Here is a 57,671-nt window from a genome sequence, read left to right as displayed (position 1 = left end):
ACACCTATTTTTCCAGCTTTAAAATGCCCCTAGATAATTATGAGGTCAAGGAACTTTATGCTACCTGCGATCAAGACTATACAGCTGTGGACGGCAGCATGTATTTTCTTCCAAGAGAGAGGGCGGATGTGGTTCTTAACCAGGGGATCGTATCTGAGCAGTTATTGGGACCGATAGAGATCCGTTTTCCGGTTCAGTACGATATAAAGGGGCTTACCATAGAGTTTGGAAAGGCTTATCCGGTGGATTTTGTCATAGAATCTGATAACAATACCATGGAGATCACTGGAAATGCTGGCGGACATTTTGTCACGGAGGAGATCTTTAACGGCGCCACTTTCTTGCGCTTTACTCCATCAGCCATGGTAAACGGTCAGAGCCGGTTCCGAATCCACATGATAACTATGGGGATCGGTATTTACTTTGATAGCCGAAAGATACTATCTGCACTAAAAGGGAGCACATTAGCCCGATTATGGAGGAGCTGCCCGCCATTGATTTTAGTCTGACTGTTAATAATAAGAACCGGGCCTTTGATATTGAGAACGCGGAAAGTTCCGTGAACTTCCTGGAGATTGGTCAGGACATAACCGTCTTGTATGGTCAGGAGCTTGATGACGGATCCGTGGAGTGGCTTCCTGGTGCAACGGTGCAATTAAAGGAATGGTCAGCTGATGATGAACAAATGGAATTTTCAGCAACAGACCGGTTTGACGGTATGGACGGAACCTATTATAAGGGGCTGTACCGGCCCGAGGGGATAAGTCTGTACGATCTGACGGTTGATGTGTTTTCTGATGCCGGAGTGGACTTCCGGACTTACTGGATTGATCCTTATTTAAAATCTGTTAAGGTTGTAAATCCGATGCCGGTTGTCTCACACAAGGAAGCCCTGCAGCTGATTGCCAATGCTGGCCGGTGCATACTTTACCAGGACCGGGAAGGAACATCTTTTTAAAATCCAGCTTTATTCCGGATATGGAAGCCGGATCCAGCAATGAGACTTATTTTAGCAACGTTGGAGCTGTCCTGGATAAGACGGTTAAAAAGGCTTATGCTTTGACCACACAAAGCTATACAGATGTGGAGCCTACACGGTATTTTCTTCCCCGGAAGTCAGAGGGAGCAGCATATTTGAATACCGGGTACATATCGGAGGCGGTGGCAGGAAATGATGGGGCCTTTGCTATAAATCCATCGGTTGAAGTTACCCTGGAAGCCTCTTTCAAATGTTTTGGCCTAACGTTAGAGTTCGGGGAAAATAACCCTGCTGAGATGGTTTTCCATGCTTACCGGGACGACTCGCTGGTGGAGGACTACATAGTAACCGGCCTAACCGCAACAACAGTTATCAGCCATGAATTTGAAGAGTTTGACAGGCTGGTTCTGGAGTTCATCAAGGGCCGTCCCAATAACCGGGTAGTACTTAACAATATAACCTTTGGAGATAGCACGGATTATATCTTTGAGTATGGCCATGAACTGACCAGAACGCCCAAGGGGACGCAGCTTACAAAGGTAAGAGAGCTGCAGGTGATCCGGACGCTTTACAATCAAACAGACGAGGTGAAGGAACTGGCAAAAGAAACAATTGCCGTTACAGCCTCGGATAGCCGATATACCTTTTATTTTAGCAACCCTGTATATAACTTGTCCTGCACTTTGACAGAGCACAGGAAGGGCAAGAGGTGGCTATAGTGGAAAGCAGTAACTACTTTGCTATAGTGGAGATTGTAGGGGCTACCGGGGCTGTTGAAGTTTCTATATCCGGCCGGGAATACATCACAAGCCAAACCAGAGTAAGCCGGCAGTTAAATTCAACGGGGAGCCTGGAGACATGGGAGAATCCCCTGGTATCCGATATGGTCCACGCCGTAGATCTGGCCGACTGGATCGGTGATTATATGAAATCGGATAGGGAGTATGATCTGCAGTACCGTGGGGAGCCCAGGATCGATGCAAATGATATTGCATTCCTGGAAAATAAGTATGTCCCGGATCTGCTCCTCCGGGTGTACGAACATACTTTGAAATTCAATGGCGCCCTGTCAGGGACAATCAAGGCAAGGAGGGACATGAGCAATGTGGCAACAACCAAAAACTAATTGGAAAGAAACTGATTTCTTTAATATAGAAGACTACAACCGCATAAAGGGAAACTTAAATGAAATCCGGTCGCAGGCGCTGCTCCTCTGGCCGGATTTTGTATATGAAGAAATGGGGGCGGATAAGACCTATCAGGATTACGGTTTCTATGCAGATGAGATCAACCGGTTTGAGTCTAACGTGGAAAATATCCGCTCGGGGACCCACCCCTTTAAAACAGGATCCTGTCAGACTTTTTATGATAATCAGCCATTTATTGACTGGCGGGAGTTGAATCGAATTGAGGAGGCCTGCAGGCTGATCTACAGTAATATCCAAAGCCGGTACAATAGTAGAAAAACATTATCTTTTACATTGAATGGAGGTGCTTTTTAGATGGGGTTAAAGACAGATTATAAAGATGCCATGTATGATGGCCAGCGCCGGTACCGCTTAATCCCGAATGAAGACGGGACGTACAGTCTGCCGGATGAGACGACCTACACCCAAAAAGGAGATCGGTTTGGGGCTAATGATATAAATGCAACCAACAAAGCAATCAATCAGATCAACCATGTGACAGAGGTAACCTTGACCGTCACAGGCTGGGCCGGTAGCACTACCCCCTACACGCAAACGGTAGCTGTTCCTGGAGCTACAGAAGACTCAGAAGCAATAGTAGTAAGCGTCTTGGCAGATGGAGCCACAGAAGCCGCTCAAAAGGCGTATATCAAAGCCTATAGTATTGTGACAAGTGGTACGGCCTCATTGGGGGATGGGGCAGCTACATTTAAAGTCTACAAAAAGCCGGCTACAGATATTAAAATCGGCTTGAAAGGAGTGTAAGGCATGGGCAAGATATGGATGCCAGGAGGCGGTGGCGGTGCTGATCTGGATGTCGTAACAGCCAGGGCTTCCGATGTACTGGCCGACAAGGTGATTGTGGATAAAGAGGGTGAGCCTTTAACGGGAACTATGCCGAATAGAGGTACTGGATATCATGGTATGGGTTCGGGATTAAACACACAAGGACTATATTATTATATTGGGCCTGGATACTACTATGAAAGTCCTACAAATAATCCATGGGTATATATGACCCGCTCAGAGGTTGCGGCAACTCTTGGCATCGAGCCTTGGAAAATGCGAGGTGATGTAAATGTATGTGGAGTTCAAGGTAGCATACCCATGCAAGGAGCGGACGTTTCTGGCACTGATCGGGCATGGGCAACTAGCATGAGTAATTGGGCAGGAACTGTTAATTTAGGGGTCAGGAATGGGCATTACTTAAATGGTGTCAACTGGATTCAGGCGAATATTCCAGAATATCAGCATGGAATATTAAAAAAGGTGTGAATATCGGAGGCGTTGTTGGCACATTTGATGGGTATGTACCGACTGCAACTGACCTCTACCTAAGAGGTAATAATATTGCGGGATGGGATAATGATAATACACTTGGATTAACTTTTGATGCAGGGCAAATAACTTTAAAAACTGTTTCTAGTGGTAATAGGCATATAGCAGCTACAGTTAATGCGGTTGGTTTTAATTATATAAATTTTGAAATCTATGTAAGCGGTAACATTACGTCAAATTCAAATATTAATATTTATTCATTTGCTGGTAGTTACCCAGGAGGAAGAGTTGGTATATCTTCAACAGGAACTTATACGGTATCTATTCCGGTTGCAGGGGCTCAGATGTATGGTCGATTAGTTCTGTTGATAAAGGACTTCCTTGGAGCAATTTATCGTATTTGGTTTAGTTAACATGAAAAATCATGTTGAAAGGAGATTACATGAAAATTTATGTAAATGAAAATTATGAAATTATTGCGTTGGATAATGAACCGATAAATTTTGCTAAGGTTTTTGATGTTAATCAAACAAAGGCTGAAATGTTTGGAAGTCTTTGTAACGCTGCTATAAGTGGTTATAAATATGAACCGCAATTCGAATTTCTGTTTAACGAAGATGGTAGCAATGCAAGAGATGAGAAAACCGGAGAACTGCTATATAAACTTGATGATGATGGGAATAAAATCTTTATTGGATATGCTTTATATCCTTTTATAGATAACAATACCCTTACGATGATCCAAAAGCAATATGAAGAATCCCAGAAGCAGGTGCAGGAACTAAACGCTAAGGTAGCATATTTGTCTATGATGTCCGGCATTGAAATGGAGGTAGGCCATGAGTAAGTTTGAATTGGTAAAAGGATTTTACGAAGCAAGTCTATGGTCCGTTGGGATGGTATGGAATGCCGTAGGCCGTTGGATCACAGGGGACGAGTTCCGGGATATCACCGGGAAAGAATATGAGAAAGAGTGAGGAAAATGAGAGTGAAAAATATATTATGCACAGTGGCAGGAGTTGTAGGCAGCTTTATAGCATCATTATTTGGGGGCTGGGATACTGGGATCGGTACCCTGGTCCTTTTTATGGTCATTGATTTCTTTTCCGGACTGGCAGTGGCCGGAATCTTCAAGAGGAGCACCAAAACTGAAACCGGAGCCTTGGAATCAAAAGCCGGCTTTAAGGGGTTGTGCCGCAAGTGCATGACTCTCTTATTTGTTTTGATCGCCTACCGCCTGGATCTGGCTATCGGGACCAATTACATACGGGACATGGTGATTATCGGCTTCATGGCAAACGAGCTGATTTCCATTGTGGAGAATGCCGGGCTTATGGGTCTGCCGCTTCCTGCAGTTCTGATTAAAGCTATTGATGTACTAAAAAAGAAAGCGGAAGTAACTGAATAATTGTTGCGACAGTCGCACTTTTAGGCCCGGGAGATCCTGGGCCTTTTCTTATGGATTGGAGGATCAATATGCAGATCAAGAAATTACTTACACCTTATAATTATAATACTGGTACTGCAGACCGTATCAAGTACATCGTGATCCATTATGTTGGAGCTTTGGGAGGAGCAGAGGCAAACTGTAAATACTACGCTTCCCGGTATATTGGTGCCAGCGCCCATTATTACGTTGGATTCAGCGGAGAAGTCTGGCAGTCAGTAGAGGATCGAAATATAGCCTGGCATTGTGGAGCAAAAGCATACATTCACCCAGAATGCAGGAATCAGAACAGTATTGGTATTGAAATGTGTGTAAGAAATAGCAGCGGAAATCTGGCAGACACAAACCGGGACTGGTACTTTGAGGAGGCTACGGTTCAGGCGGCTATTGAGCTTACCAAGGAATTGATGGAGAAATATAACATACCTGCGGACCGGGTGATCCGCCATCATGATGTAACGGGGAAAATTTGCCCAAATCCTTATGTATGGAACCATACCCAGCATACCTGGGACGGCTTCAAGGCAGCCCTTGCAGCACAAGAGAAGAAATCAGGGTGGAAACAGGAAGATGGCGGCTGGAGGTTCTATAATGGAGATACCGGCCTGCCGATCCGAAATGACTGGCATCATGATAAAGAGAAGAACTTGTGGTATTGGTTTGATGGCGCCGGAATCATGATCACAAATAAATGGTACAAGTACAAGGGCGAATGGTATTATCTTAATGCAGATGGCGTCATGCTCAAAGGTACTCTGATTGCTGAATCCGGAAAGGTTTACTGCCTGGACAGCGAGGGTAAAATGATTGTGGAACCAGTGACGCTCACACCGAATCAAGATGGGGCGCTGGAGTATCCAAGACTTGCGGGGTAAAATTCGTGTTGCATTTTCGTGTTGCATAGTTTCGAAAAGATGCAACATGAGCCGAAAAATGACCATGCTATGAGAAAATCAAAAACACCGGGAAACCTCGTATCTATAAGGAATCCTGGTGTTTATTGATGTTCTCGTTATCTTATTATTACGGGTTCAACTCCCGTCTGCTCCACTCAATGTAAAAAGCCGTTAAAAGCCTTAAAATAAAGGTTTTAACGGCTTTTTATTTACGTAAAGTAAAATGTACCTTATAGCCGATCTTGCAGGGCAGGGCACAGAAAAATTTGCTGAGGGTGGAAATTTTATAGTTGAACTTTAAACCGATGAAGCAGATGAGATTGGCAAAGTAATAATTCTATTTCTTTTTACGGAAATTTTTTATAATACAGAGATCAAGAAAAAGATCAATCAAATCTACAATTAAATCAATAAAACCATACACTTTTATCCCTCCTTAGCATCTTATGCGTTTTAGTTACTCTTTAAATATTTGAGGCAGCATAAGAAAACCATAACATAGACAACATTTTTAAAAATTCAAATATTTGAAAAAACAATGCGATAAAAGTAAACATATAGCACCCCCCTGATTATTTGTTTGATTCAATTATATTATAAAAAATTGATATTGAAAGCAGGCTAATCATTAAGATTATTTACAAAACCTTAGTATTTAATGAATTTACCGTACATTGGAAACATAATATTGATAGTTGGCAAATTTGATGGTACTCTATTGATGAAGATTATTTATGTAACAGGGGGGTAAATTTATGCCAATAATCAAAGGGTTGGAATGGACCTTTAACACGGAAGCTGAAAAGTATGAAAAAATGCGTCCTGAGTATGTTCCAGAGTTATACGAAGATATTTTTAAATTTATTACAATTGATAAAACAAGTAATGTTGTGGAGGTTGGAATTGGGGGAGGACAAGCGTCGTTACCGATTCTAAAAACAGGCTGTAAGCTAACCGCCGTGGAATATGGTGAAAATTTAGCAAAATTATGTCGTCAAAAATTCAAGGAATTTCCTTCTTTTTCAACCGTAACAGCAAAATTTGAAGACTTTGAGTATGATGAAGATGCTTGCGATTTAATCTATTCTGCATCTGCATTTCACTGGATACCGGAAGAAGTTGGATACACAAAGGTTTTTGAACTCCTAAAAAGCGGTGGTGTCTTTGCTTGCTTTGCTAATCATCCATACAAAGATAAAGGTAGAGAAGACATTCATGAGGCACTTCAGAAGATATATTCTGTATATATGCCTGGCGCTGGAAGTGCTGATGAATACAGTGAAGATGAAGCGAAAAAGCGTGCATATACAGCTCGGAAATATGGTTTTACTGATATAAGTTATAAATTATATCATAGGACAAGATCCTTTACGGCAAAAGAATATACATCGCTTCTCGCTACCTATTCTGACCATATTGCTATTGAAGAGCATACGAGAAAAAGGTTCTTTTCAGAAATTGAAATAGCTATTGATAATTTAGGTGGTCACATCACCATATATGATACTATAGATTTACAGCTTGCCAGGAAACCATAACTTTCTTTTATTATCATAAGGCGAAGCTATTAAATAAATGAGGAAGAAATGTTTAATTATTATTTTCCAAAGCAGAAGAAAGAGGTAAGAACGTGAGAAAATAATAAAAATGAAATGCTAACATGGAAAATACCGGTGAAAACTAGACCCTCCAGAAATATTTTACACTCCCGTATATTTGAAATAACCGTCAGATTATTGGATGCAGTATAGATGCTCAGTGCCTAAAGATAACTGAGCTCTATAAAAAAACAAGGGTGAAAATGCAGCTAAATTATAAAAATGTTACCTTTGGGCATAATATGAATAATATATAATAGGGGCAAAACAGGGAGGGGAATTTATGAGGGGTTATTTGTCCATTGCAATATTTTTCACCGGAATAATTTTAGCAGTATACATTGGATATTGGACTCTGTTGATTAAACCAATTATGGTATGTGTTTCGGCATCAGACGCAGGAGTGCTGACCTCCGCAATGACGACGATGACAATCATTAAGTGTGCCATATCATGGCTGGTTGCTGGAGTGATTTTCGGATTGGGGTATATTGCTGCAATGATTGTGAGTCACAGATAATCTAGGACGTTTTATTGGAGGAAGAAACGATGTTGAATGAAGAAGTGCAGGCATGGGTAGATTTGGGTTTTTCTGAGGAAGAAGCAATAACTATGGCAAATGCAACGAAGGGCAGAAATGATGGTGCTGAAATAACAGATGATGACTCTGTTACTTCTTTTACCGATTCAATTAAAAGGAATATGAAGTAGGTATATATAGCTGATACAACGAGCATCATAATGTAAACGAATTCCTGGATTTCATAATTGAAACAGATAAAGTGTGCTATATACAAGCTGTGCGAGACAGGAAAAGGCTATTATGTATATGAAAAGCATTCTGTGAAGCAGATACATACCTCATTAAATGAAATTGAAAAGAAATTATCCGCTTCTTTTTTTTAGTGAAATCTGGCGTGTATTATAAATTTGAATTATGTTGTTAGTATAGATAAGAGATCGCGAATTGCAGTAATGGAAAACAGCGTAGACATCTCAAATTCATTAAAAGTGTCTAAGAGATGATGAGAAGAATAAATAATAGAGAATATAAATAAAACTAGAAATATTTATTAGAGCCATCAGAATATGAAAATCTGATGGCTTTTGTATTAGGAAAATAGTATAATGGGGGAAAACATAATGGGTAAAAGAGATGAATAAATAGTGATCGGTAAGCTTGAGTGCTGTGGAAGAAATTATTGGCAGACTGAAAAGGGGTATAACTATGCCATTAGATATTAAAGCATATTGGGGTATTAAAGGAGAGCCAGCCGCCACTACACCAACAACCTGGGATGTGGCGGGAAAATATATATTAAAGCTGGTGAAAGCAGATAGTTATGCACAGAGTAATGTAAGGACTTCCACTCATGATGCAGTGTATTGAACTTTTGTTTGTGGTTTTTTTGGCAGGGGCAGGCGAATCAGGAAGCGACAGAGAAAACGATTGAAATTTTCAAATTTATAAAACAGGTGCTATAAGCGGATTGATGGAAAGAGATAGCCGTGGCAAGCATATGTTAGTAGTTGAAAAAGCGCCTGACACCGTATATGGCAGGGCTTACTGTCGATGTGGACAGTTGACCGGAATAGAAATAAGGCCGCATATTATTTTATAGGAGAGATTATGGAAAAATATATGAATAAACCGGTGAATTGGATATTTACTGATGAGGATATTAGAAAGGAATACCAACGATTTAATGACATTAAGAGAGTAGCAGCGGCGTTTTGTCTGGATAATAAAACAGTGAGACAGATATTAAAGAAAGGAGGGGAAATGTAAATAGGATGAGAGAATCAATTAAATAAATGTTATGAAAAAGGAGAATGAAATGGAACAACAAAAAAATTATGAGAAAACTCAGATGCTTATTTTTCTGGGTGTGGTCTTTGCATTACCTTATATACTAGGGATTTTAATGGGGATTAGCTATACTAAGGGGCTTGATGTATCGGTTTTCCCCTCAGCTCAAATGTTCTACCCTGCTTCGGGAGCAATACTGGCCGCTTTAATTACGCACAAAGAAGATCAGCTGATTCCTAAGAGATTTTTTTATTGGTTTTTTTTAATTCTTACTTTACTGTTATTGGTTTGTACAGTGGCAAGCATTATTGTGCCTGGAATGAGTTGGAATGTCATTTCTCAATTTATAATGGTACTTGGTTCTGTTATAGCATGGATTTTACTGCTTACTGAGAAAAAAGATAAGCGTATTGCCTATGGATTGAGAGGAGGGCGTTGGAAAATAGCTGCTCTCATTATTCTGCTGTATTTAATTCTTTACTTTAGCAGAACCGTTATCATGTATATCTTAAGTGGTCAAATGCAAACCATGACAGAAATTATGCAAAAGCCTGTTACTTGGCTGATGTTATTGACATTGCCCATAAACTATTTTTTTTAATATTTATTGCATTTTTTGGAGAGGAGTACGGTTGGAGGTACTTTTTTTCAGCCTATACTGCAAAAAAAGGTTTGGAATGGTTCGCGGTGTTTTTGTTCTTGGAATTGCTTGGGGAGTGTGGCATTTACCCATTAATTTCTTTTATTATTCCTCTCCTTCCGTAGGGATTATAAGCTTGGCAGGACAATTAATTACATGTGTTACATTGGGAATATTTTATGGTTGGGCCTATTTAAAAACCGATAACATATGGACGGTTGTTATTTTGCATTTTATCAATAATAATTTGATTCCGATTATTACCGGAAATTATACGGAGGATGTTCTTCAAAATCAAGACGTAACATGGAATGGTGTAATTTTATTACTTGTTGTCAATACGCTGTTGTTTGCAAGTGTTATTTTTACAAGCTATTATAGAAACGATAGTCGGAGACTTCCAACAATGGATGAACGGGTTGATCAGCATAGGAAAAATTTGGAAGAGCCGGAACAATGATAAGATATGAAAGAATGAGAGGTACTAAGAACAAACAAGTTCTTAAGTTGCTGTAAATAAGTGAAGGGTACTTTCGTGGATAAAGGTGAAAAACTGTCTATTAAATCCTAAGTAATAAACACAAATGATATTATTGGGTTGGCAAGACCTGCATTTGGTGATATTTCTTGGTTAGATATTTTAGGATCTGAGTACTGCCATAAAAATAGAAAAGTAGTGGGGGTGCGTTAAATATGAAAACACATAAAAAACATTGGTTGGACTTCTTGTTTTTATTTATATGTATAGTTGGCATTTTTTTTGCTGGATGAAATCCATGTATTCAGTGAAGGAATCCCCAACTTTACAAGGCACCTTCATATGTGATAAGCTTCCTTTTGCGTCTATGGCGTTTGATTTAAATGATAACTATACATTTTATTACTATAATTATGATGAAAAGGATAAAGGAACCTATTCAAAAGGACCAGATAATGAACATTATATCAATGGCTCCAAATTTCATAATACCAAAATACTGTATGATGGGAAAAAGCAGACGTTTACAATTATGATAGATGGAGAAACCTACTTGTTTAAACAGTTGGACCGAGTACCAATTATTGAAGTTGAACCAGAAAAGAAAGAAGAATAAAAAAAGAGAAAAATATTGTAATCAGTTAAATGGCATTGGAGAATAATCCAGTGCCTTTTATTATTCAATTGTAACCAGAGAAATAATATCTGGACACTTTTATATCAAGGTTAGGTGGAGGGAAATATTATGTCAGCATCAATATTACCAGTAGTCCAGAAATGGGAGACGTGTTATGCTTAAGTGATTAAATGTATAAATAGATTGTTGAGCAAGGATTGCCGGGCGATGTTATTGCATAAGATTATTGAGATACATATAATTATTTGCATTATAATGTTATGAACAAGCAAGAGTGGCATATAATAGAATTAATAAGATCATTTGAGGAAAGCCATGATCATACACGTTGTTCAGCCAGGGGAAACCATCTATTCCATATCAGAGTATTACAAAATCCCTGTTGCCAGATTAATATTGGAAAACGGAATCACAAACCCCGACAATCTGGCAATAGGCCAAACCATTGTGATTGTTCAACCGGAAACAGTCTATATCGTCCAGCCTGGCGATACTTTGGAGAGTATTGCGGAGCAGCATGGTACTACGCAATTGGATTTACTAAGAAATAATCCCTATCTTTCCGATAGAGAATTTTTGTATGCCGGTGAAACCATAGTTATAAGCTATCAAACAAATAAAATAAGAACAATTACCACTATTGGTTATGCCTTTTCTTATATAGATAAATCTGTATTAATAAAAACACTTCCTTTTTTAACTTATCTGACTATATTCAATTATAGGGCTACAAGTGAAGGAGAAATTATCTTCAGATACGACGACACTGAAATTGTCAATCTGGCTAAAGTTTATGGTGCTGCACCCATGATGTTCGTCTCTACTATGACAGAAGAGGGAACAGTCAGCCGTGAAGTGTCCTATAATATTTTAAATAATCCTTCTGTACAGGATCGCCTTATTGATAATGCTCTTCGCATAATGAAAGAGAAAGGCTTTTATGGTATTAACATATATGCCGAAAACATCACCTATGACACCATAAACAGCATTGCAGAATATTTGCAAAGAGCCTCTGCGATATTCCGCTCAGAAGGTTACAAGATACTGATTACCATAACGCCGTCTACGGATATTGAAACCTCTAACATTAGTTTTGAAAAAATAGACTATTCAATATTATCTGAATTTGTTGATGGAATCATATTTTCTTCATATGACTGGGCAAGGTCTTACAGCTATCCAAATGCAATTTTTCCCGTTAATATCTTAAGAGATATGTTAGATTACTGGGTTAGTATTATTCCCCCTGAAAAAATCTTTCTGGGAGTTACTGCTCTGGGTTATGATTGGACACTTCCCTATGTTCCCGGCGCGTCGGACGCTACTGTAATAACTTATAACAGTGCGGTACAAATTGCAGCGGATAACGGTATACCAATACAATTTAGTGAAGTGGCACAGTCACCCTACTTCTATTATATGGATAGTGATGGGAATCTCCATGTAGTATGGACTAAAGATGCAAGAAGCTTTGATGCACGAGCCAGACTGGTAGTAGAATATAATCTCCAGGGCTTATCTCTTTGGACCATTATGAGGTTCGATGCCCAAATGTGGTTTGTTATTAATACTCAATACTACATAGAAAAGCTGATTGGTAATGGCTAAGCAATTTTATATTTTTATATTCGATGCGATGCGCTTGAAGATTTATTTGATCTTAAATTGCCGCCAATTATGGAGTGATACTCTGGTCGATACGATTGAGATAAAAGAACTGTTTCAAATTAAAAAGCCGTTAAAGGCCTTAAAATAAAGGGCTTTACGGCTTTTTTATTTATGTAAAATTGTACGATAATATTATCAATGCATTTGAAGACAATACGGCAATTATTTTTACGAATACGTATAATATGCTAAATATGGCATTTATGCTGCATTTCAAGCTGCATAGATTTTAAGTGATGATTTATTTTGTGGTAATAATGACAGTTTGAGGCATAGTGACACCAGCAGTCCCAATGCATCAATATTAATAGCACATCAAAAAAATTATTTGCCGGCATCTTTGGAATTTGCAGTTAAAATCTCTTCTCCGCTGTCAGCATTGACGAACTTTACTGAAATGTTGTCAGCGGCTGTACCGTTAAATATATTATACATGCCTCCGTACATGTAAAAGCCTAATATAGAAAACCGGTCCGCCATGTTTAATTCAGTAGATTTCGTGGATATCTCAAATTCAGTAAAATTCTCATTATAAGTTATATCTGTAAAATTTGGAAAATCTTCAGAACCGATCATTTCAGATATTGATGAGTTAATGTTATCTTTCAGTTCATTCATCATCTTTTTATGTTGTTTCTTAGTTAAGATATATGTAACACTTCCATCGTCATTTAAAGTAATAGATTTATAACCTTTTTTCTTTGCACAATTCATTAAGATCATCCTGTGTCTGTTCTCCAATAAATTTAGCAGGAATATTTAATTCAACATCAGCATTTCCAATAGCGTCCAAGTCGTTTTTTTGTTTCAGCGTTTGTATTAGATTCTTTTATTGAAGTCTCAGTGCTGATGGTTTCAGATATAGCAGAAGGAGAATCTGTATTTTTGCCGCAGCTGGTTAATAAAATTAATGTGGAGAAAATAATAGATGCTGTTAATAAGTTTAATTTTTTTCATATCTACTGATTCCTTTTCTTTTTATAATTTTTATTATAATGCCATCGTCTATTTTAATTTCAGATCAATCGGCGTTGGTCGTACTGTATTTTTTTGCTTAGGGAGATTACTGCTTATGTGGACCTGGCAATACCGCATATACACGTTTCCATAGAGCCGTCATTTATCCTTTTGCAATTGGGACACTTCCATGCATCATATACGTTCCAATTCTCATCGTTGACCTTGGCCTTCTCCGATTCTTGCTTGAGAATCTGAGGCTGTACCTGCGGCCGAGTCGGCAAGGTTTTTGGAGGCTCGGAAAGAGGCTTGCAAATGGGTGTAATAATCGTTGGTTCTGCTTTCCCGGGGTGTTCCAATAATTTAAATATTTTATCCTGGTTTTCCAATATTTCGGAAAAGGCATATAATATCGCCCAAAGAGTTATAACACTAAGCAGTGTTGAGAAAAGGATGGCAAAGGTTGCAGTTCCGTCCCGTTCCAATTTTAAAGTGTGGAAATTTAGTCTCATACCAAGTGTGTCCGATAGAAAAATGCTTCCAATGATTCCTAATACTAATTCCACATACGCCAGAGTTTTACATATGATTTTCATACTTCTTTCCCTCCCAAGTGCATTATTTTATTAAAAAGCCAAAGGCTATTTTAATCCAATATAAAGTTCCTACATTCCTGTACTTTTTGTCATCTATAAATACTGAATGGTTTGAATAGTAACAATCTGTTCCATTAAGGAGTCTCTAATGATTATACAGCAATTCTGAGATTTTGAAAGTCAGAAAGTACAAAGTTATTGAATTTGGCTGTTAATAATATAAAAAAACTTGTAAAGATGCGAGTATACAGAATATATGCAAGAAAAGGCAATCAATTGAAGGTCAATGAAAAAAGCTGCCTGGACACTATGAAAAGATGGAAAATGAATATCCAAGAGCAGATTCAGTCAGAACAGTTCAAGCTAGTAAACGGGATGCGGAAAGCGCAGGATATAACCATGGATGGTCTGAAGAAAATGCTGTTTTCAGCAGATGGGATCACTCGTGGCGCATAAAAGCGTTAATAAAATAACGATTCACTTTCTATATGTGGTCATGTATAATAAAGAAATATGGACAAAGATAAAATATATGACCGTATTCAAACAGAAGCAAGACATGCTGCGTCAGAATCGGGAGGTACGCAGATAAATCATTGAAGAGCAAGGATTGCCTCTGCTGAGGCCCTTACAAGGCCCTATCCTGGCTGAAAAAGAATACGAAATAAGTTATGTAAGGAGATAAAGATATGCCACCAATACAGTTGCTGATTAAGCCAGCCTCCGGAAGCTGTAATTTAAGATGCAAATATTGTTTTTATCATGACGAGATGCAGAAACGGGAGCGGCAAAATTACGGATTTATGTCTTTAGAGACCCTGGAGGAGATCGTTAAGAAGACACTGGCTTATAGTGAGCGGCAGTGTGAGTTTATCTTCCAGGGAGGGGAACCCACTTTGGTGGGCCTTGACTTTTATAAAAAGCTGCTGGAATTTGAGAGTAAGCATAACATACGCAATATAAAGATTATGAATTCTATTCAGACCAATGGATACCAGCTGGGCGAAGAATGGGCAGAGTTTTTTTGCTGCAAATAATTTCCTGGTAGGTGTATCCCTGGATGGGATTAAATATACCATGACGCCTATAGGGAGAATTCTGCGGGTGAAGGTTCCTTTGGCGAAATTATGAAGACCCTTAAATTGTTTGACAAAAAAAGGGGTGGATTATAATATCCTTACGGTTGTAAACCGAAGAACAGCGGAGCGGATTCCGCGAATTTATGAATTTTATAAGAAAAATAACTGGAAATATCAGCAGTATATCGCTTGTCTTGATCCATTTGGAGAGCCAAAGGGAAGCCGGGAGTATTCTCTGACGCCAGAGGTCTATGGAGAGTTTCTTGTAAAGCTGTTTGATCTTTGGTATCTGGATCTTATGAAGGGAGAACAGCCATACATTCGTCAGTTTGAAAATTATATCAGCCTTTTGATGGGATACCCGCCGGAGGCATGTGATATGAAGGGGTGCTGCAGCATCCAGCATGTAGTAGAAGCGGATGGCTCTGTTTACCCCTGCGATTTCTATGTAATGGATGAGTATAAAATTGGAAACTTCCTGGAGGATTCTATTGAGGAGATGGGAAGCAGAGGATTGGAGAGCGGGTTTGTAGAGGCTTCTTTGAATAGACCTAAGGAGTGCATAACCTGCGAGTATGCATACTTATGCCGCGGCGGATGCCGCAGGAACCGCCAGATAGATGAGGCAGGCCATCTTGGTCAGAATTATTTCTGTTCATCGTATAAGTATTTTTTTGAGAAAACTTTATCAAGGTTGGAAAATATTGCCAGACAGCTGCTGCAGTCAGAACAGCAGAAGAGGTAGACCATAAAAAGGATAGAAAAATAGAATTTTCAAGGAAGCCGCAGAAAAAGCATGATTGTTCCCCCGCTATTTTAAACCTGGACAACTTAGGAATCAGTGAATTTCACACCTTGTCTAAGTGTCCCATATAATATAGTACAATCAATTAAAAAAAGGGGTGTAAAATATGTGCTGCTTTTTCGGAGGATGTAGGAATAACTGCAGATGTAACTGTGGATGTAACTGTAGATGCAATTGCCGCGGACGCGACTGTGAAGGCGTACGCGATGATTGTGAAGAGGAAAGAAGAAGAGCGTTTTGTGCCGGTTTCAGAGCTGGGTGTAATGATCCCCGCTGTCACTGCCGCTGGGGCAATGAAGACGATAATTGTGAATAAAGATAGGAAAGCGGAGGTCTGAATAGGTTCAGGCCTCCGCTTTTACATAAATATCCGGCTGCAGTTTTTTTTGCCCGGCCAGTGAATAATGCAGGCACAATTTCAGGGGATGGGGCATATACTGAATGATACGATAAAAAATATCAAAGGAAATTCAGAGCAATGCGCGGGGAGAAAATATGGCGGAACCGTCTTCCGTATGAAAAGCGGTATGATTATGGGGCATCAGGCCTCGGATAAAAGGAATGTACTGTTACTACAGAGCTGCGGAATGTGAACCTAAAATTACAAGGCAGGTCAGGGCAATGGCAAGGCGGGCAGGAATGGATATGGCAGGTGAGGAAAACCGCATAAAATCCAGGGATTCCTATTTGGAAAAGATTCAAAGAAAATATGGCCGGGGCTTCCAGGTGTATGAGGTAAAAGACATATTGAGATATACCTATACGGCTTCCGCAGAAGAGCTTGCGGGGAAAGCATTAACAGCCATGGAGCTTTATTGGGAATTAGGATATCAAACGATTGAAATTAAAAATTACTGGCTTGACAGGCAGAGTCCTTATAAGGGAATCAACACCACCTTGCGCTCACCTGACGGCCAGATTTTTGAGTTACAATATCATACACCGGAAAGCTTTTCCATAAAGAATGGGAAAATGCATGAATTATATGAAAAGCAAAGGCCGATCAAGGACTTAAGCAGCAGGGAGTACTTAGAACTGGGGAATCAGATGCTTAAGTTGTCCAATTCCATGGAGATTCCCAAAGAAATAGAACGGGTGAAGTGAATCTTATGGACAGGAGTGCGCAAAAGTTTTTAGACATGGGAATGGAAGCTTAAAAATGGGAAATGATAGTAAGAAAATTCACAAAATTTTCAAAGTTTTTTGGTTGCAAACCGGGCTGCGAGGTGATATACTCCTACATAGTTAATTAGCTAATTATTAGGAGGCTAACAGAAAGGGGATTGTTTGCAAATGAGACCAATGTGTCCGTTCCGGGATAAAGGATTGAAGGGAGAGATATCACTGACCCACAGCGTGATGGTGAGATATATGAGGATCATGAAGCTGCATCGTTATATCCTTGATGAGCGTCTGAGACAGACAGGGGTATACCGCAGCCAGCATCAGATTCTTATGATGCTTTCCGACCATTCCAATGTATCCCAGAAGGAGATTGCAGAACGCCTTTATGTGTCCACTGCCACCATAGCGGTATCGGTGAAGAAGCTGGAAAAAGGGGGATACATCACCCGGGCCGTTGATCAGGAAGATAACCGGATGAATAAGCTTTGCCTGACGGAAAAAGGAAAACACATGGTGGAGCACAGCCGGGAATTTTTTTCACAACGTAGAAGAACGTATGTTCCGTGATTTTTCAAAGGAGGAATTGGCTGTCATGGGGCAATATCTGGACCGTATTTATGATAATTTATCTCAGATTCCTTTAGAAAAGGACATGACAGAAAGAGAGGATTGATAACTTGAAACGATATTGGAAATATATCAGGCCGTATCTGGGAGCCTTTATACTGGCGCCCCTCTTAATGCTTACGGAAGTATTTGGTGAGATCATGCTTCCCAGGCTGACGTCCATGATCATCAACAACGGAGTCGCCACAAGAGATGTAGGATACATTTTAAAAATGGGAGGGAGAATGGTCGCCATTGCCGTTATTATGGCATCAGGAGGAATCGGAGCATCCTATTTTTCCTCTAAGGCTTCCATTTGCTTTAGCACGGACTTGAGAAAGGATGTATTTCATAAAGTCCAGCAATTTTCCTTTAAAAATATTGATGATTTCAGCACAGGATCTTTGGTTACCAGACTGACCAATGATATCCAGCAGATTCAAAATGTGGTGATGCTGAGCCTGCGTCTGATGTTCCGGGCTCCTGGCCTTCTGATCGGGGGCCTTATTATGGCCTATCTCATGAACCGCCAGCTGATGGTAATACTTCTGGTAGTGATTCCATTACTGCTCCTGATCATCTTTATTATTTTAAAGGCGGCTTTTCCTCGTTTTGAGGTAATGCAAAAGAAGATCGACCGCTTAAACTCCGGCGTGCAGGAGGCTTTGACCAATGTGCGCGTCATTAAATCTTTTGTCAGGGAAGATTTTGAGGAAAAGAAATTTCAGGCAACGAACCGGGATCTAAAGGAAGGCAGCCTTGACGCCATGAAGATCGTCATAGCCAGCATGCCTGTGATGATGCTTGCCATGAATGCCACGACCCTTGCAGTGGTGTGGTATGGAGGAAATCTCATTATCGCAGGAAAGATGCCTGTAGGTGATCTTACGGCGTTTACCACTTACATTGTCCAGATCCTTATGTCCCTGATGCTCTTATCCATGGTATTTTTGCAGGCTTCCAGGGCCATGGCTTCCTTAAGGCGTGTCAAAGAGGTTCTTGATACAGAAATCGATTTGACCGATGAAGATGCAACAGAGAAATCCGCCCAGGTCACAGGAGGAAAGGTGGAATTTCGGAATGTTTCCTTCCAGTATATAAAGGGAATGGATGAAATGGTCTTAAAACACATTAATTTTACGGCGGAACCTGGAGAAACCGTTGGAATCATTGGTTCCACAGGAAGCGGAAAGACCTCTCTTGTGCAGATGATTCCCCGTCTTTATGATGCGGATGAAGGACAAGTCCTGGTGGATGACATTGACGTAAGGGAATATTCCATCAGAAACCTAAGGGAAGGCGTTGGAATGGTCTTACAGAAGAATGTCCTTTTTTCAGGAACCATTGAAGAAAATCTCCGCTGGGGAGACGAGGATGCCACTATGGAAGAAATAGTCCTTATGGCGGAAAGCGCCCAGGCCGATGGCTTTGTTTCTAACTTTAAGGAGGGATATAGCACGGATTTGGGCCAGGGAGGTTCCAATGTATCCGGCGGCCAGAAGCAAAGACTTTGTATTGCCAGAGCGCTCTTAAAGAAACCGAAAATATTGATTCTGGATGACAGCACTTCTGCTGTGGACACGGCAACGGAAGCCCGTATCCGCCAGTGCTTCCAGACTACTTTAAAGGATACTACCAAATTCATCATTGCCCAGCGCATCGGTCCGTGGAAAATGCGGATAAGATCATCGTACTTGATGACGGACAGATCGTAGGCATGGGTTCCCATGAAGAACTGCTGGAGTCCTGCGAGGCTTATCAGGAGATTTATTATTCCCAGAGAGACCAGGAAAAGGAGGCAGGTGCATAATGGATAAGCAGAAAAAGATAGAAAGCTTAAAAAAGCGTTATGGCCGCGTTTCCCAGCCATCCAGGAACCGGGGGCCCGTAGGCGGACATGGAGGAGGCAGGCAGATAAAGGGCAGCCTTCCAAAGAATGCCAAGGCAACCATTCGGCGTCTCATGTCATATTTAAATGAATACAAACTACTTATGGGAGCAGCATTTTTCTGCGTGATTGCAGGTACGCTCGCGATGTTAGCCGGTTCTTATATGCTGCGTCCCATTATTAATCAGTATATTGCGCCGCCGGCCGGCGGAAAGGGAAGCGCTTTAGGCCTTGCAAAAGGTATTGGGATAATGGGTGCCGTTTACCTCATCAGTGTGATTGCCAACTATGTCCAATCCAGAATCATGCTGACGGTTGCACAAAATGCCCTGCAAAAAATAAGGGATGATTTATTTGCTAAGATCCAGACCCTGCCGGTGCGGTTTTATGATACCAATAACACCGGTGATCTTATGAGCCGGTTCAGCAATGATGTGGATACCATCGGCCAGATGCTGAGCAGCACCCTGGTCCAGCTTTTTACCGGAGCCTTGAGCATTATTGGCACTCTGGTGCTTATGATATATACAAATATCTGGCTGACTCTGGTGACCTTAATCATGATACCTGTTATGATGAAGATCGGCGGTTTTGTGGCGTCAAAAAGCCAGAAGTTTTTCTCAGCACAGCAAAGCTCCCTTGGTGCTGTAAACGGATATATTGAAGAAATCATCAGCGGCCAGAGAGTGGTAAAGGTGTTCTGTCATGAAGACGTGGCAGAAGAAGAATTTGAGATCCTCAACGAGGATTTAAGGAACAACATGATCCATGCACAGTTTTTCGGAGGCGTGATGATGCCGGTCATGGGAAATTTAAGCCAGTTAAATTACATCCTGACCGCATGCATCGGAGGACTTCTTTGTGTGCTCAAAGGCTTTGATGTAGGTGGCCTGACCGTATTTTTAACCTTTTCCAGGCAGTTTGGCCGTCCGATCAACGAGATGTCCATGCAGGTAACCAATGTATTCTCCGCCCTTGCGGGAGCAGAACGGGTATTTGCCATTATGGATGAGAAGCCGGAGCCTGCAGATGACGAAGCTGCGGTGGAGCTGGAGCCCATGAATGGATATGTAGAACTAAAGAATGTGACCTTTGGCTATGATCCCGGCAAAGTAATTTTAAAGGATATAAGCTTTATGCAAAACCAGGGCAGAAGATCGCTTTTGTAGGTTCTACGGGAGCAGGAAAAACCACGATCACAAATCTTTTGAACCGCTTTTACGATATTCAGGGCGGTGAGATTACCATTGACGGAGTGGATATCCGACATATCAAGCGGGAAAATCTGCGCCGGAATATTGCCATGGTCCTTCAGGATACCCATCTGTTTACAGGAACCGTGATGGAAAACATCCGTTACGGAAGGCTTGATGCAACGGATGAAGAAGTGATCCAGGCAGCCAAAACGGCTTCCGCTTATTCCTTTATCATGAGGCTTCCTGCCGGCTTTGACACGGTGCTGGAAGGCGACGGGGCCAACTTAAGCCAGGGGCAGAGGCAGCTTTTAAACATTGCCAGGGCGGCTATTTCAAAGGCCCCGGTTCTGATCCTTGATGAAGCGACCAGCTCCGTGGATACCAGAACGGAAAAGCATATTGAACGGGGCATGGACCGCCTTATGGCGGACCGGACCACCTTTGTGATCGCCCACCGCCTGTCTACGGTGCGCAACGCCAATGCCATCATGGTATTGGAAAACGGGGAGATCATTGAACGGGGAGATCATGAAGATCTTTTAAAACAAAAAGGCAGATATTATCAGCTTTATACCGGGGCAGTGGAACTGGATTAAACGAAAAAAACGATCTGCAGCCCATAGGGGGAGCATTGGAGAAAACGGCAGTATGGCATCAGTCATAATTTCGTTTTAACAATGCTCCTCTTTACTTATTAAAAATTCTAATAAATAAAAAGGGAAGATGACAATGTTAAACCATAGAAACGGGAGAAAAGCCTTTACTAATTATAAAAATTCAGCAAAAAAATTAACGAAGAATAGTGTATAAAATTAAAAACACTGTCAAAAAAAAGGTGGATAATCAGGAATTATAAAATAATAACCGAAATAATTGTGCTTTTATGAAAACATTATAAGATCTGTTTCTTTAAGAATTGTTATTTAATTAACAAAATGACGGGACTTTAAAGCAGGTTAGAGTACTGATAAATAAAGAGAAGTGTATATAAAACACAGTATACAATATGTATTTATGCATTGTTTCGGTTTGCGAATTATGTTATACTGTTTCAGGTGGCAAAATGCTGAAATTTTGCCAGGAGAGACAAAGAATTGTAGAGAAAGAGGGTTAGTTAAATGGGTCTGGCTACATTTAAAGGCGGCATTCATCCTTATGAAGGAAAAGAACTGTCGGAAAATAAACCTGTACAAGTGCTGCAGCCAAAAGGCGAAATGGTGTTTCCCCTGTCCCAGCATATCGGTGCACCGGCGAAACCTTTGGTTGCGGCAGGAGATCAGGTGCTGGTTGGACAGAAAATCGGGGAGCCGGGAGGCTTTATTTCTGCCTGCATAATCAGTTCTGTTTCAGGAACAGTAAAAACCATTGAACCAAGAATGGTTGCTAATGGCTCTATGGTTCCGTCGATTATCATTGAAAACGACGGGAAGTATCAGACGGTGGACGGATTCGGCAAAGAGCGTGATCCGAAGACCTTATCAAAAGAAGAGATCAGGAACCTTGTAAAAGAAGCAGGGGTTGTAGGTCTTGGCGGTGCCGGATTTCCAACTCATGTGAAGCTGACACCAAAGGAAGAATCAAAGATCGATACCATCATTGTCAACGGTGCGGAGTGCGAGCCGTACTTAACTTCTGATTACCGGATGATGTTAGAAGAGCCGGAAAGCATTATTAAGGGACTTAATATAATCCTGCAGCTGTTTGATAATGCAAAGGGAGTAATCGCCATTGAGAGCAATAAGCCGGAGGCGATCAAGCTGATGACAGAGCTTGTAAAGGATGAGCCAAGGATCACTGTCTGTCCCTTACAGACCAAGTATCCCCAGGGCGGTGAGCGCACTCTCATCTATGCGGTGACAGGAAGAAAGATCAATTCTACTATGCTTCCGGCAGATGCAGGCTGCATGGTGGACAATGTGGATACGGTGATTTCTATTTATAATGCTGTTGCAAAGAGCATTCCTTTGATCCGCCGCATCATTACGGTGACCGGAGATGCTGTGTCAAATCCCCAGAACTATAATGTGAGGATCGGGACCAGCTACAATGAGCTTTTAGAGGCTTCCGGCAGCTTTAAGACGGAACCGGAAAAGATTATTTCCGGAGGTCCTATGATGGGGCAGGCTTTGTTCAACTTAAATATTCCCGTTACAAAGACTTCCTCTGCCCTTACCTGTCTGACAAAAGACGAGGTGGCTGGTAATGCGCCCAGCGCCTGCATCCGCTGCGGAAGATGCGTAAAGGTATGTCCGGGCAACATTGTTCCGCAGATGCTTATGGAGGCGGCAGAGCGGTCTGACTTGGAACGGTTTGTAAAGATAAATGGCATGGAATGCTGCGAATGCGGCTGCTGTGCATATATCTGTCCGGCCAGAAGACCTCTTACCCAGGCATTTAAAGAGATGCGCAAAGAAGTTGCGGCAAGCAGAAAGAAAGCGTAGGAGGAGGAAGCATGAGTAAATTGTTAAATGTATCATCATCACCTCATGTAAGGGATCAGGTTACAACACAGAATATTATGCTGGATGTTGCCATTGCCATGATTCCTGCGTCTGCGTATGGTGTATATCAGTTTGGGGTAAAAGCAGCGCTGATTCTGCTGATCAGTGTATTATCCTGTGTTCTCAGTGAATATGTATTTGAATCCCTTATGGGAAAACCCATTACCGTGAGCGATGGAAGTGCCCTGGTGACCGGAATGATCCTGGGCCTTAACATGCCTCCGGCCATTCCTTTATGGATCCCGTTTCTGGGCGGTGTATTTGCCATCATCGTAGTAAAGCAGCTTTACGGCGGCCTGGGCCAGAACTTCATGAACCCGGCTCTGGCAGCAAGATGCTTCCTGCTCATTTCTTTTGCAGGCAAGATGACTGACTTTACATATAGTGACGCAGTTGCAGGTCCTACTCCCCTTGCCTCATTAAAGGCGGGTGAAGCAGTTGACTTAGCATCTATGTTCATCGGTAAAATATCAGGAACCATTGGTGAGGTATCTGTGATTGCCCTGCTTCTGGGTGCGGCCTACTTACTGGTAAGAAAAGTAATTTCCATCCGGATCCCGGCCGCTTATCTGCTCACCTTTGCTGTATTCGTGTTTATTTTCGGCCAGCATGATTTCATGTATGTGCTGACTCATTTATGCGGCGGCGGTCTTATCTTCGGTGCATTCTTTATGGCTACCGATTATGTGACCAGCCCCATCACTCCAAAGGGACAGATAATTTTCGGCGTTCTTTTGGGAGTGCTGACCGGATTATTCCGTCTTTTCGGCGGATCCGCGGAAGGTGTTTCCTATGCCATCATCATCAGCAACATCCTGGTGCCTTTGATCGAGAAGATCTCTCTTCCGGTAGCATTTGGAAAGGAGGGAAAGTAAGATGAAAAACGGTGGATTTATGAAGGACGCGTTGATTTTATTTGTGATCACCCTGATTTCCGGTTTTTTGCTGGGCGGCGCTTATCAGATTACAAAGGAACCCATTGAAAAGGCAACTGAGGCGGCCAATCTGGCAGCATATAAGAAGGTATTTCCGGAAGCGGCTGATTTTACATCGGATGAGAAGATGGAAGCAGCTGTGGAAGCCTGCAATGCTGAACTGCTTTCCCAGAATTTTGGAAAGGTCAGTGTGGACGCTGCTCTTTTGGCGGTGGATGGAAGCGGGAACGCTCTGGGCCATGTGATTACCGCTCATTCCGATGACAGCTACAGCGGAGTCGTACAGATTTCCGTTGGCATCAAGGAAGATGGAACCATTAACGGCATTGAATTTCTTGCAATCAGCGATACCCCGGGCCTGGGCTTAAAGGCAAAGGAACCGGCGTTTAAGGACCAATATGCAGGAAAGAACAAGGAATCCCTTACCGTTACGAAATCAGGCAATGCAGGTGATGGAGAGATCAATGCCATAAGCGGCGCTACCATTACATCCAGTGCAGTAACCAATGCAGTCAATGCCGCATTGTATTACGTGCATCAAAGCATTGACCGTTAGGAGGTGGGAAGATGAATAACAAATGTATGGAACGTTTATATAACGGTATTGTAAAAGAAAACCCGACCTTTATCCTGATGCTCGGCATGTGTCCGACTCTGGCTGTTACCACGTCAGCGGTGAACGGTGCGGGCATGGGGCTTTCCACGACTGTGGTGCTGCTGTTTTCCAATATGCTTATTTCAGCCCTTCGTAATATTATTCCGGACCGGGTAAGGATTCCGGCTTATATCGTTGTGGTTGCAACTCTGGTTACGATTGTGCAGCTTCTTTTACAGGCATATGTACCAAGCTTTATTCTGCACTCGGAATTTATATTCCACTTATCGTGGTAAACTGCATTATTTTAGGCCGTGCAGAATCCTATGCTTCCAAGAACGGTGTCATGGCATCTACCTTTGACGGAATTGGTATGGGACTTGGCTTCACCATTGCTCTTACCTGCATCGGACTTGTCCGTGAGCTTTTAGGTTCAGGCGCTGTATTTGGATACACCATTATTCCGGAAGATTACCATATTTCTATTTTTGTCCTTGCTCCGGGCGCATTCTTTGTGCTTTCAATCTTAACAGCTCTTCAGAATAAGTTTAAAGCGCCTTCCGCAACCAATGGTTCCGCATCCCAGTCCAAGCTGGCCTGCGGCGGCAACTGTGCTACCTGTACTGGGTCTTCCTGTATGTCCAATCATGAGATTCTTGATACCAGGAAAAAGCAGGAGGAAGAAGCCTTAAAAGCGAAGAAGGCAGAAGCGGCAAAGAAAGCAGAAGCAGCAAAAAAGGAAGCGAAATTAAATACTGCGGCTTCCAGGAAAGATGAATAGGAGGATGGATAGATGAAAGAATTGTTATTAATTGCCATTGGCTCCGCATTGGTCAACAACGTAGTGCTCAGCCAGTTCCTTGGCCTATGTCCATTCCTTGGAGTTTCCAAAAATGTGAAGACCTCTGCCGGTATGGGCGCAGCCGTTATTTTCGTAATTACCATTGCGGCATTTGCCACAAGCGTAATTTACAAGGGTATCTTAGTTGGACTTCATCTGGAGTTTTTGCAGACCATTGTGTTTATCCTGGTCATTGCGGCTCTGGTACAGTTTGTAGAAATGTTCTTAAAGAAATCCATGCCTGCTCTTTATGAGGCGCTGGGAGTGTATCTTCCTTTGATCACCACCAACTGTGCGGTTCTGGGCGTGGCCCTGACCAACGTGCAGAAGGGATATAACATTCTGGAAAGTGTTGTCAACGGGGTCGGTATTTCCGTAGGCTTTACCATTGCCATTATTATGCTGGCAGGTGTCCGTGAGAGAATCGAAAACAATGACGTTCCCCATTCCTTTAAGGGATCTCCCATTGTCCTGATTACCTCTGGTCTGATGGCAATTGCATTTTTCGGATTTTCCGGATTAATTAAATAAGGAGGAGACGAAAGAATGGTAACAGGTATTGTATTTGCGGCAGCCGTTGTAGGCATCATCGGTATTTTGATCGGTGTGTTCTTGGGTATTGCCAGCGAAAAGTTTAAAGTAGAGGTTGATGAAAAAGAGATCCTTGTCCGTAATGAGCTTCCGGGTAACAACTGCGGCGGCTGCGGATATGCAGGCTGTGACGCGCTGGCTAAGGCCATTGCACTGGGCCAGGCAGATGTTTCCGCCTGTCCGGTGGGCGGTGCAGCAGTAGCGGAGCGGATCGGAGAGATCATGGGAGTTTCAGCCGGTTCCGCGGAAAAGAAGGTTGCTTTTGTAAAATGTAAAGGAACCTGCGATAAGACAAAGGTTCAGTATAATTATTACGGAATTGACGACTGCCGGATGATCTCGGTGGTTCCCGGCTCCGGTGAAAAGGCCTGTGTCTATGGCTGTATGGGATACGGCTCCTGTGTAAAGGCCTGTGAATTTGACGCCATCCATGTAGTTGACGGAATAGCAGTGGTGGATAAGGAGAAATGCGTAGCCTGCGGCAAATGTGTTTCTTCCTGCCCCAACCATCTCATTGACCTGGTTCCGTACAAGGCAAAGCATCTGGTTCAGTGTAATTCCCATGACAGGGGCAAGGATGTGAAGGCCAAGTGTGAGGCTGGCTGTATTGGTTGTATGCTGTGTACAAAGCAGTGTGAATTTGACGCCATTCACATGGATAACAATGTTGCTGTGATTGACTATGAGAAATGTACGAATTGCGGAAAATGCGCTGAAAAATGTCCAGTTAAGGTGATTCAGTAAAATAAAAAGGAGTTCGATCTTTTGCGAAAGGATCGAGCTCCTTTTTCCGTTGAAATATGTAAGAGGCAATAGTCCTCTTCCATGAAAAGCCTGGCGGGAGAATGGTGGAAGCCTACATTCTGTCCCTGGGATTAAATTTCAAAATTAAAATACTTTACAGCATTATTATAGGAAATTCCCTCAATGATTTCTTTTAAGGCCTCCGGATCATCTGGATATTCTCCGTTTTCCACCCATCCGCCGACCAGCTCGCAGAGGATTCTGCGGAAGTATTCGTGTCTGGTATAGGATAAGAAGCTTCTGGAATCGGTGAGCATTCCGATAAAGTTACCAAGGCAGCCCAAGTTTGCCAGGGAGATCATCTGCTCGGTCATGCCGGTCTTGTGATCGTTGAACCACCATGCGGAGCCCTGCTGGATCTTTCCGGGGAATCTACTCTGGAAGCAGCCCAGGATGGTGCCGATGGAGGCATTGTCATTGGGATTTAAGGAATAGATGATGGTTTTGGGAACCTCATCGGTTGCGCTCAATGCGTTTAAGAAATCAGCCATCTGGGCGGAAGGAGCGTAGTTGTTGATGCAGTCGAAACCAGTGTCAGGTCCCAGCTTTTCAAACGCCATGGCATTGTTGTCACGCTTGCAGCCGTAATGAAGCTGCATCACCCAGCCCATTCGGTTGTATTCCTTTGCAGCAAACAGCATGAAGGCGGTCTTGTATTTCAACTCATCCTCTTTTGAGATTGTCTTGCCTGAAAGTCCGTTTGCAAAGATCGTATCAAGCTCTGCCTCATCAGCAGGAGCATACATAACATATTCAAGGGCATGGTCGGATACGCCGCAGCCCTGGCTTGCGAAAAATTCCATGCGGTTTTTTAAAGCGGTCTTTAAGGAAGCGAAATCCTTGATTTCCACGCCGCTGACAACAGATAACTTTGCCATATAGGCTGCAAAATCCGGTTTTTCGATGTTCATGGCTTTGTCAGGTCTCCAGGCAGGAAGCACCTTTACTTCAAAGGTTGAATCAGCGGCAATTTTCTTATGCCACTCCAGGGTATCTGCAGGATCGTCGGTGGTGCAGATCAGCTTGACACCTGACTGCCTGATTAAGCTGCGGACGCTCATGGAATCTTCCTGAAGCTTTTGATTGCACAGATTCCATACCTCTTCCGCTGTATTGCCGCTTAAATGGCCGGTATAGCCGAAATATCTCTGAAGCTCTAAATGGCTCCAGTGGTAGAGCGGATTGCCGATCAGTTTTGGCAGGATTTCTGCCCATTTCTGGAATTTCTCACGGTCGGAAGCATCCCCTGTAATATATCTTTCATCCACGCCGCAGGAACGCATCTGACGCCATTTGTAATGATCGCCGCCTAACCATACCTGGGTAATGGTATCAAACTTACGGTCTTCATAGATTTCCTGAGGGTTGATATGGCAGTGGTAGTCTACGATAGGCATGTTTTCTGCATAAGTGTGATAAAGCTTTTTCGCTGAATCGGTAGACAGTAAAAAAATCCTTGTCCATAAACTGTTTCATGTTAGAGAGTCCTCCTTGAATATGTGAAATTAAAAATTAGTGGTACCTCGTTTTATCAGCTCCGGAGTGATGGTGGTCTTTACCGGCACGTTTCCCACCTCAAGCACCTTCATTAAGGTGTTTACGGTGGTGGTACAAAGGGCTTCCACCTTATTGTCCACAGAAGTAATTTCCGGAGTCGTGCACCTGGACAGAATGGAATTATTGTATCCGATGATGCTCAAATCCTGAGGAATCTTAAGTCCCGCATTGTCTGCATATTTTACGGCTCCAACGGCCAGAATATCCTCGGAAGCCAGTACAGCATCAAAATGTACACCGGAATGGGAAACCATGTTCAGGCGTTCCGTGGCAGCTTCTAAGTCCTTATTGCAAAGCACCATAAGCTCGTCCCGGATCATAAAACCGGCATCTCTTACGGCATCCCGGTAGCCGGAAAGCTTGTGGAAATTGCTGAAGGAATTTCCGGAATAAAGATAGAGCACCGAAGAACGGCCGGAACGGTAAAGCCGTAAAGTGGCATCGTAGACTGCGGCGTGGTCATCGCAGACTGTGCTGTAGATCTGTTCCCCCTCAAGCTGACCGTTGACCAGCATAATGGGGAGATCCTTTGCCGCCTCCAGAAGATAGGCGTTATCCTTTGGCTTTGCTTCTATATAATGGGAACCGGTCAGGATGATGGCATCCACCCGTTTGGAACGCAAAAGTTCCAGATATTTTTTTCTTGGTTTCAGGAAGATAGCCGGTGCAGCAGAGGAGAGAATCGTAACCATTGCCCCTTAATTCCTTTTCCAGAAAGTAAATGGCCTCTGCAAGCCATGGGTCGGAAGAATCGGCGCACATGATTCCAATGGTCTTCATGGTATTTAGCCCCAGGCTTCTGGCGAATACATTGGGGGTATAACCCAGTTCCTCCATGACGTCGAGAACCCGTTTTCTGGTCTTTTCGCTGACATTGGGATTTCCGTTGATGACGCGGGAAACGGTGGCAATCGATACGTGAGCATGTTCGGAAACATCATAGATATTCAAAAGCATCACCTCCGTAATTGTAAGTATTTACATACCCAGTTCATTATACATAATTATGATAAATATTACAATCCCTGATTTTTTATTTTCGCAAAATACCCAATAAAGCCCCTATATTTTTGTAAATACTTACAAATGTTTCGTATATACGAAATAATCTTGCTTTTTTTCCGGTTTTCCGGAGTATACTAGGACATAGAAATGGAGGCCAAGCCATGAAACTAAACAGAACGACTCAAAGGACTGTAGAAATATTAAAACTGATATCCAGAACACCGGAAGGCGCCACTCTGGATGATCTCTGTGAAAAGCTTAATCTGCCTAAGACCAGTGCCTACGATATTGTGACAACCCTTGCTGAGATGGGCATGGTGAATGTGGCCAGGGGACAAAAGCAAAATTATACCATAGGCCTGATGTCCTACCGCATCGGCATTAACTATACCAATAATCTGGATTTTATCGGGATCATAGAGCCGGTACTCAAGGTATTTTCAAAGGAAGTGGGAAAAACAGTCTTCTTTGGAATTCCGTCGGATCATCATGTGGTATACATATGTAAGTTCGAACCGGAAAACCCTATTATTACCACAGCCACCGTTGGTTCCAAAAATCCCATGTACTGTACCTCCCTTGGAAAGGTGATCCTTGCTTACAGCGATGATGAGACCAGAGAGCAGATGATCAACCGGCTGAAATTCACCCAGTACACCGAGAGGACCATAAGGAACAAGGGGCAGCTTCTTGAAGAACTGAAAAAGGTCCGGGAAAGAGGCTATGCTTTCGATGCCAGAGAGATGGAGGAGCATATGCAGTGTGTGGGAGCCCCGGTTTTTGACCGGGATGGCAATGTGCTTGGAGCCATCAGCGTGTCCAGTCTTTATAAGCCTTCTAATGATTATGAGGCCTTGGGAAAGCTGGTTTCCGAAAAGAGCATGGAGGTTTCCCGTTTGTTAGGCTTTCTTGGAAAAATATAAGGAATACCTGTTGACAAAATGGAAGGAAACGATTAATATTTCAAGTATAGGAATCGTAAATATGAAATTAATTCGTATATACGAAAATAAAGAAGGAGAGTTGAAGGATGATGAAAAAAGAACAGGTTTTATCAAAGATGAAAAAAGACTGTCTGGTAGCTGTTGTTCGTGCAAAGGACTTTGAACAGGGCGAAAAGGTAGTTGACGCCATCATTGCAGGCGGCATCAATTTTATTGAAATCACAATGACCATGGATGAAGGAAATCCAATTGAATTCATCGCAAAAATGTCTGAAAAATATAGAAAAAATGAAGATGTTGTTATTGGAGCAGGTACTGTTCTTGATCCGGAGACAGCAAGAGCAGCAATCCTTGCAGGCGCTAATTACGTAGTAAGCCCAGGCTTAAATGTTGAGACGATCAAGCTTTGCAACCGTTACAGAGTGCCTATGCTTCCAGGCGTTATGACACCTACCGAAGCGATCACCGCATTGGAGTGCGGCTGTGACGTCATCAAGATCTTCCCAGGTAACATCATGGGACCGGAAGCGATCAGCTCCTTTAAAGGACCTCTTCCCCAGGGTGATTTCATGCCATCCGGCGGTGTTGACGTTGACAACGTTGATAAGTGGATCAAGGCAGGAGCCTATGCCGTTGGTACCGGAAGCAGCTTAACAAAGGGCGCTAAGACAGGTGATTTTGCAGCAGTAACAGCTAAGGCAAAGGAATTCGTTGAGGCAGTGGCAGCAGCAAGGTGAATGACGGCGAAGCCGGCATAGAAGGCCCCCTGGGGGCACGCAGATTAAGAAAAACTAATAATAAAAATTAATAATAGAATTTTAGGAGAGAATACAAAATGGCAAAACTGGTAACCATGGGCGAGATCATGTTAAGATTATCTACCCCAAATAATGAGAAGTTCATTCAGGCAGATGAGTTTGATGTAAACTACGGCGGCGGTGAAGCTAACGTGGCTGTTTCTCTGGCAAACTATGGACATGATACGGAGTTTGTAACAGCAGTTCCTAAGAATCCCATCGGTGAGTGTGCAGTAGCTGCTTTAAGAAAATACAACGTAGGAACAAAGCACATTGCAAAATGCGGCGAAAGACTTGGTATCTACTATTTAGAGACAGGTTCTGCCATGAGAGCGTCTGCAGTAGTATATGACAGGGCACATTCCTCCATCGCTACGGCAACAGCAGCTGATTTTAATTTTGACGAGATCTTTAAGGATGCAGACTGGTTCCATTTCACAGGAATCACACCGGCAGTAAGCGATGAAGCAGCAGAATTGACAGAGGCAGCTTTAAAGGCAGCCAAGGCTCATGGCGTAACAGTTTCTGTAGACTTAAACTTCCGTAAGAAATTATGGTCTTCTGAGAAGGCTCAGAAAGTTATGACAAACCTGATGCAGTATGTTGATGTTTGCATCGGCAATGAAGAGGATGCAGAAAAGGTTCTTGGCTTTAAGCCAGGCAACACCGATGTAACCTCCGGTGAGCTGGAATTACAGGGCTATGTAGACATCTTCAATCAGATGATTGATAAGTTTAACTTTAAATATGTGATCAGCTCCCTGCGTGAAAGCTACTCAGCTTCCGACAACGGCTGGTCTGCATGCATCATGGATGGCGCGACCCGTGAGTTCTACCACTCCAGAAAATACCGCGTTACCCCTATCGTTGACCGCGTAGGCGGTGGTGATTCCTTCGCAGCAGGCGTGATCTGCGGGCTGGTTGACGGCAAAGACTTTAAGGGCGCTCTGGAATTTGGTGTTGCAGCATCTGCATTAAAGCACACCATTCCTGGAGACTTCAACCTGGTAACCAGAGAAGACGTGGATACTCTGGCTGGCGGCGACGGTTCAGGCCGTGTTCAGAGATAATTTATGATAAGAGATGGGAGTCATTGATCAATGGCTCCCTTTTTAAAAATGATGGAGGTAAGTTCAAAATGATTGACAGACCTTTTGATTTATTGAGCCTGGGAGAACTGCTTTTGCGTTTGTCTCCGGAGGGCGTGGAACGTCTGGTCCGGGGAAGTTCCTTTCAGAAGCAGGTGGGAGGAGCAGAGTTAAACGTTGCAGTAGGCGCCTCCCTGCTAGGGCTTCACACTGGCGTGGTTACTCAGCTTCCGTCCAATGACATAGGAAATTTTGTGAAAAACAAAGTGCGCTCCTACGGGATCAGCGATGACTATTTTGTCTATGATGATAGCTCCAACGCAAGGCTCGGGCTTTATTACTATGAATACGGAGCATATCCAAGAAAGCCCAAGGTCATTTACGACAGGAAGAACAGTTCCTTTGTTCAAATCAGCACTTCCTCTTTCCCGGAGGAAATGTATAAGGCAACTACTTGTTTTCACACCACAGGCATTACCCTGGCTCTATGTGAAAACACCAGAAATACTGCCGTTGAAATGATCAGGAAATTCAAGGAAACGGGGACTATCATTTCTTTTGATGTGAATTTCCGGGGCAATCTCTGGACCGGTGAGGAAGCCAGGGAATGCATTGAACAGATTCTTCCTTATGTGGATATTTTCTTCTGTTCTGAAGAAACGGCCAGGCTGACCTTTAAGAAAGAGGGAACAGCCAAAGAAATGATGAAGAGCTTTACAGAGAAATATCCCATTTCCGTGGTGGCTTCCACGCAGAGAATCGTCCACAGTCCAAAGAGTCACACCTTTGGTTCCGTGATTTATGATGCTTCTAAAAAGGAGTATTACGAGGAAGAACCGTACCGCAATATTGACGTTGTGGACCGGATCGGAAGCGGAGATGCCTATATTTCAGGAGCTCTTTATGGTTTATTAAGCAGCGGAGGCGATTGCATGAAGGCTGTCCAATACGGCAATGCCACCGCTGCATTAAAGAATACCATACCCGGTGACCTTCCCACTTCTGATTTAAGCGAGGTCAATACCATTATCAAGGATCATAACACCACAGGTCCTCAAAGTGAAATGAGCCGATAAATGAAACAATACCCTGGTAGTCAGGCACAGATTTTCTTTTGCGCTGACTACCAGGGTATTGTTGACTTTTCTATGGAGCATATTCTTTAATCAGTGTAAGGGTGTATACATATGAACATCTGGCCTTTATCTGACTTAGGGTTTTTATTCCCGGAATCGCCAGATTAGTAATGTTGCTTACTGCATACATTAATATTTACAGTAAACTTTTAGGATGTTATAATCGGGATGGAATTTTACCTGAAAGGCAGGGGGTATATATGAAATTAGAGGAATTGGTTAACAGCAATTACAGCAGGCTGAATCAAAACGACCTTTACATATGGAAATATATATGGGGCAATAAACGGGAGTGCTGTGAGATGTCCAGTGATGAACTGGCAAAGAAATGCAATGTTTCAAGGACTACAATTTCCAGATTTATGCAGAAGCTGTCTTTGGAGGGATTCGGGGAATTTAAAGTAAGATTGAAGATGGAATTTGACAGCATCGCTAATACAAAGGATATCAGCCTTGATGATGTTTGTGAAAATTATTACAAAACGATCCGGGATATCAAGGAAAAGGATACCCAGGAAATGTGTCGCATGATATACAGGGCAAAACGCCTCTTTGCCTATGGCACAGGAACTGTACAAGTAGAGGTTGCAAATGAACTGAAACGGAATTTTATCATGGTGGATAAATTTTTCGTCATACTGTACGGTGAGAGTGAGATGAATATCTTGCTGAAAAATGCAACAGAAGAGGATTTGATTGTCATTATATCAGTGTCCGGTGAAACAAAATCCGGAGTTGAATATGCGAAAAAGATAAAATTAAAGGGAATCCCCTCCATTTCCATCACAAAACTATCAGATAATTCCATTGCCAGGATGTGTGACCAGAATTTATATATCACCACTCAAAATATAAAGATGGAAAACGGAATTAACTGCGAGAGCATGAGCCAGTATTTTATTCTGGCTGAAATATTGTTTTTTTAAATATATCATGTATTTACAGCAGTTGGAAAAAAATAATATAATACTGTGATTGACAAAAAACAGTAAAAGCTGGCTCAGTACTTCTGGCCCAGCTTTTTTTATTGTGAATAATGGTAAAGAAATCCTGTGCGGGCGCACAAATTTTGTGCGGATAATCTAAAACTGCACATGGGACATAAATGGGCAAAAGCCATTGAAAAGATTTACGGTTATTGTTAATATGAACTCACGCAAGATATCTTGAAAAAAAATATGGGGAGGATGGTTTAGAAAATGAAACAAAAAAATTCAGCGTTTTGGGGCGGCAATGTTTGTTCCGGTTTTATTCTTTGCTTTTTACGGTATGACTGTCGGAATTTCCATCTTGTTTACAAACAAGGATATTATGGGTTCCATAGCAGCAGAAGGCACCATGTGGTATAACTTCTGGTACATAATCCAGCAGGGAGGATGGACGACCTTTAACCAGCTGCCTTTACTTTTTGTAGTCGGCCTTCCGGTCGCTTTAGCTAAGAAAGCAGAAGCCCGTGCATGTCTGGAAGCCTGATCATTTATCTGACATTTAATTATTTAGTAGGTGCTATTTTAACGGTTTCAGGTCCGGTCTTTGGTGTTGATTTCAGCCTGCCGCCCGGAGTTGACCCATCTACCGGAATGTCAAGCGGTCTGGCAATGATTGCGGGGATAAAAACTCTGGATACCGGAATGATCGGTGCGATTTTGATTTCAGGTATTGCAGTGTATCTGCACGGTAGATTCTATGAAAAGAGGCTTCCGGATTTCCTGGGAATCTTCCAGGGCTCCGCCTTTGTAGCAATCATAGGTTTCGCCGTCATGATTCCAACTGCCTTAATCATCTGTCTGGTATGGCCCAGGGTTCAGTTTGGAATCGGAGCCATGCAGACCTTCTTATCCTCATCAGGAGTGCTGGGTGTATGGCTTTATACATTTCTGGAGCGGATTTTAATTCCAACGGGACTTCACCACTTCGTTTACGGACCATTTATTTTTGGACCGGCAGTGGTGCCGGAAGGCATTGCCTCCTGGTGGCCAAAACACTTACCGGAGCTGGCGGCAGTAGCTTCCTTAAAAGATGCATTTCCGGCCGGAGGTTTTTCACTTCATGGACTTTCAAAGGTATTTGGCTGTACGGGCATAGCACTGGCCATGTACGCAACTGCAAGGCAGGAAAAGAAGAAAATCGTGGCAAGTCTTTTAATTCCTGCCACACTTACGGCTATCCTGGTGGGCATTACCGAACCTCTTGAATTCACCTTTCTTTTCATAGCTCCGGCATTGTTTGCAGTACATGCTGTGCTTGCTGCGACCCTGGCTGCAACATCGTATTCATTTGGGGTTGTGGGAAATTTCGGAGGAGGATTGATTGACAACTATATACCGCAGAACTGGCTGCCTCTTTTTAAGTATCATTCAGGTACATATATAACCCAAATCGTAATCGGCCTGATTTTTACGGCAATCTACTTTTTTGTATTTCGCTTCTTAATACTGAAGTTCAATTATGCCACTCCGGGCCGGGAGGAAGACGATGGGGAGACTAAGCTGTTCACAAAGGCTGATTACAAGGCTAAAAAAAGGGGAAGGAAAAAGCGAAGACAAAGAGGCAGAAGCAAAAGAAGAGAGTCAGGCTGCCCAGCTTCTGGCAGCCTTAGGGGGAAGCGAGAATATAGAGGATGTCACAAACTGTGCCACCAGGCTGCGGGTATCCGTTAGGGATGAGACAAAGCTGGCGCCTGACAGCGTATTTAAAAAAAGCGAAGGCCCATGGAGTAGTCAGGAATGGAAAAGCAATTCAGGTTATTGTAGGTCTTTCGGTTCCTATTGTAAGAACACAGTTTGAAGAGTTGCTTAAAAAAAATAAAAGGAGAATAAAATTTATGAACAAATTTTCAGTAGTAATAGCAGGAGGGGGAAGCACCTTTACTCCGGGAATTGTATTAATGCTCTTGGATAACCTGGACAGATTGCCCATTAGAAACCTTAAGTTTTATGACAATGATGGGGAAAGGCAGGCAACCATAGCCGGGGCATGTGAAATAATCATAAAAGAAAAAGCACCTGAAGTAGAATTTCTTGCAACAACCAATCCGGAAGAAGCGTTTACAGATGTTGATTTTGTCATGGCTCACATAAGAGTCGGAAAATATGCCATGCGTGAACTGGATGAAAAAATTCCTTTGAGATATGGAGTGGTAGGACAGGAAACCTGCGGACCAGGAGGGATGGCTTATGGAATGAGATCCATAGGAGGGGTTCTTGAAATCCTTGATTATATGGAAAAGTATTCTCCAAATGCATGGATGCTCAATTATTCCAATCCCGCAGCCATTGTTGCCGAAGCTACCCGTAAGCTCAGGCCGGATTCAAAGATATTAAACATATGTGATATGCCTGTCGGCATAGAAGACAGAATGGCAGAAATAGTAGGTTTAAAGTCAAGAAAAGAAATGTCGGTCAGATACTTTGGACTTAACCATTTTGGCTGGTGGTCGGATATCCGTGATAAAGAGGGCAATGATTTAATGCCTAAAATAAAAGAACATGTTGCCCAATATGGATATGTAGCGGAAAAGGGAGATAACCAGCACGTAGATGCAAGCTGGAGTGATACCTTTGTCAAAGCAAAAGATGTATATGCTTTAGATCCGGATACACTGCCCAATACATATTTAAAATACTATCTGTTTCCTGACTATGTTGTAGAACATTCCAACAAGGAATATACAAGGGCAAATGAAGTCATGGATGGACGGGAAAAGTTTGTATTTGGGGAATGCAGAAAATTGATAGAAAATAAATCTACAGAAGTCTGTGCAATGGAAATTGATGATCACGCTACTTATATTGTGGATTTAGCCAGAGCCATTGCCTACAATACCCATGAGAGAATGCTCCTCATCGTTCCCAACAATGGTTCCATTGAAAACTTTGATCCCACAGGAATGGTTGAAATACCCTGCATCGTGGGCAGCAACGGACCGGAACCCTTGGCAATAGGAAAAATTCCCCAATTTCAAAAAGGGCTGATGGAACAGCAGGTATCTGTGGAAAAATTGGTAGTGGAAGCCTGGGAAGAAGGGTCTTACCAGAAATTATGGCAGGCCATAACCCTTTCCAAGACCGTTCCCAGTGCAAAGGTCGCCAAACAGATATTAGATGAATTAATAGCGGTGAATAAAGAATACTGGCCTGAATTAAATTAAGATATTTATTGATAAAGAGGTGCCTGGCAATAGATGTAAACGATTGCCGGCACCTCTTTGAAACATTCATTTCTAATTTCCGCATTCAATGCTTATTTCGTTGAACTTATCTAAAATATCTTCTACATTGAGGTTTTCTTTTTCTTTTCCCGCCTTATCAATGATGGCGGTTCCCTGATGCATCATTACCAGCCGGTTTCCGTATTCCACCGCATGACGGAGGTTATGGGTGACCATGATGGTGGTTAAATGTTTTTCCTTTACAATCTTATCCGTCAGCTCCATAATGTTCTCGGCTGTTTTTGGATCCAGGGCAGCGGTGTGCTCATCTAAGATCAGGAATTCAATGGGAGTCATGGTGGACATGAGAAGGGCCATGGCCTGCCTTTGTCCGCCGGAAAGGACTCCCACCTTTACATGGAGTTTATTCTCTAAGCCAAGGCCAAGAAAACGAAGCTGTTCCCTGTAATAGGATATCCGCTGCTTGTTAGTCCCCGGAAGAAGGTTAAAGGGTTTTCCCTTGGCATCAGCCAGAGCCATATTTTCAAGAATGGTCATATTGGGGCATGTGCCCATGGCAGGATTCTGGTAGACTCTTCCGATGCGGCGCTGGCGCTTAAATTCCGGCATATTGGTGATGTCGGTGCCGCCCACCCGGATAGAACCGCTGTCTAAAGGAATGCTTCCGCAGATGATATTTAACATGGAAGTCTTGCCGGAGCCGTTGCTCCCTACCACAGATACGAACTGCTGGTCTTTGACGGTGAGATTAAAGTCCTGGAACAGGCACATCTCATTGACCGTTCCCTGATTATAATATTTATTGATGTTTTGTAGTTCAAGCATGATGTTTCACCTTCTTTTCCCTGCCGTTGCTGAGTACCAGAATGGCCAGGAACAGCACGGATGTGATCAGTTTTAAATCCGATGCTTCCATTCCCAGATATATGGCAAATGACACGCAGGCTTTGTAAATGATAGAGCCGATAATGACTGCAGTGGTGGATTTCACAACCCCAATCTTTTTAAACAGCTTTGTTCCAATGATTACATTGGCAAGGCCGATGACCATGGTTCCTGTTCCCATACTGATTTCAAAAAAAGCCTTTCTGTTGGCAGTATACGGAACCGGCCAGAGCGGCCAGGCCGTTTGCGATGGCAAGGCCGATGATCTTTACCTTGCCTTTGTCCTTGGCAAGAGAGGTGACAAGGGTCTCATTGTCCCCCACAGCCCTTAATAAATAACCGGAGCGGGTCTTCAGATACTGGTCAAGTAAAATCTTAGCGATCACCACGATGACAGCCAATATGATCACCACGCTGATATCTGCAAGCTTTTCAGGAAACAGACCGTATACAAAGCTGTTTTCGAAAATAGTGTCACTGTTAAAAAAACGGAACATTGGATTTTCCGGCCACCCTTAGGTTTACAGAATAGAGGGCAGTCATGACAATGATACCTGACAGAAGATCCCGTACCTTTAATTTTACATGGATGAAGCCGGTGATGCATCCGGCCAGGGCTCCAACGGCAAAGGCAATGAAAAGCGTTGCCACCGGGTTTAGTCCGGCCAGGATCAGGGTAACGGTGATTGCGCCTCCCAAAGGGAAGGTTCCATCCACAGAAAGGTCCGGAAAATCCAGAATCTTATAAGTGATGTAAACGCCCAGTGCCATAATGGCATAGATCAGGCCTTCTTCCAAAACGCCAAGTATGATTGACATGGTTTAATTTCCTCCAATTATATTCCTTGTTGTTAATACTAGTGGGTAATATCGGTAAAAATTTCAGCGGCTGAGCTGGTAAGCTCTGACGGCAGGGTGATTCCCAGGTTTTCGGCAACCTTTGAATTTCCGTAGAACGCGGCTTCTTTGATTACTTCAAAGTTCATTTCGCCTGCCTTTGCTTCGCCTTTTAATACCTTTGCGGCCATGATACCGGTCTGCCTGCCCAAGTCCACATAATCAAGACCCATGGAAGCCAGACAGCCGATTTTTACCTGCTCTACTTCACTGCCGAATACGGGGATGTTCTTCTTTCCGGCTTTATCCAGGATCAGAGGAAGAGAGCTTACGACCGTGTTGTCCGTTAAATTGTTTAAGCAGTCAACCTTTTCCAGAATACTGTCAGTTGCCAGAGGGATATCAGCGGTTGCGGATACAGGGCCTTCTACGATTTCAAAGCCATAGGAAGCGGCAGCGGCTTTATATTCCCTGATCGCTGCTTCTGAGTTTACTTCACTGGTGCTGTAAAGGATGCCGATGGTCTTGGCATCGGGAAGAATCTTGCGGATCATTTCCAGCTGTTTTTCCACTGGAAGCTTGTCGCTGGTTCCGGTGATTTCTCCCACCGGACTTCCGTCCTCTTTTGCCAGGGCTGCGGCTGTCGGATCCGTAACTGCCGTGAAAATGACAGGAACATTGGCCTTCTTTGCACCGCTGTAGGCGGATTGGGCCATTGGGGTGGCGATGGCGCAGATCAAATCCGCTTTTTTTGGAAAGAAGTTGTTTATGATCTGGCTTGCAGTGCCTCCGTCAGCCTGGGCATTTTCGTACATGACCGTTAAGTTCTTGTCTTCCTCGATCCCTTCCTCTGCAAGGCCCTGTAAAAAGCCGATCCGGCAGTTGTCAAGGGAACCATGCTCTGCAAACTGTCCGATGCCGATGGTATAGGATGTGCCGTCTTTGGAAGTTTCACTCCCTGCCTCTGTATTGGAAGAAGCCTGGGTGGAATTATTATCAGCAGTTTTTTCCGGAGCTGCCTTGGAAGAACAGCCGGCGAGTGCGGCAGCAGCCAGGGCTGCAAGTAACAGGGTCTTGATTGATTTTTTTCATAATATTTCCTCCTTAAAATGGTTTCCGTTGACAGAATGAGGGAGTGAGCGGGTATCCAGAAAATAAAAAAAGTCCCAAGTACGCTAAAAAAACGTACTTGAGACGAATCATACAATCCGCGGTGCCACTCAAATTGACTTTATAAAAGCCCACTTTTCATATACTAACATATATGCCACGATAAATAACGGTTGTGGTCTCCGTCAGCCCCTACTGAAACAATGGTTCGGGGCCGCCCTCAAAAGTCCATTCAGCTATCAGCTTTATACCGCACTCACACCAACGGCGGCTCTCTGAAATATCGCATGGAAAGCTTACTCTTCTTTTTCAACGGTTTATTATTATTTCATTTAATCAGTATATTAATACGTCTGTATGGATTTGTCAACTGTTAATTTGAAAAAGACAGGAATTGCCTGTTTGCCTCAACACGGGTTTTGCTCATTTGCCTGCCTGCTCATCAGTTCATATGTCACATATGGATGAGAGAGGTGATAACCGAGTTTTTCCGCTAAAGCAACAGAACGCAAGTCATGAGCGTCCCAACTTGGATAAATATTTCGTGCCAGGCATTCAAGTATCAATTTGGCTCCACATACTGTCGCAAGTCCCTTGCCTCTGTAATCGGGCCTTGTATCTATCTCTATTTCAATGCCATCATTATAAACAGCATAAGGGGAAGCGCCGGCCACCAATTCACCATTGTGTAATATTGCCGTACCCAATCCCCGGCGTTGATAGTCAGCATAATCTTTAAACTGAGAACATAAATCCACAGACCATGCTTCCTTTCGGGCTAATTCATATACTTCTTTGTCTATCATCCGAAGCTCATAACAATCATCGAGAGCATTAATGAAAGAAGTAAGCTTTGCTTTATCAAAAACATCCGGTTCCTTTTTGATTGCATAGCGGAATATTTTGTTTACCTGATTGTCAAAAGTACGCTCTATCAGTTCCCCCCAAGTACCATCTTTCGGTATGAGCAGTTTTTCGCCCTCAAGAGAATGAAACAAAGCAGCATTTGGCTGGCCTGCAAAAAAAGCAGAAGTCACCAATTTCAATCATTGCAGATGCAGGATTTTTTTTCATTATCTAAAAAAAATTTCCCATATGACCTTGCAGACATGACCATATTAGCGCTTCTTCCCAACCATGAAACAGCGCTTCAACATTGTTGTGCATTTTCATCACCTTACCTTCTGATCAAAGCTAATATAATTCACTTTATATCAACTTTTATTGTTATCAGAAAATTATACTACATTAATTAAGATACATCCACACGATTCTTCTTTGTTGCTTGCTGCAAAATGTGATGAAAAATAATATGCTTATGCGTGCAAAATGTGATAAACTATAAATACTATTTATTATTGGAGGTTTGTCCATGAAAAAGTTATTGATCGTTGTAGATATGCAAAAGGATTTTATCGACGGCTCCCTGGGAACCCCGGAGGCGGTGTCTATCGTTCCTAAGGTAAAAAGAAAAATAGAGGAATATCAGGAAGCAGGAGATGAGGTGATCTTCACCCTGGATACCCATGAGGAGAATTATCTTAATTCTCAGGAGGGGAAAAAGCTTCCGGTGGTTCATTGTGTCAGGGGAACTGCCGGCTGGGAACTTGATGATTCCTTAAAGGAGTTTCAGGGAAAGCGTTTTGAAAAAACCACTTTTGGAAGCGCAGTGCTGGGAGAATATGTGACAGAAAGAGAGTATGAATCCATTGAATTGGTAGGCTTATGTACGGACATCTGCGTAATTTCCAATGCCCTGCTGGTCAAAGCTTTTCTTCCGGAGATTCCAGTGCTGGTGGACTCCTCCTGCTGTGCCGGTGTGACTTTAAAAAGCCATGAGAATGCGTTAGAGGCCATGAAGATGTGCCAGATAGAAGTTTTATAAATCCAATAAAAATGCCGGCTGAACTTACGTTCTACCGGCATTTATGTAATCAGATATAAATGCATGACTGATTTATTTTATTTCATTAATCGCTCCAGATCCTGATAAAAACCCGGATATGAGATATTCACGCATTCTGCGCCTAGGATTTCTGTTTCCCCATCTGCACACAGCCCGGTCACAGCAAAGGTCATGGCGATCCGGTGATCCAGTTTGCTGTCTATGACAGTGCCGTGAAGAGGCTTTCCCCCTCTGATGATCATGCCATCCTCTGTTTCTGCAACATCGGCTCCCATGGCAGACAGATTCTTCACCATGACCTCAATACGATTGGATTCCTTTACCTTTAATTCTGCTGCATCCTTGATAATGGTTTCCCCTTCTGCAAAACAGGCCATGGCGGCGATCATGGGAAGCTCGTCGATGAGGGTAGGTATGATAGCTCCGCCAATTGTAACGCCGTGGAGTGAGCCGGATTTTACCAGAATATCCGCAGTGGGTTCCCCGGAATCCGTATTTACCTCCAAAAGGGTGATATCTGCTCCCATATCCCGGCAAACATGAATGATTCCGTCCCGGGTGGGGTTAATGCCTACATGCTTTATCAGTATTTCCGAATCCGGAATCATCAGTCCTGCCGCAATAAAGTAAGCAGCAGAAGAGATGTCCCCCGGAACAATAATTTTATTGCCGTAGAGTTCTACCGCAGGAGTAATACAGGCGGTGGTTCCTTCTGTCTTCACACTGGCACCAAAGTACTTCAGCATGATTTCAGAATGATTTCTGGATACATAGGGTTCCGTAACCTTTGTCTCGCCTTCTGCATACAGTCCGGCTAAAAGAATGCAGGATTTTATCTGGGCAGAGGCCACGGGGCTGGTATAATGGATGCCGTGAAGCTTTTTACCGGTTATGGAAAGGGGAGCGCAGCCATTTTCCTTTACGCTCTTTATATCAGCCCCCATCAGGATAGCGGCTCCATAATGCGTTTCATGGGACGCTTTTGAATGGATTCGTCACCGGTTATGGTTACGTCAAAATCCTGGGCAGCTAAAAGACCGGAGATCAGGCGTGTGGTGGTACCGCTGTTTCCGCAGTCTAAGATGGTTTCCGGTTTTTTTAAGCCACGGAGTCCGTTTCCATGGACAATAACGGTGTCATTGCTGTTTTCAATCTGTATTCCCATTTTCCTGAAGCAGGAGATGGTGGAAAGGCAGTCGGCCCCTTGGAGAAAGTGGCTGATTTCCGTGGTTCCCTTTGCAATGGAACCAAACATCACACTGCGGTGAGAGATGGATTTGTCACCTGGTATGGTTATTTCGCCCTTTAAAGGGGAGGCTTTTGTGAATTTCATAGGAATCCTCTCTATTAATTTGAAATTAAATCATAGTGGTACCGTTCCAGCTGCTTCCATGCGTTATCCATGGTTTCTTTGTCATAAAACGCAATCCTTAAAGTTCCTTCTCCGTGCTCTCTGTTGTGGTTGATGCCGATATTCTTAATACTGATTCCCTTAGCGGCCAGGATGACGGACAAGGTAGAGATGGCGCCCACTTCGTCAGCATGTCTACTGTAAAGGAATACTCCGGCGCAATGAGGCCCGGAACCTTTTCTGAAAAGGAGTTGCGGTAATCCCTGGAAGTTTCAAAAAGCTGGTATATATATTGATTGTCATTTGCCCTAAGCTCGTCCAGGACCTGGCTTAAGGAGGCAATGTACCGTTCCAGGATCATGGAAAGATTCTGGCTGTTTGTCATACAGATCTGCTCCCACATTTCCGGTGAGGAGGAGGCAATTCTTGTAATATCCTTAAAGCCTCCGGCTGCAAGCCGCTTCATAAGTCCCTCTTTATTGTCAGAAGCCTTTACAAGGTTCACCAGGCTGGAGGCCACGATATGGGGCAGATGGCTGATCGCGGCTGTAATAAAGTCATGTTCATGATAATCGAGAACAAGGGGGATAGAGCCGATTAGCCCCGCGATCCGCACCAGGCGGTTCACCTGTTCCTCTGTGGAAGACGCGGTAGGGGTAATGATATAATAAGCATTTTCAAGTAAATGGTCGGTGGAATTTTCATATCCGGTCTTTTCCGAACCGGCCATCGGGTGCCCTCCCACAAACTGGCTTTCCAGGCCAAGACGGCTTACCTCTTCGTGAATGTCCGTCTTGGTGCTTCCTACGTCGGTGATTATTGCTCCCGGTTTTAGGAAGGGCTGGATTTCCGACAGATACTTTGCGTTGTACTCCACAGGAGTACAGAGGAAGATAAGATCGCATTCCCGCAGCTCTTCTCCGATGCCCTCTAAGATGACATCCACGATCCCGTCTTCTTTTGCCTGCAAAAGCCTGGAACGGGTGCGCATGTAGGCCATGATTTTTGTATCAGGTTCTTCACGCTTGATCCCTCTGGCGATAGAGCCGCCGATGAGACCAAGCCCGATAAAGGCAATAGCGGCATCACTCATTAAGATGTCCTCCCCGCAAGCTTGGCGTAAGGCCTTAATTCTCCTATCAGATTTTCAAACTGTTCAAAGGTCAGGGACTGGGGGCCGTCGGACAGGGCGCAGGATGGGCAGGGATGGACTTCCACAATCAGCCCGTCGGCCCCGACTGCTATGGCAGCCTTGGAAATCGGCTCAATATAAGCCCGCACTCCGGTGGCATGGCTTGGGTCAATGATGATGGGAAGGTGGCTCTTTGCGCGGATAACCGGTACGGCGCTGATATCCAGAGTGTTTCTGGTGGCAGTTTCGTAGGTACGGATGCCTCGTTCGCAAAGAACGATATTTGGATTTCCTTCGGAGGCGATGTATTCTGCAGCATTCAGCCATTCATCAATGGTGGCGGACAGACCTCTCTTTAAGAGAACCGGAATACCGGCTTTTCCAGCTTCTTTTAAAAGCTCGAAATTCTGCATGTTCCGTGCGCCGATCTGGATCATGTCCACATATTTTACAGACGTTTCAAGAGCACGCAGGCTTGTAACCTCACAAACGATGTTAAGTCCGGTGGCTTCCCTGGCTTCCTTCATGTATTTCAGCCCTTCCTCTTCCAGGCCCTGGAATGCGTAAGGAGAGGTCCTGGGCTTGTAGCACCGCCGCGCAGGAACTGGGCGCCTGCTTTTTTTACTGCAAATGCAGTTTCCAGGACCATATCGTGATTTTCAATGGCACATGGACCGGCCATTATGGTGAGATGGCCCGGACCGATTTTTGCGTTTCCAATGGTTATGACGGAATCTTCCGGATGAAATTTTTTTGTTCACCAGCTTGTAGGTTTCGGTCACGGCAACGATTTTGTCAACACCTTCCAGCATCTCGATGTTTGTGCCCTGGAGCTTTGTCTTATCGCCTACAACGCCTACTATAGTTACTTCCGTCCCTTTTGATAAATGGGCCTGAAGTCCGTTTGATTCGATTAAGTGCTTGATTTTATCTACTGCTTCCTCGGAAGCATTTGCTTTCATAATAATGATCATATATTTCTACCTTTCTTTTGCAAATATTTAATCCCCATTGTAATCCATTGAAGGGGAGTTGTCAACGCTTTTGCACGTTAAACTTCGACGCATTAACGCAAATTATTATTTAGAGAGGATTTCAGAGATATTTAGCAAAGCAAAACAGTGGTATATTTGACCCCATTGTGATAGAATAATAATCATAACAGCAGAAGCAATAGTATTTCCGCAGGTAATGAGCCGGGCGATATGCAAGCATATTCATTTGGTGAATACCGTGGCAGCTAAGAAAAGCTTGCAAAGCGTGTTTTTCTTAGCTGCCGGTTGAATGGACCTACGGCCGGGCAGCGAGTCGCTGCCGGGATTTTCATGGTATGGGAAAAGGCCGTAATCTGCTGCGAAGTACTTCCGCACATTGCATGTGCTTCCGCCTGCGGCTTGTACATCTTCGCATCTTACGGCATCTTGATTGTATTGCTTCTGCTGTTTTTTCGGGAATAAGGAAGAATTTTAAAAATATAACTGGTATGGAGGAGCCGATGTATAAGACAGATTTATGGAAATACTGTACGCCGGAGTATTACAGGGACATGCTGTTATCTTTCCGACTTCTGGGGAACACCAGTTGGCCGGACCAGAAGATAATGGCATGTCTTTATGCCTTCAGCAACCATACGGAACGTCATTATCATACCGTCCGTATTCCAAAGAGAGACGGAAGAACACGGAGCCTTATGGTGCCGGATTACATGCTGATGAGAATACAGAGAAATATCCTGCATCATATCCTGGACGGATATGCGGTCTCCGGCTGTGCCACAGCCTATCACAAAGGCGCAGGAGTGGTGTCCAATGCCAGGGTCCATACAGGAAAAAAATGTGGTGGTGAAGCTGGATATAAAAGATTTTTTCGGAAGTATTTCATTTCCCATGGTGTTAAAAAGCGCGTTTCCTGTCAGGTATTTCCCTCCTGCAGTAGGAACCATGCTGACTGCCTTATGCTGCTGCAACGAATTTCTGCCTCAGGGGCTCCCACATCGCCCGCAGTTTCCAACCTGGTCATGAAGGATTTTGATGAATCCATAAACAAATGGTGCGGGAATAAAGGAATCTCCTATACCAGGTACTGTGATGATATGACGTTTTCCGGTGATTTTAATCCGGGCCTGGTTATCCGGAAGGTCTCCGGTTTTTTTAAATGCCATGGGGTTTGAAGTGAATGAAACGAAGACCAGGATTCTATACCGCAACGGAAGACAGTCTGTCACGGGTATCGTGGTCAATGAGAAACTACAGGTTTCGGGGGATTACAGAAGAAAGCTGCGGCAGGAGATTTTTTTACTGCCTGAAATACGGGGTAAAGTCCCACCTGGAGAGGAGCAAAAGTGATTCACGGGTTCCGGAGAGTCAGTATCTTCATTCTCTTATAGGAAGAATACAGTATGTCCTTTTGATAAATCCTGAGGATCAGTGGTTTAAAGAAGCAGAGCAAAAGCTTTTGGCTGTACTTGGCAGGAAATCAGAATGATCGAAGAAGCCTCAACAGGGAATCAGAGACTTATGTAAGTTTTATGGAGCGTTTTTACAAAATGCCCTTAAAGGCTGAACGTCCACGGATTCTGGAACGGGTCATGGGATTTGATTGTTCCATGGAAGTAAAACTATATGGAGGAAAGTATCATGATAGGATATTATGCAGGATTGGATATTGGTGGAACCAACGGGCGGCTAAAAATCTGTGATCCGGATGGGGCTGTACTTGGAGAATTTACGGCACCGGGATGCAGTCTCAATACGGATGGAATGGAAAAAGCCGGCTTCGATACCGTAGTCTGGTGCTCCCGGCGCTTGATGAGTTAAAACTGGATCCCGGCTGTTGTCTGGGGATTTGTGTAGCAGCCAGCGGGATCGATTCTCCGTCAGATGAGCATGATTGTAAGTCCAGCTTTGAAGAGATGGGATTTCCTCATGAAAGGCTTCTGGTGTTAAATGACTGCCAGGTGTTCCTTCACATGACGGAAGAACCGGCCCTGGTAGTCATCTCAGGGACTGGTTCGATATGCTTTGGGAGAGATAAAAAAAGGAAGCATATACCGGACCGGCGGCTGGAACCACATCATCAGCGATGAGGGAAGTGGGTTTGATATGGGCTTAAAAGTCTTAAAAGCAGTAGGAGATGAGCTGTCCGGACGAATCAAATGTCCCGTTCTCACACCTCTTATTATAGAGGAAACAGGGCTTGATTCGCTGGAAAAAAATAGACGATTTTATCAACGCCAATCTTATGGAAAAGTCAGAGATCGCCAGATTATCCTTATTTGCATTTCAGGCAGCTTCCCAGGGAGATCGGGAAGCCATCCGCATTCACCGGGAATGCGGGGCGGCTTTGTGGGGACTTATCCGGGATACCTTTGCCAAGATGGATTTAAAGAGTCCGGCGGATAAGCTAAACCTCTGGCTCTGGGGCAGTGTTCTGGTTAAAAATGATATGATCCGCAGTATGGTGGAAGAGAAAGTCCGGGAAGGGAGGCCGGGTACAGAGATCGGGATACCAAAGATGAGCGCCCTGGATACGGCACTTAAGGCGGCCAGATCACTGTAATAATGGTTTTAGTGGCAATGTTATTTTGAGTTCAGTATAATTGATGAAGAATTTTATAAAACGGATTAAAAAAGAAGAGAGGGCTTGCCCCTCTTTTCTTTTGCGTAATTGGAAAAATGTGTAAAAAAATATTTGTGCAAATTGCACCTTTTGCTTGCAATTATACGACATTTTTAGTAAAATATCCTTATAGACTTAAATACCGAACAGGAGGAATGTTTATGAACGTGTATGGAACCAAACAGATCCGTAACGTCGCCTTACTTGGGCACGGGGGCGCCGGTAAAACCACCCTGGCAGAAGCTATGGCGTTGATTACCGGAGCCATCAGCAGAATGGGAAAAATTACCGATGGCAATACCATCAGCGATTATGACAAAGAAGAGATCAAGAGACAGTTCTCCATCTCTACTACCCTGATTCCTTTGGAGTATAAAGGAGAGGATGGACCGATTAAGATCAACCTGCTTGATACTCCCGGATATTTTGATTTTGTTGGCGAGGTTGAAGAAGCCATCAGTGTTGCAGATGCAGCAGTAATTGTTGTGAATTGTAAGGCAGGTATTGAAGTTGGAACATTAAAAGCGTGGGAACTGTGCGAAAAGTACAAACTTCCCAGACTTTTCTTTGTGACAAATATGGATGACGATCATGCAAGTTTCCGTGAATTGTTATTAAAGCTTGATAAAGAATTTGGAAGAAAGATAGCGCCGTTCCACCTCCCTATTCGTGAAAATGAAAAGTTCGTAGGTTTTGTTAATGTTGTAAAGATGGCAGGCCGGCGTTTTACCGTTAATAGTGATTATGAAGAATGTGAGATTCCTGAATATAGCCAGAAGAACCTGGGAATTGCCCGTGAAGCTCTCATGGAAGCCGTTGCAGAAACCAGCGAGGAATATATGGAGCGCTATTTCTCCGGTGACGAGTTCACCATTGATGAGATTTCTTCTGCTCTTCGGGAACATGTGATAAAAGGAAATATCGTTCCGGTCATGCTGGGATCCGGAATCAACGCCCAGGGCGCCAAGATGGTGCTTCAGGCCATAGATAAGTATTTTCCATCCCCCGATTACTTTGAGTGCATCGGCGTGGATGTTTCCACAGGGGAGCGCTTTACAGCCCAATATAACGATCATGTATCCCTGTCTGCCCGTGTATTTAAGACCATTGTGGATCCGTTTATCGGAAAGTATTCCCTGCTTAAGATTTGTACCGGCACCTTAAAGCCTGATTCCGCTATTTTTAACGTGAATAAGGACACAGAGGAAAAGGTCGGAAAGCTTTACGTGTTAAGAGGAAAGGATGCCATCGAAGTTACGGAATTAAAGGCAGGAGATATCGGAGCAGTGTCAAAGCTTAATGTGACCCAGACCGGTGATACCATTGCCCTCCGTTCTGCGCCTATTGTATATCATAAGCCGGAGATATCCACTCCATATACGTATATGCGTTATAAGACCAAGACAAAAGGCGACGATGATAAGGTTTCAAGTGCTCTTGCAAAGCTGACGGAAGAGGATTGGACCTTAAAGGTAGTCAATGATACGGAAAACCGACAGTCTCTCCTTTATGCCATTGGTGACCAGCAGCTTGATGTGGTTGTAAGCAAGCTTTTAAACCGTTATAAGGTTGACATTGAACTGAGCAAACCTAAATTTGCTTTCCGGGAGACCCTTCGTAAGAAAGTGGAGGTCCAGGGCAGGTATAAAAAGCAGTCCGGCGGACACGGACAGTACGGTGACGTTAAGATGATTTTTGAGCCTTCCGGTGATCTGGAAACTCCTTATGTATTTGATGAGTGCGTATTTGGCGGGGCTGTGCCGAGAAACTATTTCCCGGCAGTTGAAAAGGGTATCGCAGAGTGCGTTTTAAAAGGACCTCTTGCCGCTTACCCGGTAGTGGGATTAAAAGCAACGCTGACTGATGGTTCTTACCATCCGGTAGACTCCTCAGAACTTGCTTTTAAGATGGCTGCGACCCTTGCTTTTAAAAAGGGATTTATGGATGCAAATCCGGTTCTGCTTGAACCCATTGCTTCCCTTAAGGTTACGGTCCCCGATAAATTCACCGGAGATGTTATGGGAGATTTAAACCGCAGAAGAGGCCGTGTTCTGGGAATGAATTCCAACCACAATGGAAAGCAGGTCATTGAGGCGGATGTACCTATGTCCGAACTGTTCGGCTATAATACGGATCTGCGCTCCATGACCGGAGGCATCGGAACCTATGAATATGAATTCAGCCGCTATGAACTGGCTCCGGGAGATGTTCAGAAGAGAGAAATAGAGGAGCGGGCTTCCAAGATTGACAGAGTGGAATCTTAAAAGACAGGAAAGACCCGGAGGGGCAGGTATTTTACCAAGCCTCTCCCGGGTCTTTTATATCATAGGAAAGTGCGCCCCATGATATAAAACCCTTCGGGGGATACTCTCTGTTTCGTCAGAATGTGGGCCCTGGAATAATTGCGCTTTTCTCTGATCTGTGATAAACTGATACCTACTGGCAGGAGGTATGGAATCGTGGAAGATAAAAGAAATGCGTGGAAAGCATTTACAAGAGTGGGGATCGGTTACGGAGCATTCCTCCTTGTGACGCTTGTGATACAGCTTGAGATAGGGGCCATTGCTGTTGCATTGTCCCGGTTTGGAATAGAAATAACCTTTGGGAACTGGTATATGTTGATTGTATCCCTGGCTAATTACGTTGTCGGAGGGATCGTCGCCTATATCATTGTGAGGGATATGCCGGTTTTATGCAGGCCACAGGTACAAAAGGCCAGGGCAGGAATGCTTGTTTCCGGATTTTTGATCTGCATGAGCGCCCTGTTTTTCGGAAATCTCATTGGTCAGGCCCTCATGGCCATTGTAAGTGCCCTTTTGGGAAAGCCTATGATCAACCCGGTAGAGGAAGTGATGAAGGGCTTAAGCACCTGGGCGATTTTTCTCACCATGGTAATAATGGCTCCTGTTTGTGAGGAGATTTTGTTTCGCAAAATTTTGATTGACCGGATCCGGCTGTATGGAGACAAGGCGGCGATCCTGGTGTCCAGTGTTGTCTTTGCCCTGAGTCATGGGAACTTCTATCAGTTCTTTTATGCGTTTGGAATTGGCCTGGTGTTTGCATATATTTATATTAAGACGGGAAGACTTCGCTATACCATTATTTTTCACATGGCGATCAATTTTCTAGGCTCCATTGTGGCACTTAAAATTGGAGAGAATCCAGTGCTTCTGGCAGGCTATTCCATATTTATGCTTGGAGCGGTTTTTGCCGGAACCACTTTATTTTTTTATCAGTCAAAAAAAACTGGTTCTTTATCCTGGGCTTATGGAGACCTGGGGCAGAGGGGCTTTTAAAGTGCTCTTTTTAAATCTTGGAATGATCCTGTTTTTTTGCGGTTTCTGCCGTAACCTTTGTTATCTCGGAGATTTCATAAAATACGGTTGACACATTTCGCCAATTATGTTACATTTGTAGTTAGCAAAAATACTTTGATTAGGAGTAGTAAGCTGTCTGAAACATACAGAGAGCCGGCGGAGGGTGGAAGCCGGTTGGGGATGGCGGCTGAACTGGCCTTTGAGTAGCGTGCTGAAGGAAGCTTCTGTGTAGCATTGCCGGTGTCCCGACCGTTAAAGCGGGCGGATGTGCTTTGCCATATCCAGTGAGAGCATACGAACATTGTATGAAATAGAGTGGTACCACGCGGTAGATCCTGCGTCTCTATGGCCGTTTTAACGGTCGGAGGCGCATTTTTTTATTTTTACGGCCAATGAGCCAGATAACACATTTGAAACAGGGAGAATCCCTTTTGCAAAAGGAGGAAATTTGTTATGGCAGCATCCTACAACCACAGCGCCATTGAGAAGAAGTGGCGTGAGAACTGGGCAAAGAACCCCATTAATGTTGATGATGGAAGAAAGAGAAATACTACTGTCTGGATATGTTCCCATATCCGTCAGGCAGCGGCCTTCATGTAGGCCACTGGAGAGGCTATGTAATTTCTGATGTATGGAGCAGGTATCAGATTTTAAAGGGACATTATGTGATTCATCCCATGGGCTGGGATGCCTTTGGCCTTCCTGCAGAGAATTATGCCATCAAAATGGGAGTTCATCCTGCAAAATCCACAGCGGAAAACGTGGCAAACATCAAGCGTCAGATCAATGAGATCGCAGCCGTCTATGACTGGGATATGGAAGTTAATACTACGGATCCCGGATTTTATAAATGGACCCAGTGGATTTTTGTTCAGATGTTTAAAAAAGGACTGGCCTATGAGAAGGAATTCCCCATCAACTGGTGTCCATCCTGTAAGACAGGACTTGCAAACGAAGAAGTGGTAAACGGCTGCTGTGAGCGCTGCGGAACCAGTGTCACAAAGAAAAACTTAAGACAGTGGATGTTAAAAATCACTGCTTACGCAGAACGTCTGTTAAATGATCTGGATAAGCTTGACTGGCCGGAAAAGGTAAAGAAGATGCAGTCGGAATGGATTGGAAAGTCCTATGGAGCCGAGGTGGATTTTAAGGTAGACGGAAGAGAAGAGAGCATCACAGTCTATACCACCAGACCTGATACCTTATACGGGGCTACCTTTATGGTACTTGCGCCGGAGCATGCTCTTGCCGCTGGCCTCGCTACCCCGGAAAATAAAGAAGCCGTTGAGAAATATATCTACGATGCTTCCATGAAATCAAACGTGGACCGCCTTCAGGATAAGGAAAAGACCGGCGTATTCACCGGCAGCTATGCGGTAAATCCCTTAAGCGGTGCCAGGGTACCCATCTGGCTTTCCGATTATGTGCTTGCTGATTACGGTACCGGCGCAATCATGTGCGTGCCGGCTCATGATGACAGGGACTTTGAGTTTGCGACCAAGTTCAACATCCCTATTGTCCAGGTTATCTCAAAGGACGGCAAGGAAATCGAAAACATGACAGAAGCCTACACAGATGCCAGTGGAACCATGATCAATTCCGGTGAATGGAACGGAATGGAATCCTCCATTCTTAAAAAAAAGAGGCTCCTGCAATGATCGAGTCACGAGGCTTGGCAAGAAAACCGTAAACTTTAAGCTTCGAGACTGGGTATTTTCCAGACAGCGCTACTGGGGAGAGCCTATTCCCATCATCCACTGTCCGCACTGCGGCAACGTACCAGTTCCGGAAGACCAGCTTCCTCTTACCCTTCCGGAGGTAGAAAGCTACCAGCCTACCGGTACAGGGGAATCTCCGCTGGCAGATATTGAGGAATGGGTGAATACCACATGTCCGGTGTGCGGCGCTCCTGCTAAGAGAGAGACCAACACCATGCCTCAGTGGGCCGGTTCCTCCTGGTATTTCCTCCGCTACGTGGACAGCCACAACGAAAACGAACTGGTATCCAAGGAAAAAGCGAAAAAGTATCTTCCCGTGGATATGTATATCGGAGGCGTGGAGCATGCTGTGCTTCATCTTCTGTATTCCCGTTTCTATACCAAGTTCTTAAGCGACATCGGTGTGGTAGACTTTGATGAGCCATTTACCAAGCTGTTCAATCAGGGTATGATCAACGGAAAGAATGGAATCAAGATGAGCAAATCAAAGGGAAATGTGGTATCTCCTGATGATCTGGTGCGTGACTATGGCTGTGATGCCCTCCGTATGTATGAGCTTTTCGTAGGTCCGCCGGAGTTAGATGCAGAGTGGGATGACAGAGGAATCGAAGGCGTCAGCCGTTTCTTACACCGCTTCTGGAATCTGGTGGTGGAAAACAGCAATAAGGATGTGAAAGCTACCAGGGAAATGCTTCGTCTGCGCAGCAAGCTGATTTTTGATATTGAACAGCGTTTCAACCAGTTTAACTTAAATACGGTAATTTCCGGATTCATGGAATATAACAATAAACTGATCGATCTGGCAAAAAAAGACCGGGGGCATTGACAAAGAAACTTTAAAGGCCTTTGTGGTTTTGGTTGCTCCTTTTGCTCCTCATATCGGCGAGGAGCTGTGGCAGCAGCTTGGCGGCGTGACTTCCGTATTCCATGCACAGTGGCCGGAATGTGATGAAGAAGCCATGAAGGATGATGAGATCGAGGTTGCAGTCCAGGTAAACGGAAAGACCAGAGCAGTGGTAAAGCTTCCTGCAGGCGTATCAAAGGAAGAGGCCATTGAAGCAGGTAAGGCTTTGATCCCGGATAAGATAACCGGAACTATTGTTAAGGAAATCTATGTTCCTGGAAGAATTGTGAATATCGTATGCAAATAAGACCGTCTTTATAAAAAAAGCTTTAATTATGCGGAAAGCCTTGATTCTATAAGGATTAAACGTGTTGTAACCTGTTATATTTTATTAAACTTTATTACTGATTTGGTGTAAAATCTAATAAAGAAATTGGACAATTTGAGTTTTAAAATAAGGGCATTGTAGGCTATAGAAATATGGCTTATAGTGTCCTTATTTTGCGTTCAAATAAGATACAGGCAGATGCAATTCGTGAAGAAAGGGAGTTGCACCTTCTTTTTTTCATGGTAAATCCTTTTGCTATACTGTATTACAGTATATTTTTTGACTATTAAAATTAATTATAAAATGGATTAACTTGGTCTGATATGGATTTTAATAAAAAGACTATAAGTATTGATAAAATAATTCATTACAGTAAAATTATAAGCCCGATTAAAGATTCTACATTAAAAAGTAATCATTAAAGCTATCAGATCAGGAAGGTCTGGTGGCTTTTGTGTCAGTAAAATAGTATAATAGAGGCATGTCAAAAAAAATAAAAAGGTTGAATATACGTTGCTTAGTAAGTTTGAGCGATTAAAGGAGAGCCAGCTGCCCCTGCACCAACGACCTTTGAAGTGGCGGGAAGGTATATTTTAAAGCTGGTGAAAGCAGATGACATTACACGGAGAAAGAGAGGTATAGACATGAAAGCCTATGAACGTGAAACAGACATGTGGAACAAGATTTTTGAAGAATATCAGCCATTGGATCTAAAAGGAACAGAACTAAAGGTAGAACCAATGTTTGACGAAGCATTGGAACTGTTTGCCGGCAGAACGAAACGAGTATTGGACTTTGGCTGCGGAACTGGAGATATCTCTTTTCAATATCTGCAATATCAACCGGATCATCAGATTGTTGGAGTAGATAAAGCAGAAACAGGTATTAGGTTTGCAAAAGAAACCGCCAGGCTGAGTCATTATAAAAGAGCCCATTTTTTTACTGGAGGAGCGGAATTCTTAGATCAGTTTGAGAAAGAGGAGTTTGATGGAATTATTTTATCAAATGTTCTGGATGTAATGCCTAAAGATGTCTCCTGTGAAACAATGCAGAAGTTAAACAAACTCTTGAAACATGACGGCTGCTGGTTTATCAAGATGAACCCCTATTATTCTAAAGAGGAACTTGATTCGTTTGGCTATGAGAAAAAAAGAGGCAAATCTCTATGAAGATGAGGGAGTGCTTCAACTGCGGCAGGCTACCACAGAATATTGGAAGAAGCAATTGTCGGAATTTGGTGAAATACTTATTTATTTGGAGTTCCAATATCCATGGCAGGAAGGTATGAACAGGCTTTTTATGATAAAGAAATAAACGGGGAAATTCCGTATATTGTAAATGTTGTATGCAAATAATTTTTGACTGAGTGATAACTACAAGAAACACGCTGTGCGGGTTTCTTGTAGTTGCCGCAGCAGTTGCCAACGAAATATACAATTATGTTTCTGGGACTCGTTGCCTGCGAAAATAAGGACATTATGGAGGAACCTTATTGGGAGCGCCCATAATGTCCTTATTTTCATTTTGTATTGCGCTTCATGAAGTTTTTGGATAGCATCCGCATGGTATCTATTCGTTTCCGCTCGTTTGCACTCATGTTAGCGCTCATAATGGAGATGAGAAGGTCGGTTTCTTCATCATTAAACTGAATGCCTTTACGGCTTGCTTCCGCATTTAAGTTTAGAAGGGTTGGAACCAGCTGGTCTTTTGGGGTGGATTCCACCCGCTTTGCAAATTCGGACAGCATGGAAAGCTTTTGCGGATTCATGTTTCTTAGTCTGGGGTCTTGTTTCCAGTTGAAGTTCATGGATTATTTTTCTTCCTTTCTATGGGATTTGGTAAGGGGGCCAGGGGAAAAATATGGATTAATTCATCTGCTGCATGGCGGACATCATAAGCTGCATGGTTTCAAACCGGGACTGCTGGTCCGGCGGCATGAAATTTTTGAGCTGGTCCAGAGGCATCCGTCCAAAAGGGTTATTATTCTGCCGGTGGTTACCCGCAGGCCTGTTTGGAGGCGTTTCGGATTGTGTTTGAGCCTGGGCCTGAACCGGAATGGTGGAACTTGGTACCGGGCTTGGGTCCGGGTAGGAGTTAGCCATTCGAAGGCCCTGAGAGAAGTTGATGATAAGGTCAATGAGATCCTGTTCCGACTGATTCGCAAAGGGCTTTATGGTATTCAGCATGTCAATGGGGTCGGTGGTCCGGTCACTCTCCCCAGAGGAACCCAGCCCCATGGCAGCTACTTCTCCTTCTTCGAAAAGATTAACGGTGCGGCGCAGCTCGTTTATTTTAACGAAGTAGGACATAAAACGCTGCTGGGGAACATTCATATAAGGCAGGGCAGCCTTCACCATCTGAAGATGATTATCGCCAATAAGGGAGTCCAGATCATTTGCACGTATATTTTGCTCGTTGTTCATGGCATAAGATTCCTTACTTTTCTTGTTGACAATATATGCGTCTGCATATATTAGTATTACAGGAGAGTGATTTAGATATGAAAAGCCGATTGATCATAGATGGTAATGCAGTATATGAAATTGATGAGGAATGCATGAAAAGGAAACAGAACAGGAGTCCTCTAAAAGGAGTTAACAGCCAGAGCACTTTTCAAAGGCCTGGAAAAAATAATGGTCAGAGTCGTTAGTAAATAAAAACAAGGCCCGATCTGTGAAAAGATCGGGCCCTGTTTTATGTTTCGCTTAGCAGCAGAAGTTATTTCCGCCAAAGCCGCCGCCGCCACAGCAGCACAGAAGAATGATGATCCAAATCCAACTGCATCCA

Annotated in this window: 58 protein-coding genes, 9 pseudogenes and 2 other annotated features (1 of these 69 running past the window's edge); of the genes and pseudogenes, 53 read left to right on the top strand and 14 right to left on the bottom strand. The window is 43.4% G+C overall.

The window, feature by feature from the left end; genetic code table 11:
• The 21 genes from JCM10519_RS32830 to JCM10519_RS21530 all read left to right on the top strand — a co-directional run.
• Window positions 1-509, top strand: the 3' portion of a protein-coding gene (locus JCM10519_RS32830) for a hypothetical protein (protein ID WP_347845089.1). Its footprint begins 136 nt before the window's first position; the window shows 509 of its 645 coding nt (coding positions 137-645); its start codon lies beyond the left edge, outside the window; its stop codon occupies window positions 507-509.
• Complete coding sequence (locus JCM10519_RS32825) at window positions 476-958, top strand: hypothetical protein (protein ID WP_347845088.1); 483 nt, start codon at window positions 476-478, stop codon at window positions 956-958. The genes JCM10519_RS32830 and JCM10519_RS32825 overlap by 34 nt, the downstream gene beginning before the upstream one ends.
• 20 nt (window positions 959-978) lie before the next feature.
• A complete protein-coding gene (locus JCM10519_RS32820; RefSeq protein ID WP_347845087.1) occupies window positions 979-1,698 on the top strand; it encodes a hypothetical protein in 720 nt (239 codons plus the stop codon).
• Window positions 1,689-2,105, top strand: a complete 417-nt coding sequence (locus tag JCM10519_RS32815; RefSeq protein WP_347845086.1) for a hypothetical protein — start codon at window positions 1,689-1,691, stop codon at window positions 2,103-2,105. The genes JCM10519_RS32820 and JCM10519_RS32815 overlap by 10 nt, the downstream gene beginning before the upstream one ends.
• A complete protein-coding gene (locus tag JCM10519_RS21600; protein WP_054741757.1) occupies window positions 2,083-2,481 on the top strand; it encodes a hypothetical protein in 399 nt (132 codons plus the stop codon). The genes JCM10519_RS32815 and JCM10519_RS21600 overlap by 23 nt, the downstream gene beginning before the upstream one ends.
• A complete protein-coding gene (locus JCM10519_RS21595) occupies window positions 2,482-2,931 on the top strand; it encodes a hypothetical protein (protein ID WP_054741754.1) in 450 nt (149 codons plus the stop codon). It begins immediately after the preceding gene.
• Window positions 2,932-2,934: 3 nt separating this feature from the next.
• Entirely contained in the window at window positions 2,935-3,441 is a 507-nt protein-coding gene (locus tag JCM10519_RS21590; protein ID WP_054741751.1) for a hypothetical protein, read from the top strand.
• Window positions 3,438-3,857 (top strand): hypothetical protein, encoded by a 420-nt coding sequence (locus JCM10519_RS21585; protein ID WP_054741750.1) that lies wholly within the window; start codon window positions 3,438-3,440, stop codon window positions 3,855-3,857. Before JCM10519_RS21590 ends, JCM10519_RS21585 begins: the two co-directional genes overlap by 4 nt.
• A 29-nt stretch (window positions 3,858-3,886) precedes the next feature.
• Window positions 3,887-4,291, top strand: coding sequence for a hypothetical protein (locus tag JCM10519_RS21580; protein ID WP_054741748.1), 405 nt, complete (start codon window positions 3,887-3,889; stop codon window positions 4,289-4,291).
• On the top strand, window positions 4,284-4,421 hold the full coding sequence (locus JCM10519_RS21575) for an XkdX family protein (RefSeq protein WP_054741746.1): 138 nt from the start codon (window positions 4,284-4,286) through the stop codon (window positions 4,419-4,421). The genes JCM10519_RS21580 and JCM10519_RS21575 overlap by 8 nt, the downstream gene beginning before the upstream one ends.
• An 11-nt stretch (window positions 4,422-4,432) precedes the next feature.
• On the top strand, window positions 4,433-4,852 hold the full coding sequence (locus JCM10519_RS21570) for a phage holin family protein (RefSeq protein ID WP_054741744.1): 420 nt from the start codon (window positions 4,433-4,435) through the stop codon (window positions 4,850-4,852).
• Window positions 4,853-4,920: 68 nt separating this feature from the next.
• A complete protein-coding gene (locus tag JCM10519_RS21565; protein ID WP_054741742.1) occupies window positions 4,921-5,766 on the top strand; it encodes an N-acetylmuramoyl-L-alanine amidase in 846 nt (281 codons plus the stop codon).
• A gap of 776 nt (window positions 5,767-6,542) precedes the next feature.
• Window positions 6,543-7,325 (top strand): methyltransferase domain-containing protein, encoded by a 783-nt coding sequence (locus JCM10519_RS21560; protein WP_054741739.1) that lies wholly within the window; start codon window positions 6,543-6,545, stop codon window positions 7,323-7,325.
• 343 nt (window positions 7,326-7,668) lie between these two features.
• Complete coding sequence (locus JCM10519_RS21555) at window positions 7,669-7,905, top strand: hypothetical protein (protein WP_054741737.1); 237 nt, start codon at window positions 7,669-7,671, stop codon at window positions 7,903-7,905.
• A gap of 29 nt (window positions 7,906-7,934) precedes the next feature.
• Entirely contained in the window at window positions 7,935-8,096 is a 162-nt protein-coding gene (locus JCM10519_RS32810; RefSeq protein WP_347845085.1) for a hypothetical protein, read from the top strand.
• 478 nt (window positions 8,097-8,574) lie between these two features.
• Complete coding sequence (locus JCM10519_RS21550) at window positions 8,575-8,775, top strand: hypothetical protein (RefSeq protein WP_054741735.1); 201 nt, start codon at window positions 8,575-8,577, stop codon at window positions 8,773-8,775.
• A gap of 183 nt (window positions 8,776-8,958) precedes the next feature.
• Window positions 8,959-9,174 carry a hypothetical protein gene (locus JCM10519_RS21545; protein WP_054741733.1) on the top strand — a complete coding sequence of 72 codons (216 nt, stop codon included), beginning with the start codon at window positions 8,959-8,961 and terminating at the stop codon, window positions 9,172-9,174.
• A gap of 49 nt (window positions 9,175-9,223) precedes the next feature.
• Window positions 9,224-9,796, top strand: a complete 573-nt coding sequence (locus JCM10519_RS32805; RefSeq protein ID WP_347845084.1) for a hypothetical protein — start codon at window positions 9,224-9,226, stop codon at window positions 9,794-9,796.
• Entirely contained in the window at window positions 9,786-10,295 is a 510-nt protein-coding gene (locus JCM10519_RS32800; RefSeq protein WP_347845097.1) for a CPBP family intramembrane glutamic endopeptidase, read from the top strand. Before JCM10519_RS32805 ends, JCM10519_RS32800 begins: the two co-directional genes overlap by 11 nt.
• A gap of 316 nt (window positions 10,296-10,611) precedes the next feature.
• Window positions 10,612-10,929, top strand: coding sequence for a hypothetical protein (locus tag JCM10519_RS21535; protein WP_054741731.1), 318 nt, complete (start codon window positions 10,612-10,614; stop codon window positions 10,927-10,929).
• 336 nt (window positions 10,930-11,265) lie between these two features.
• Window positions 11,266-12,561 carry a LysM peptidoglycan-binding domain-containing protein gene (locus tag JCM10519_RS21530; protein WP_054741729.1) on the top strand — a complete coding sequence of 432 codons (1,296 nt, stop codon included), beginning with the start codon at window positions 11,266-11,268 and terminating at the stop codon, window positions 12,559-12,561.
• A gap of 384 nt (window positions 12,562-12,945) precedes the next feature.
• Here the strand turns inward: JCM10519_RS21530 and JCM10519_RS21525 are convergent, their stop codons facing one another.
• Both JCM10519_RS21525 and JCM10519_RS21520 read right to left on the bottom strand, forming a co-directional pair.
• Window positions 12,946-13,335, bottom strand: a complete 390-nt coding sequence (locus JCM10519_RS21525) for a hypothetical protein (RefSeq protein ID WP_347845083.1) — start codon at window positions 13,333-13,335, stop codon at window positions 12,946-12,948.
• Between the two features lie 356 nt (window positions 13,336-13,691).
• Window positions 13,692-14,174, bottom strand: coding sequence for a hypothetical protein (locus tag JCM10519_RS21520; protein WP_054741725.1), 483 nt, complete (start codon window positions 14,172-14,174; stop codon window positions 13,692-13,694).
• 276 nt (window positions 14,175-14,450) lie between these two features.
• Between JCM10519_RS21520 and JCM10519_RS21515 the strand changes: the two genes are divergently transcribed.
• From JCM10519_RS21515 to JCM10519_RS21455, 14 genes and pseudogenes are all read left to right on the top strand, one after another.
• Window positions 14,451-14,630, top strand: a complete 180-nt coding sequence (locus tag JCM10519_RS21515; protein ID WP_347845082.1) for a hypothetical protein — start codon at window positions 14,451-14,453, stop codon at window positions 14,628-14,630.
• 233 nt (window positions 14,631-14,863) lie between these two features.
• Window positions 14,864-15,211, top strand: a complete 348-nt coding sequence (locus JCM10519_RS32795) for a radical SAM protein (protein ID WP_347845081.1) — start codon at window positions 14,864-14,866, stop codon at window positions 15,209-15,211.
• A 109-nt stretch (window positions 15,212-15,320) separates the two neighbouring features.
• A complete protein-coding gene (locus JCM10519_RS32790) occupies window positions 15,321-15,998 on the top strand; it encodes an SPASM domain-containing protein (protein ID WP_347845080.1) in 678 nt (225 codons plus the stop codon).
• A gap of 212 nt (window positions 15,999-16,210) precedes the next feature.
• Window positions 16,211-16,396 (top strand): hypothetical protein, encoded by a 186-nt coding sequence (locus tag JCM10519_RS21505; RefSeq protein WP_054741721.1) that lies wholly within the window; start codon window positions 16,211-16,213, stop codon window positions 16,394-16,396.
• A gap of 223 nt (window positions 16,397-16,619) precedes the next feature.
• A complete protein-coding gene (locus JCM10519_RS21500) occupies window positions 16,620-17,162 on the top strand; it encodes a hypothetical protein (RefSeq protein WP_347845079.1) in 543 nt (180 codons plus the stop codon).
• 189 nt (window positions 17,163-17,351) lie between these two features.
• Window positions 17,352-17,750: a MarR family transcriptional regulator gene (locus JCM10519_RS21495; RefSeq protein ID WP_347845078.1), complete on the top strand. Its 399-nt coding sequence runs from the start codon at window positions 17,352-17,354 to the stop codon at window positions 17,748-17,750.
• A 110-nt stretch (window positions 17,751-17,860) separates the two neighbouring features.
• Window positions 17,861-19,599: pseudogene (locus tag JCM10519_RS21490) on the top strand (ABC transporter ATP-binding protein).
• Window positions 19,599-21,469, top strand: a pseudogene (locus JCM10519_RS21485) (ABC transporter ATP-binding protein). The pseudogenes JCM10519_RS21490 and JCM10519_RS21485 overlap by 1 nt, the downstream one beginning before the upstream one ends.
• Window positions 21,470-21,991: 522 nt before the next feature.
• Window positions 21,992-23,314 carry an electron transport complex subunit RsxC gene (gene rsxC, locus JCM10519_RS21480; protein ID WP_054741717.1) on the top strand — a complete coding sequence of 441 codons (1,323 nt, stop codon included), beginning with the start codon at window positions 21,992-21,994 and terminating at the stop codon, window positions 23,312-23,314.
• A gap of 11 nt (window positions 23,315-23,325) precedes the next feature.
• A complete protein-coding gene (locus tag JCM10519_RS21475; protein ID WP_054741715.1) occupies window positions 23,326-24,249 on the top strand; it encodes an RnfABCDGE type electron transport complex subunit D in 924 nt (307 codons plus the stop codon).
• A gap of 1 nt (window position 24,250) precedes the next feature.
• Window positions 24,251-24,865 carry an RnfABCDGE type electron transport complex subunit G gene (locus tag JCM10519_RS21470; RefSeq protein ID WP_054741713.1) on the top strand — a complete coding sequence of 205 codons (615 nt, stop codon included), beginning with the start codon at window positions 24,251-24,253 and terminating at the stop codon, window positions 24,863-24,865.
• 11 nt (window positions 24,866-24,876) lie between these two features.
• Window positions 24,877-25,685, top strand: a pseudogene (locus tag JCM10519_RS21465) (electron transport complex subunit E).
• Between the two features lie 12 nt (window positions 25,686-25,697).
• Window positions 25,698-26,276 (top strand): electron transport complex subunit RsxA, encoded by a 579-nt coding sequence (gene rsxA, locus JCM10519_RS21460; protein ID WP_054741712.1) that lies wholly within the window; start codon window positions 25,698-25,700, stop codon window positions 26,274-26,276.
• Between the two features lie 15 nt (window positions 26,277-26,291).
• Complete coding sequence (locus JCM10519_RS21455) at window positions 26,292-27,080, top strand: 4Fe-4S binding protein (RefSeq protein ID WP_054741710.1); 789 nt, start codon at window positions 26,292-26,294, stop codon at window positions 27,078-27,080.
• 131 nt (window positions 27,081-27,211) lie between these two features.
• Here JCM10519_RS21455 and uxaC read toward each other — a convergent pair.
• The 3 genes and pseudogenes from uxaC to JCM10519_RS32785 all read right to left on the bottom strand — a co-directional run bounded on the left by uxaC (window position 27,212) and on the right by JCM10519_RS32785 (window position 29,648).
• Window positions 27,212-28,616 (bottom strand): annotated as a pseudogene (uxaC, locus tag JCM10519_RS21450) (glucuronate isomerase).
• A gap of 29 nt (window positions 28,617-28,645) precedes the next feature.
• The gene (locus JCM10519_RS21445) at window positions 28,646-29,320 is read right to left on the bottom strand and encodes a substrate-binding domain-containing protein (RefSeq protein WP_347845077.1); all 675 of its coding nucleotides are present in this window, start codon (window positions 29,318-29,320) and stop codon (window positions 28,646-28,648) included.
• The gene (locus JCM10519_RS32785) at window positions 29,250-29,648 is read right to left on the bottom strand and encodes a LacI family DNA-binding transcriptional regulator (protein WP_347845076.1); all 399 of its coding nucleotides are present in this window, start codon (window positions 29,646-29,648) and stop codon (window positions 29,250-29,252) included. Before JCM10519_RS32785 ends, JCM10519_RS21445 begins: the two co-directional genes overlap by 71 nt.
• 215 nt (window positions 29,649-29,863) lie before the next feature.
• On the opposite strand from JCM10519_RS32785, the gene JCM10519_RS21440 reads away from it, so the two are divergent.
• The 7 genes and pseudogenes from JCM10519_RS21440 (at window position 29,864) to JCM10519_RS21410 (ending at window position 37,817) form a co-directional block, all read left to right on the top strand.
• Window positions 29,864-30,625, top strand: coding sequence for an IclR family transcriptional regulator C-terminal domain-containing protein (locus JCM10519_RS21440; protein ID WP_054741708.1), 762 nt, complete (start codon window positions 29,864-29,866; stop codon window positions 30,623-30,625).
• Window positions 30,626-30,735: 110 nt separating this feature from the next.
• Window positions 30,736-31,383 carry a bifunctional 2-keto-4-hydroxyglutarate aldolase/2-keto-3-deoxy-6-phosphogluconate aldolase gene (locus JCM10519_RS21435; protein WP_054741795.1) on the top strand — a complete coding sequence of 216 codons (648 nt, stop codon included), beginning with the start codon at window positions 30,736-30,738 and terminating at the stop codon, window positions 31,381-31,383.
• Between the two features lie 98 nt (window positions 31,384-31,481).
• Window positions 31,482-32,513 (top strand): PfkB family carbohydrate kinase, encoded by a 1,032-nt coding sequence (locus JCM10519_RS21430; RefSeq protein WP_054741706.1) that lies wholly within the window; start codon window positions 31,482-31,484, stop codon window positions 32,511-32,513.
• A 68-nt stretch (window positions 32,514-32,581) separates the two neighbouring features.
• Window positions 32,582-33,607, top strand: a complete 1,026-nt coding sequence (locus JCM10519_RS21425) for a PfkB family carbohydrate kinase (RefSeq protein ID WP_054741793.1) — start codon at window positions 32,582-32,584, stop codon at window positions 33,605-33,607.
• A gap of 260 nt (window positions 33,608-33,867) precedes the next feature.
• Complete coding sequence (locus JCM10519_RS21420) at window positions 33,868-34,593, top strand: MurR/RpiR family transcriptional regulator (protein ID WP_347845075.1); 726 nt, start codon at window positions 33,868-33,870, stop codon at window positions 34,591-34,593.
• 307 nt (window positions 34,594-34,900) lie between these two features.
• Window positions 34,901-36,464 (top strand): annotated as a pseudogene (locus JCM10519_RS21415) (alpha-glucoside-specific PTS transporter subunit IIBC); the annotation flags it as partial.
• Between the two features lie 27 nt (window positions 36,465-36,491).
• Complete coding sequence (locus tag JCM10519_RS21410; RefSeq protein ID WP_054741791.1) at window positions 36,492-37,817, top strand: 6-phospho-alpha-glucosidase; 1,326 nt, start codon at window positions 36,492-36,494, stop codon at window positions 37,815-37,817.
• A 72-nt stretch (window positions 37,818-37,889) separates the two neighbouring features.
• Here the strand turns inward: JCM10519_RS21410 and JCM10519_RS21405 are convergent, their stop codons facing one another.
• The 3 genes and pseudogenes from JCM10519_RS21405 to JCM10519_RS21395 all read right to left on the bottom strand — a co-directional run bounded on the left by JCM10519_RS21405 (window position 37,890) and on the right by JCM10519_RS21395 (window position 40,435).
• Window positions 37,890-38,663, bottom strand: coding sequence for an ATP-binding cassette domain-containing protein (locus JCM10519_RS21405; protein ID WP_054741704.1), 774 nt, complete (start codon window positions 38,661-38,663; stop codon window positions 37,890-37,892).
• Window positions 38,656-39,542: pseudogene (locus tag JCM10519_RS21400) on the bottom strand (ABC transporter permease). The gene JCM10519_RS21405 and the pseudogene JCM10519_RS21400 overlap by 8 nt, the downstream one beginning before the upstream one ends.
• Before the next feature lie 38 nt (window positions 39,543-39,580).
• Complete coding sequence (locus tag JCM10519_RS21395) at window positions 39,581-40,435, bottom strand: ABC transporter substrate-binding protein (RefSeq protein ID WP_347845096.1); 855 nt, start codon at window positions 40,433-40,435, stop codon at window positions 39,581-39,583.
• 67 nt (window positions 40,436-40,502) lie between these two features.
• Between JCM10519_RS21395 and JCM10519_RS32780 the strand changes: the two genes are divergently transcribed.
• A complete protein-coding gene (locus JCM10519_RS32780; RefSeq protein WP_347845074.1) occupies window positions 40,503-40,691 on the top strand; it encodes a hypothetical protein in 189 nt (62 codons plus the stop codon).
• Window positions 40,692-40,747: 56 nt separating this feature from the next.
• Window positions 40,748-40,992, bottom strand: a binding site (T-box leader).
• Window positions 40,993-41,077: 85 nt separating this feature from the next.
• On the opposite strand, the gene JCM10519_RS21390 is transcribed toward JCM10519_RS32780, so the two are convergent.
• Complete coding sequence (locus tag JCM10519_RS21390) at window positions 41,078-41,707, bottom strand: GNAT family N-acetyltransferase (protein ID WP_347845095.1); 630 nt, start codon at window positions 41,705-41,707, stop codon at window positions 41,078-41,080.
• 335 nt (window positions 41,708-42,042) lie between these two features.
• Here JCM10519_RS21390 and JCM10519_RS21385 point away from each other — a divergent pair, with 335 nt between their 5' ends.
• Window positions 42,043-42,555 carry an isochorismatase family protein gene (locus tag JCM10519_RS21385; RefSeq protein WP_054741700.1) on the top strand — a complete coding sequence of 171 codons (513 nt, stop codon included), beginning with the start codon at window positions 42,043-42,045 and terminating at the stop codon, window positions 42,553-42,555.
• 77 nt (window positions 42,556-42,632) lie between these two features.
• Here the strand turns inward: JCM10519_RS21385 and aroA are convergent.
• The 3 genes and pseudogenes from aroA to aroF all read right to left on the bottom strand — a co-directional run bounded on the left by aroA (window position 42,633) and on the right by aroF (window position 46,033).
• Window positions 42,633-43,909, bottom strand: a pseudogene (aroA, locus tag JCM10519_RS21380) (3-phosphoshikimate 1-carboxyvinyltransferase).
• A 97-nt stretch (window positions 43,910-44,006) separates the two neighbouring features.
• Window positions 44,007-45,020 carry a prephenate dehydrogenase gene (locus tag JCM10519_RS21375; protein ID WP_347845073.1) on the bottom strand — a complete coding sequence of 338 codons (1,014 nt, stop codon included), beginning with the start codon at window positions 45,018-45,020 and terminating at the stop codon, window positions 44,007-44,009.
• Window positions 45,020-46,033, bottom strand: a pseudogene (aroF, locus tag JCM10519_RS21370) (3-deoxy-7-phosphoheptulonate synthase). The gene JCM10519_RS21375 and the pseudogene aroF overlap by 1 nt, the downstream one beginning before the upstream one ends.
• A gap of 521 nt (window positions 46,034-46,554) precedes the next feature.
• On the opposite strand from aroF, the gene JCM10519_RS21365 reads away from it, so the two are divergent.
• The 9 genes and pseudogenes from JCM10519_RS21365 to JCM10519_RS21340 all read left to right on the top strand — a co-directional run bounded on the left by JCM10519_RS21365 (window position 46,555) and on the right by JCM10519_RS21340 (window position 56,053).
• Window positions 46,555-47,229 carry a hypothetical protein gene (locus JCM10519_RS21365; protein WP_347845072.1) on the top strand — a complete coding sequence of 225 codons (675 nt, stop codon included), beginning with the start codon at window positions 46,555-46,557 and terminating at the stop codon, window positions 47,227-47,229.
• 5 nt (window positions 47,230-47,234) lie between these two features.
• Window positions 47,235-47,543 (top strand): hypothetical protein, encoded by a 309-nt coding sequence (locus tag JCM10519_RS32775; protein ID WP_347845071.1) that lies wholly within the window; start codon window positions 47,235-47,237, stop codon window positions 47,541-47,543.
• A gap of 152 nt (window positions 47,544-47,695) precedes the next feature.
• Complete coding sequence (locus JCM10519_RS32770; protein ID WP_347845070.1) at window positions 47,696-47,875, top strand: hypothetical protein; 180 nt, start codon at window positions 47,696-47,698, stop codon at window positions 47,873-47,875.
• Window positions 47,851-48,144: a hypothetical protein gene (locus JCM10519_RS32765; protein ID WP_347845069.1), complete on the top strand. Its 294-nt coding sequence runs from the start codon at window positions 47,851-47,853 to the stop codon at window positions 48,142-48,144. The genes JCM10519_RS32770 and JCM10519_RS32765 overlap by 25 nt, the downstream gene beginning before the upstream one ends.
• A gap of 110 nt (window positions 48,145-48,254) precedes the next feature.
• On the top strand, window positions 48,255-48,617 hold the full coding sequence (locus JCM10519_RS32760) for a hypothetical protein (RefSeq protein WP_347845068.1): 363 nt from the start codon (window positions 48,255-48,257) through the stop codon (window positions 48,615-48,617).
• Window positions 48,618-48,838: 221 nt separating this feature from the next.
• Window positions 48,839-50,941 (top strand): elongation factor G, encoded by a 2,103-nt coding sequence (locus JCM10519_RS21355; RefSeq protein ID WP_054741698.1) that lies wholly within the window; start codon window positions 48,839-48,841, stop codon window positions 50,939-50,941.
• 195 nt (window positions 50,942-51,136) lie between these two features.
• Window positions 51,137-51,973 carry a CPBP family glutamic-type intramembrane protease gene (locus JCM10519_RS21350; RefSeq protein ID WP_054741696.1) on the top strand — a complete coding sequence of 279 codons (837 nt, stop codon included), beginning with the start codon at window positions 51,137-51,139 and terminating at the stop codon, window positions 51,971-51,973.
• Window positions 51,974-52,099: 126 nt separating this feature from the next.
• Window positions 52,100-52,342 (top strand) — a binding site (T-box leader).
• Window positions 52,343-52,447: 105 nt separating this feature from the next.
• Window positions 52,448-54,863 (top strand): annotated as a pseudogene (gene leuS / locus JCM10519_RS21345) (leucine--tRNA ligase).
• A gap of 665 nt (window positions 54,864-55,528) precedes the next feature.
• On the top strand, window positions 55,529-56,053 hold the full coding sequence (locus JCM10519_RS21340; RefSeq protein ID WP_347845067.1) for a class I SAM-dependent methyltransferase: 525 nt from the start codon (window positions 55,529-55,531) through the stop codon (window positions 56,051-56,053).
• Between the two features lie 350 nt (window positions 56,054-56,403).
• Here the strand turns inward: JCM10519_RS21340 and JCM10519_RS21335 are convergent, their stop codons facing one another.
• The gene (locus JCM10519_RS21335; RefSeq protein WP_054741692.1) at window positions 56,404-56,691 is read right to left on the bottom strand and encodes a hypothetical protein; all 288 of its coding nucleotides are present in this window, start codon (window positions 56,689-56,691) and stop codon (window positions 56,404-56,406) included.
• A 58-nt stretch (window positions 56,692-56,749) separates the two neighbouring features.
• On the bottom strand, window positions 56,750-57,307 hold the full coding sequence (locus JCM10519_RS21330) for a hypothetical protein (protein WP_054741690.1): 558 nt from the start codon (window positions 57,305-57,307) through the stop codon (window positions 56,750-56,752).
• Between the last annotated feature and the right edge of the window lie 364 nt (window positions 57,308-57,671).

It is taken from the genome of Clostridium sp. NkU-1, from assembly GCA_001312405.1.
The sequence above is the reverse complement of the archived record's forward strand: the minus strand, read 5'-3'. Positions and strand labels throughout refer to the sequence as shown.

Excerpts from the sequence above, each read along its gene's own strand:
- JCM10519_RS32825 (WP_347845088.1), top strand. The coding sequence starts at position 476 with ATGGAGGAGCTGCCCGCCATTGATTTTAGTCTGACTGTTAATAATAAG.
- JCM10519_RS32820 (WP_347845087.1), top strand. The coding sequence starts at position 979 with ATGGAAGCCGGATCCAGCAATGAGACTTATTTTAGCAACGTTGGAGCT.
- JCM10519_RS21600 (WP_054741757.1), top strand. The coding sequence starts at position 2,083 with ATGTGGCAACAACCAAAAACTAATTGGAAAGAAACTGATTTCTTTAAT.
- JCM10519_RS21595 (WP_054741754.1), top strand. The coding sequence starts at position 2,482 with ATGGGGTTAAAGACAGATTATAAAGATGCCATGTATGATGGCCAGCGC.
- JCM10519_RS21590 (WP_054741751.1), top strand. The coding sequence starts at position 2,935 with ATGGGCAAGATATGGATGCCAGGAGGCGGTGGCGGTGCTGATCTGGAT.
- JCM10519_RS21580 (WP_054741748.1), top strand. The coding sequence starts at position 3,887 with ATGAAAATTTATGTAAATGAAAATTATGAAATTATTGCGTTGGATAAT.
- JCM10519_RS21575 (WP_054741746.1), top strand. The coding sequence starts at position 4,284 with ATGAGTAAGTTTGAATTGGTAAAAGGATTTTACGAAGCAAGTCTATGG.
- JCM10519_RS21565 (WP_054741742.1), top strand. The coding sequence starts at position 4,921 with ATGCAGATCAAGAAATTACTTACACCTTATAATTATAATACTGGTACT.
- JCM10519_RS21560 (WP_054741739.1), top strand. The coding sequence starts at position 6,543 with ATGCCAATAATCAAAGGGTTGGAATGGACCTTTAACACGGAAGCTGAA.
- JCM10519_RS21555 (WP_054741737.1), top strand. The coding sequence starts at position 7,669 with ATGAGGGGTTATTTGTCCATTGCAATATTTTTCACCGGAATAATTTTA.
- JCM10519_RS32810 (WP_347845085.1), top strand. The coding sequence starts at position 7,935 with ATGTTGAATGAAGAAGTGCAGGCATGGGTAGATTTGGGTTTTTCTGAG.
- JCM10519_RS21545 (WP_054741733.1), top strand. The coding sequence starts at position 8,959 with ATGTGGACAGTTGACCGGAATAGAAATAAGGCCGCATATTATTTTATA.
- JCM10519_RS32805 (WP_347845084.1), top strand. The coding sequence starts at position 9,224 with ATGGAACAACAAAAAAATTATGAGAAAACTCAGATGCTTATTTTTCTG.
- JCM10519_RS21535 (WP_054741731.1), top strand. The coding sequence starts at position 10,612 with ATGTATTCAGTGAAGGAATCCCCAACTTTACAAGGCACCTTCATATGT.
- JCM10519_RS21530 (WP_054741729.1), top strand. The coding sequence starts at position 11,266 with ATGATCATACACGTTGTTCAGCCAGGGGAAACCATCTATTCCATATCA.
- JCM10519_RS21525 (WP_347845083.1), bottom strand. The coding sequence starts at position 13,335 with ATGAATTGTGCAAAGAAAAAAGGTTATAAATCTATTACTTTAAATGAC.
- JCM10519_RS21520 (WP_054741725.1), bottom strand. The coding sequence starts at position 14,174 with ATGAAAATCATATGTAAAACTCTGGCGTATGTGGAATTAGTATTAGGA.
- JCM10519_RS32795 (WP_347845081.1), top strand. The coding sequence starts at position 14,864 with ATGCCACCAATACAGTTGCTGATTAAGCCAGCCTCCGGAAGCTGTAAT.
- JCM10519_RS21500 (WP_347845079.1), top strand. The coding sequence starts at position 16,620 with ATGTACTGTTACTACAGAGCTGCGGAATGTGAACCTAAAATTACAAGG.
- JCM10519_RS21495 (WP_347845078.1), top strand. The coding sequence starts at position 17,352 with ATGAGACCAATGTGTCCGTTCCGGGATAAAGGATTGAAGGGAGAGATA.
- rsxC (WP_054741717.1), top strand. The coding sequence starts at position 21,992 with ATGGGTCTGGCTACATTTAAAGGCGGCATTCATCCTTATGAAGGAAAA.
- JCM10519_RS21475 (WP_054741715.1), top strand. The coding sequence starts at position 23,326 with ATGAGTAAATTGTTAAATGTATCATCATCACCTCATGTAAGGGATCAG.
- JCM10519_RS21470 (WP_054741713.1), top strand. The coding sequence starts at position 24,251 with ATGAAAAACGGTGGATTTATGAAGGACGCGTTGATTTTATTTGTGATC.
- rsxA (WP_054741712.1), top strand. The coding sequence starts at position 25,698 with ATGAAAGAATTGTTATTAATTGCCATTGGCTCCGCATTGGTCAACAAC.
- JCM10519_RS21455 (WP_054741710.1), top strand. The coding sequence starts at position 26,292 with ATGGTAACAGGTATTGTATTTGCGGCAGCCGTTGTAGGCATCATCGGT.
- JCM10519_RS21440 (WP_054741708.1), top strand. The coding sequence starts at position 29,864 with ATGAAACTAAACAGAACGACTCAAAGGACTGTAGAAATATTAAAACTG.
- JCM10519_RS21435 (WP_054741795.1), top strand. The coding sequence starts at position 30,736 with ATGAAAAAAGAACAGGTTTTATCAAAGATGAAAAAAGACTGTCTGGTA.
- JCM10519_RS21430 (WP_054741706.1), top strand. The coding sequence starts at position 31,482 with ATGGCAAAACTGGTAACCATGGGCGAGATCATGTTAAGATTATCTACC.
- JCM10519_RS21425 (WP_054741793.1), top strand. The coding sequence starts at position 32,582 with ATGATTGACAGACCTTTTGATTTATTGAGCCTGGGAGAACTGCTTTTG.
- JCM10519_RS21420 (WP_347845075.1), top strand. The coding sequence starts at position 33,868 with ATGAAATTAGAGGAATTGGTTAACAGCAATTACAGCAGGCTGAATCAA.
- JCM10519_RS21410 (WP_054741791.1), top strand. The coding sequence starts at position 36,492 with ATGAACAAATTTTCAGTAGTAATAGCAGGAGGGGGAAGCACCTTTACT.
- JCM10519_RS21405 (WP_054741704.1), bottom strand. The coding sequence starts at position 38,663 with ATGCTTGAACTACAAAACATCAATAAATATTATAATCAGGGAACGGTC.
- JCM10519_RS21385 (WP_054741700.1), top strand. The coding sequence starts at position 42,043 with ATGAAAAAGTTATTGATCGTTGTAGATATGCAAAAGGATTTTATCGAC.
- JCM10519_RS21375 (WP_347845073.1), bottom strand. The coding sequence starts at position 45,020 with ATGAGTGATGCCGCTATTGCCTTTATCGGGCTTGGTCTCATCGGCGGC.
- JCM10519_RS21365 (WP_347845072.1), top strand. The coding sequence starts at position 46,555 with ATGTATAAGACAGATTTATGGAAATACTGTACGCCGGAGTATTACAGG.
- JCM10519_RS32775 (WP_347845071.1), top strand. The coding sequence starts at position 47,235 with ATGAAACGAAGACCAGGATTCTATACCGCAACGGAAGACAGTCTGTCA.
- JCM10519_RS32770 (WP_347845070.1), top strand. The coding sequence starts at position 47,696 with ATGATAGGATATTATGCAGGATTGGATATTGGTGGAACCAACGGGCGG.
- JCM10519_RS21355 (WP_054741698.1), top strand. The coding sequence starts at position 48,839 with ATGAACGTGTATGGAACCAAACAGATCCGTAACGTCGCCTTACTTGGG.
- JCM10519_RS21340 (WP_347845067.1), top strand. The coding sequence starts at position 55,529 with ATGAAAGCCTATGAACGTGAAACAGACATGTGGAACAAGATTTTTGAA.
- JCM10519_RS21335 (WP_054741692.1), bottom strand. The coding sequence starts at position 56,691 with ATGAACTTCAACTGGAAACAAGACCCCAGACTAAGAAACATGAATCCG.
- JCM10519_RS21330 (WP_054741690.1), bottom strand. The coding sequence starts at position 57,307 with ATGAACAACGAGCAAAATATACGTGCAAATGATCTGGACTCCCTTATT.